The organism is Streptomyces sp. NPDC014623 (genome assembly GCF_043088245.1).
Lineage (GTDB): Bacteria > Actinomycetota > Actinomycetes > Streptomycetales > Streptomycetaceae > Streptomyces.
Map to the genome: position 1 here is coordinate 1 of NZ_JBIBZU010000032.1, position 48,931 is coordinate 48,931.

Consider the following 48,931-nt stretch of genomic DNA (forward strand, 5'->3'; position numbering starts at 1 on the left):
CGACCGTCATCGACCTCGCCTCACGCCGTCTGGCCGGCTGGGCGATCGCCGACCACATGCGCGCGGACCTCGTCACCGACGCCCTGGCCGCGGCGGTCCGCACCCGCGGCACCCTCGCCGGATCGATCATGCACACCGACCACGGAGCCCAGTACACAAGCAGATCCTTCACTCAAGCATGCAGGTCAGCAGGGATTCGGCGAAACATGAGCGCGGCCGGGTCCAGCGCGGACAACGCACTGGCCGAGTCCTTCAACACGACCTTCAAACGCGAGACCCTGCAAAGAACGAAAGAGCTGGCCAACCGAGCGCGAGGCCCGACTCGACGCCCTCCGATGGCTGAACCGCTACAACACCCGACGCCGACACTCCCGCCTCGGACAACAATCACCGATCGCCTTCGAGAACACCCCCCACCGCACACCAACTACGCTGACACAAGCCGCATAACCCATGTTCAGGATTCGGGGTCAAGGCCCAGCCGGAACCTACGCAGCAAACCCCAGCCAGTCGGTCCCCGCCCGCCATCCGCCCGAGCCGTCACCCGTTGGATCCTCACCCGTCCCGAAGCATTGACCGAGAGAGACCGGATCCAGCTCAAGGATGTACTGGCCAACTGCCCCGAACTGGACGCACTCGCCGGACACATCCGCTCCTTCGCCCACATGCTCACCCAGTTGCAGGGCCACCAGCTGCCAGCATGGATCGAAGCCGCGACCACCACCGACCTGCCGAGCCTGCAGCGTTTCGCCCGGCACCTGGAGCGCGACCTCGACGCCGTCACCGCCGGACTCTCGCAACCGTGGAATTCCGGAGTCGTCGAGGGTCATGTCAACCGGATCAAGATACTGAAGCGCCAGATGTTCGGCCGCGCCGGCTTCGAACTCCTCCGCGAGCGCGTCCTGCTCTACTCCTGAAAGAGCTGCTCAGGACACATCGTCGATCACCCCGAAGCCCTCCGGGAACGCTTCCAGGAACTCGCGGCGAGCTAGGTTGTTCTCGGCGGCTGCCATCTCCCCGACCAGCTCGATCAGCTCCTGCCGCTGATCACTCGGCAGCCTGCTGACCACGTGGCCCACACCCTCCATGACCTTGACCGCGTCGTCCTGATCCATCTGCTCGTCCTCGCTACCGTCGATGAACCACAGGACATCGACCAAAGCCTCGGCCAAGGCACGAGTCAGGGACGGGTACGAGGACTTCACGAGGGCCTCCCAGCGGATCAACGGCAGAGTCCGGCCATCCCACCACACACCACCGACATCACTGTCCGTGAGCCCTCACAAGAAGTGGACCAGAGCCCGTTTTCACCCATGCAGCCACGGCCTCTTTGGCGGAGGTCTTGCGGCAGCGGCCGGTGCGGCGAGCGTGGTGGTCAAGCCACTGCCCGTCACCTCCCTCACCTTGATGCCCGCGCCGTACCAGCCTCACAGCGAAGACGAGCTGTCCCACCAGGAGCGTGCGGACCTCGAAGCCTGCAAGGCCGGGGTCGACAACCTCCGCAACGCCTTCCGGATCGCAGGCAAGCCGTTCGAGACCATGAGCGTGGCCAAGCTGCACCGTGAGGAGAACCCCAACTACGCGGCCTGAGTCTGGGACAACTGGGAAGTCCCCGAATCCCAGCTCTACCGGCTCATCGACGAATGGCGCGTCGGTGAAGCTCCCGCCAACCTCCGGCATAAGCTGCCTAAGTCCCACGTCCGTGCGATGACCGAGTTGAGCCGGCAGACGAACGACAAGGTTGTGATCACGGTCTACGACACCATCGCCCGATGCCGCCCCCGCGTCACAGGGGAGCTCGTAGAGAAGATGGTGGGCGACCTCGGCTTCCTCCCGAAGGACGCAAAGCCCGCCGACGTCGGCCGTCGCGTCCGCGAGCTCCTGGACACTCCGGAGGAGAAGGCCGATGCCGAAGAAAAGGGCGACGGTGTACCGGACATCAGCTCGCTCGGCGGGCTCCCCAAAATGGGGAGTCGGGGCGGAAGCCCAGCGATAGCAACGACGACCCCTCGAGGGGAAGGACATTGAGCGACTGCAGAACGCCCTCGCGTCTCTGAAGGAGGCGGCGAAGAAGGTGAACAAGGCGGCGGCACGCCGTGCAGTCGAAGCGCAGCCCGATGTAGCTGTGCCACTCATCCAGGAGATCGGGGCGACCCGTCCTTCGAGGGGCGTCGTCGTTTGTGAGAACGGCTGTCCGTCGCGGTGCCCTGCTCGGTACGGCATGTGCTTCGCGGCGGCTCCGGATGTCCGTGTGCGTTCGGGTCAGCGGCGGATGAGGCCGAGGTCGGTGGCGGTGGCGACGGCGGCGGTGCGGGAGTCGACGTCGAGTTTGGTGTAGATGCGGGCGAGGTGGGACTTGACGGTGCCTTCGGTCAGGTGAAGGCGGTCGCCGATGGCGTGGTTGGACAGGCCGTCGGCGACCAGGGTGAGGACTTCGTTCTCGCGCCGGGTGAGGGTGGTTCCTGGTGTGCGGAGCCGGTTCATCAGCCGGTCGGCGACGGTGGGCGCCAGTGTGGTGCGCCCGGCGGCCGCGGTGCGAACGGCGGCGGCCAGGTTCTCGGGCGGGGCGTCTTTGAGGAGGTAGCCGGTGGCGCCGGCTTCGATGGCGGGCAGGGTGTCGGCGTCGGAGTCGTAGGTGGTGACGATCAGCACGCGGGGGGCTCCGGGGCGGGCGGTGATCTGGGCGGTGGCTTCGGCGCCGCTCATGCCCTTGCCGAACTGCAGGTCCATCAGCACGACGTCGATGCCGCCCTCGGCGGCGCGGGTGACGGCGTCCTCGGCGGTGGCGGCTTCGGCCGTGACGACGAGGCCGGGCTCGGTTTCCAGCACGGCGCGCAGTCCGGCCCGTACGACGGGGTGGTCGTCGGCCAGGAGCAGGCGGATGGGGGTGTCGGTCACGGGCGGGCCTCGGGTTCGCTCTCGGCTGGCGGGGTGAGGGGCAGCTGGGCGGCCAGGGCGGTGCCGTGGCCGGGGGTGGATTCGACGGTGAGGGTGCCGCCGAGAGCCTGGGCGCGGGCGCGCATGGTGGCCAGACCGAATCCGCCGGTCTCGGGGTCAGGGGCGGGCAGGCACTGGGGGTCGAAGCCGCGTCCGTCGTCGACGATGCCGAGAGCGACGTGGTCACCGAGGTAGCTGAGCGTGACGTCAGCGGTGGCGGCTTCGGCGTGGCGGACGGTGTTGGCAAGTGCGGACTGGGCGATGCGCAGCAGCGCGACCTCGTGCGGGGTGGCGAGCGGGGCGGGCTCCCCGGTGAGGTGGAAGCGTGCGATGAGGCGGTGACGGGCTGAGGTGGTGGTGCACAGGCGTTCCAGGGCGTCGGCCAGGGTGGTGCCTTCCAGGGTGGGAGGGGTGAGGGCGGCGACGAAGCGGCGGGCTTCGGCGAGGTTGTCGACGGCGGCCTGCCGTGCCTGGTCGACGTAGCGGGCGGCGTTCTGCGGGGTCTGGGGCAGGGTGCGTTCGGCGGCGCGCAGCAGCAGCTGGATGCTGGTCAGGCCCTGGGCGAGGGTGTCGTGGATCTCGCGGGCCAGGCGGTCGCGTTCGGCGAGCACGCCGGCGGTGTGCTGGGCGGCGGCCAGGTCGGCGCGGGTGGCGGTGAGTTCCTCGATCAGCCTGCGGCGGTGTTCGCTCTCCCGGTACAGGGCCTGATACCCCCACACCACCGCGACCGCGACGGCGGCGCCGAGGGCGGGGCCGATGGCCATGGCGGGGTGGAAGGAATGCTGGTGGGCGGCGAAGCCCGCGATGGCCGCGGCGGTGGTGGCGGCCACGGCTGCCAGTCCGGCGCGGCGGGGCAGCAGGTGCAGCTGGAGGAAGTACAGAGGGAAGGCCACCCACACGGCGTCGGGGGACAGTGCGAGCAGCACCAGCCAGCCAGCGCCCACGGCGGCCAGCCACAGTGCGGCGGCGCGTCGCGAGCGCCGTATGACCGGCAGTACGGGCCCGGCCGCGTACATCAGGCCGCACGCGGCCGACGCGGCGATGATCCAACCGGCGTGGGGCTGGCCGCCGGTCACGGCCCGGCCGGCGGCCAGCGTGAGCAGGCCGATCACCAGCAGGTGCAGGCACCAGGTCAGGGCCCGGGTGGTCGGAGTCAGGGCGGGAGCAGCGGTCTTCACAGTGCCTCCCAGGTTACGGAGGCTGCAGCTCCGGGGCTTCCATCGAAAGTTAGAACCCGCGTGCCGCCTTTCGGCCCGCCAGGTGCCATCCTGCGCCAGACGCGCGTACAGGGGGCCGGTGGCGACGGTGGAGTCATACCGATTCCGCCGCTGGAAAGGACAGTCCAAGGCCGTGTTCGTCGCCTGGAGGGACCTGAAATTCGCCAAGGGGCGCTTCGCCCTGATGGGAACCGTCATCGTGCTCATCACCTTGCTGGTCGGGCTGTTGTCCGGGCTGACGGCCGGACTGGGCCAGCAGAACATCTCCGCGATCACCGGCCTGCCTGCCGACAAGATCGCCTTCCAGGCGCCCGGCGGCGGGCAGGATCCGTCGTACTCCAACTCCACCGTCACCCAGCAGCAGTGGCAGCAGTGGTCCAAGGCACCCGGTGTCGAAAGCGCCGAACCTCTGGGGATCACCACCACCAAGGCCACCGCGGGGGACAAGAGCACCGGGGTCTCGGCCTTCGGCGTCGAGCCCGGCTCCCGCCTCTCCCCGGACAGCGACAAGATCACCGGCAGCACGGTGGTGCTGTCCACCACGGCGGCCGACGACCTCGGTGTGAAGCCCGGCGACTCCCTCACCCTGGCAGGCCAGCGGCTCAAGGCGGCCGCCGTCCAGGGCGACGCCCACTTCAGCCACACGCCGGTGATCTGGACCAGTCTGGACACCTGGCAGAAGACCGCGCCGCCCACCGGCACCGACCGTGGAACGACCGCGACCGTCATCGCCCTGAACACCACCTCGAAGGCCGACACGGCCGCCACCGACCAGCAGGCCGGCACCAGGACGGTCACCACCGACGACTCGCTGTCCGCGATCGGCTCCTACACCTCCGAAAACGGGTCCCTGCAGCTGATGCACGGCTTCCTGTTCGCCATCTCCGCCCTCGTCATCGGTGCCTTCTTCACCGTCTGGACCATCCAGCGCAGCGGCGACGTCGCCGTCCTCAAGGCGCTGGGCGCCTCCACCGCCAATCTGCTCAAGGACGCCCTCGGCCAGGCCGTCGTCCTGCTCGTCGGCGGCACCTTGATCGGCACCGGCATCGCCGCCGCCCTCGGCGCCCTGGTGTCCGGCTCCGCTGTGCCGTTCCTCCTGACTCCCGCCAGCGTCCTGGTCCCGGCCGTCGTGATCATCGTCCTCGGCGCGCTCGGCGCCGCCCTGTCCATCCGCCGTATCACCTCCGTCGACCCGCTGACCGCCCTCGGGAGCGTCCGATGAGTCTGAACCTGACCGACATCACCCTCACCTACCCCGACGGCGACACCCGCCTGACCGCTCTCGACCAGGTCAGCCTGGAGGTCCCCAAAGGCAGCCTGAGCGCCGTGGTGGGCCCCTCCGGGTCGGGCAAGTCCAGCCTCCTCACGGTCGCCGCCACCCTGATCACCCCCGACACCGGCACCGTCACCATCGACGGCCAGAGCACCGCCGGTCTCAGCCGCGGCGAACTGACGGAACTGCGCCGCCACAAGATCGGTATCGTCTTCCAGCAGCCCAACCTGCTGCCCTCCCTCACCGCCGCCGAACAACTGCAGGTCATGGCCCAGATCGACGGCCGCGAACCCCGCACCGCACGCGACCGTGCGATGGAACTCCTCGACGCCGTCGGCCTCGCCGACCAGGCCGGCCGCCGCCCCCACCAGCTCTCCGGCGGCCAGCGCCAGCGCGTCAACATCGCCCGTGCCCTGATGAACGACCCCACCGTCCTCCTGGTCGACGAACCCACCAGCGCCCTCGATCACGAACGCGGCGCCGCCGTCCTCGACCTCATCACGCGCCTCACCCACCAGCAGGCCACCGCCACCGTCCTCGTCACCCACGACCGCGCCCACCTCACCGCCGTCGACCAGATCGCCGAAGTTCACGACGGACGCCTGCGCCTCCCGGCCACGGCTCGCTGTAAGGAAGCAGTCGTCGGCTTCACAACGCCCGACCTCAACCTCCACGCGCCGGGGCTTGAAGGTCATGAAGGGGCAACGGTTCTGGGCAGTCCCTGAGACTGTCCCCCCTTTGGGGGGCAGTGGATCACCCTCCTGTTCCACCTCGGTGCTGGTGAGACAGGAGGGGTCTGAGACATGCGACCTGTTCATAACCCCGCCATCATCGTCATCACCCTCTAAGCACCCCGGCGGCCTGTACGCCCCCTACGGCCCTCCCAGTAGCTCGGTTGGCCGCGTTGCGCGACCGCCTAGATTCTCGGTCTCTGGCACCCGTCCTACGCGATGCTCACCCACACTGCGGCGGGGCTGGACCTTCCCGACGATGTCGACATGCCACCCGCGCACTACGCCGTCTACGTGGAAGCCCGCCGGGTCGACCCCTGCCAGGGCTACACCCTGCTCCGGCTCGGCCCGTACACCCAAGCCCGGCACGCCTCCTGGGACGCCGACCGGATCGACGCCGCGCTGAAGGGGCAGGAGACCGCAGTCCGCCCAGGCTTCAGGGTTTCTGCCCGGCCAACACCGTTCAACGTCAGCGACCACCAGCTGCACACCGCCCCGTACGAGACCGACGCCGTAGCGCTCCTGGCCGACGCCGTCCGCACGATGGGCAGCTGATAGAAGGCAAGGTGTCCGGGGCAAGCGTGGGTACGTGAGCGACGAACAGAACACCAGCACCCCAGACACCGCGCATCAGCGCCCCGAAGGCGTGAGCGACAAGACCGTAGAAGCGCTGGGCGCCCTGTCGAAGGCCCTGGAGACGACCGAGCGAGCCCGTGGCGCCTTGTATGAGTTCCACCAGCTGACCGGCACCGCTGATTTTCAGATCGAGGACGCCGTACGCCTGCTGCGCGAGGCCGGCCACAAGGAAGAAGCCGACATCGTCGAGGGAGACCTGCTCGGGCGCAATGTCATCCCCGGTCACTGGACCTTCCAGATCATCGAGGCCTACAACCAGACCTACTACCACCCCTTCACCGACATCGAGCGCCGCCTGGTCCAAGAGCTGGCACAGGGCCGCGATCACCTCTTCGAGGCCGAGCTGAAGGCGAAGCGCCGACCCACAGGAGGAACCCCGCAAGACACCCACGGCCACGCCGCCTCGTCGCGGTAACGCGGATTCGACCGAGGCACCAGCTAACGCACGAAGACGGCCCCCGTCACCCGGTCCAATCCGGGCGACGGGGGCCGTTTTTTTGTGTCTGGACCACCGCTACGGGAGAGCCTTTGTGGCTGCCTTCCTGGCCGCATCGAGAAGTCGGTGCAACCGATTGATCTCAGTCTCCATCGCCTCGGCCTGGCGCATGACCGCCGCCGGGTCCTGCTGGATTGCCCGCTCGACAGTTTTGAGCGCAAGAGTTTTGTACAGATCATCAAGATCCTACCGACCAAGGGCCCGTGGTGAGGCCGCCGCAGCGGTGACCGCCTGCTTCTGCGCAGGGAGCGCGGGCAGCGGCCCGAGCTCTTCATCCGCTGCCCGCAGCGATGCGGCAGACAGCTTCCCGGTGTCCTTCGCGGCCTGAAGCACCAGCTCGGCAGCCTCCGGGTCGGACTTATGAGTTGGTGCGTGATAGCGGGTGGAGCGTCGTGTCAAACCGGTGACATGATCCGATTGTGGCGATCATGGTCAATCGGGTAGTTCTGGCGCATCGGCTGTTCACGGGGATCTCGCGCCGATATCTCGCTTGTCTGGTCCAGGAGTTGGTGGTGCCGTGGCGGGCCGGTGTCGAGGGCCGCCGCCATGCCGCGCGAGGCGGGGCCAGGAAGCGGGCCAAAGGTGCCGGCGCCCACCACCGGCTGGTGTTCGTGGACCGGTTGGCGGCCACGCTGATCCATCCGCGCCATGATCTGCCGCACTCGGTGCTCGGGCTGTTGTTCGGCGTCGGCCGCTCCACCATCACCCGCGCGATCGGGGAGACACGTCGGCTTCTGGCCGGGCGGGGGTGCGCGGTTCCCGACACCCCTGGCTTGCGTCGTCGGACGCTGGGGGACGTGTTCGCCTGTGCCCGGGCCGAGGGCGTCGAGCTGTGGCTGGACGCCACCGAGATCCGGGTCTGCAGGCCGTCGGCCGGACGTGGTGGTCGCCGTGCGTTCGTGTCGGGCAGGAAGAAGCAGAACACCGTGAAGGCCACCGTGATTGCCGACCACCGTGGCCGCACGTTGTGGACCGGTGCCCCGCGGCCTGGACGCATGCACGGCGCCAAGGCGGCCCGCAACGAGGGCATCGCCCTCTGCCTCCAGCACCTCCCCGACGTCGAGGTCCTCCTGGACGACGGCTACCTGGGCCTGAGCCACGATCACCGCGGCCAAGCCATCACCCCGCCCAGGAAGCCGCGGCCGGGAGCGCTGCCCGGCAGAGTCGAACAGTGGAAACGCGACCGCCACGGCCACTCCGCACCACCGCCGAACACGCCCTCGCCGACCACAAACGCTGGAAACAACTGGCGCGCTGGACCCACCGCCACGACCACCTCCCCGACACCTACCGCGCCATCACCGGCCTCCTCTCCGACCGCACCACCGACATCTGACAACAACCCCGACCAGGCCAAACACGCCTCACCCGCTATCACGCACCAACTCGTTAGGGCGTGTCGGTAAACAACTTGCTGTCGAACACCCTGCTTGAGCAGCGGCGTCAAGGGCTACAACACGCAAGTTAATGCTCTGCACGTCCTTGGAAGCTGAACCAGAACCCGAGGAATAGCGTCAACGCATGGGGACGGCCTGGCCGACAAAACAGGGATTCATGTCGGCCAGGTGCACAGAGCATATAGGTTCTAAAGTTATGAAAATATTGATCTCTGTTGACATGGAGGGCGTCTCGGGGATCGTGCATCCCACCGAGACGAACCCGGATGGTTACGACTACGCGCGTGGCCGGGCGTTGATGACGGCCGAGGCGAACGCCGTGATCGCCGGTGTCCTGGACGGCGAACCCACGGCCGAGGTGTGGGTCGCCGACGCGCACGGTCCTTTCCGCAACCTGCTGCCTGAGGGACTCGACCGCCGGGCGCACTTGGTCCGTGGCAAGCCGCGGCCCCTGGGCATGCTCGGCGGACTCGACGAACAGACCGACGCGGTCCTGCTCGTCGGTTACCACGCCCGCGCCGGTGGCGGACCGGCCGTGCCGGCACACACGATGAACGACGGCATCCTGGACGTGCGCGTGGCCGGACGTTCCATGGGCGAGATCGGCCTCAACGCCGCCATGGCCGGACATCTGGACGTACCGGTCGTGCTGCTCAGCGGCGACGACAGCGCCTGCGCCGAACTGCAAGATCTGGTCCCCTCCGCCGTCACCGTCGCGGTCAAGCAAGCCCTCGGTCAGGGCGCTGCCATCGCCCTGCACCCCGAAGAAGCTCGGGAGCGACTGCGCCAGGCGGCCGCCGAAGCCATCACCCGGCGCGCCCAGGTTTCACCGTTTTCCCTTGCCGGACCGCTTGATGTCGAGGTCGACCTTTCCGCGCCGTTCATGGTCGACCTGGCAACCCTCGTACCAGGTGTCTCACGCGGTGAAGGTGGCCGGACAGTCACGTCGACCGCCGCCGACTTTGCCGACGCCTACCGGCTGGTCCTGCTACTCGCGCAGCTCGCCACCATCAAACCTGGCTAGGGTTCAACCGGCTTTGGACGGCTCTTCGGCTCGTGCTCGGGTGCTGGCAAGGCGGTAGGAATCTGTGCCGGTCTCGATGATCGTTCCGTTGAAGGTCAAGCGGTCGACGATGGCCGCGCAGAGGCGAGGATCCGTGAACGTCTTGGTCCAGCCGCCGAAGGACTCGTTGGAGGCGATGGCGACGTTGTTCTTCTCCTCGCGTTCGGTCAGCACCTGGAAGAGGAGCTCGGCTCCGTGCCGGTCGAGTTCCATGTAGCCGAGCTGGTCGATGCAGAGAAAACCGACGCGGCCGTAGCGGGCAATGGCCTTGTTGAGCTGCTTCTCGTCTGCGGCCTCGACCAGTTCGTTGACCAGTTTCGTGGCCAGCGTGTAGCGGACGCGGTAGCCCTTCATGGCGGCCTCGGTGCCCAGAGCGATGAGCATGTGGGACTTGTCGACGGCCCGCCACAGGTACTTCTGCTCGCCGTTGATCTTGATGAAGACCTCGTCGAGGTGCCACTTGTCACCGGGCCGGGGACGCCTGCGGTGCAGGGAGTCAGTGTAGGCCTGCCCGAACTTGGCACACCAGCGGCGGACGGTCTCATGGGAGACGACGACACCGCGCTCGAGCATCGGCTCCTCCACCTCGCGAAACGCCAGCGGAAAGCGGAAGTACAGCCACACGCAATGGGAGATCACCTCGACCGGATACCGGTGACCCTTGTAAGAGGGTGACGTACTGCCCACGGCCGACCCCTCCCAGCACGACCAACCAGAAGATCATCCCACCCAGTCAGCCAACGTGACAGTGCCCTTCGTGTACTTGCTTCCCACCTGGTGCTACTTCCTCTGGAACCTCAAGATCCCAGTCTCCAGGTGTCCACGATCAAGGGGAAGCTTCACTTGTCCGGTACCCCGCCACTCCCGACCCGGTGAACATATCCGGCCACAGCACTAGGGTGGGCACTTCGTGACACACGAGGGGCGGGTGGAACTGTGGCGAGACGGCCGGACGGTGCTGAGGTCGCGGCGGTGGTGCAACGGGTCTTCCGTGGCGGATTGCGGAGCGGGATGTCCGCGTTCCAGCCGGACCTGGCCGCCTGGACCGACGCGACCGCCTCCGATCTGCGCGCCCGCTTCGTCGACCGGCCCGACGAGTCGTCGGACACCTTCCTCGTCAAGCTGCGTCGGCAGCTCACCGGTGCCCCCGACGAAACGATCGTCCTGGCTGCCGAACTGCTCTTCGTGAACATGGCCCCACTGGTCCCCGAACAGATCGGTCTTCCAAAGAAGCTTGAAATCCTCCGCGAGGTACTGTCCTGGGCCGACCGCCGTATGGACGTGCACCTGGAGATGGAGCCCGCCCTGAAGGGCTTCCTCCACGGCGGGCAGGGGTTCCTCAACTACCGTTGGGCACAGTTCCAGATCCTGGTCCTCCTCGTGGAGCGACTGGCCAAGACAGATCACTCGGAGCGGGAGGAACTGCTCTCCGACCCCTGGCGATTCCGGGCCCTCTGTTTCAGCATCCAGGACGCGGTCGGCCACAAGAAGGGCCGCGCCCAGATCCATGTACTGCTCTTCACGCTCTTCCCGGACGACTTCCAGCCCATCGCCAGTGCCCACCACAAACACGAGATCCTCAAGGCGTTCGCGGACGAGCTCCCTGACCCCACCGGCAACGACGACAAGGACCTGCTGACGCTCAGCAGGACGCTCGAGGTCCAGATCGGCCGGCCCGTCGACTTCTACGACGAGCCCTGGGTCGGCCGCTGGCGCAAGGGCGCCGTGCAGCACGAGCAGCGCGGCTGGCTGGTCCGGGGCAACAACGTGGACGGGCACGACTTCATCCCGGCGTGGCTCAGCCAGGGCTACTGCTCGCTCTCCTGGAGGGAGGCGCCGAAGATCGCCGCCGGAGCCACCAAGCAGCATGTCCGGCAGGCAGTCGCCGAGGCCATGCCCGAGGCCACCGCCCAGTTGCGCGGGGCAGCCGCCTACCAACTTTACGTCTTCCTGACCGTCATGCAGCCGGGCGACCTGGTCGTCACAGTCACCCCGGACGAGGTGCACGTGGGTACCGTCCAGGGCCCGGCGACGTACGACCCCTCCGAGGGCCTCGACAACGCTCGTCGCCGCCCGGTGCGCTGGGCCACCGCCGATCGGCCCCTTGTGCGGGCGGAACTTCCCGAGAAGGTCCAGGCGCGGCTGCCGCTGCCGCCGGCGGTGTACGACATCAGCAGTGTGGCCGCCGAGCTCGCCGAACGTGCAGGTCTGGAGGACGCGGTCACCGACGTCATCGCGGAGGCCGACGTCACCACGCCCCTGGAGTTCCCGCCGGTCACCCAGGAACTGGCGAACGAGCTGCTCATGCCGCTGGAATGGCTGCAGGAGACCGCCGAACAGCTCCAGGACCAGCGCCAACTGGTGCTGCACGGGCCGCCCGGCACCGGAAAGACCCACGTGGCCCGTGCGCTCGCCAAACATCTGGCGGGTCCGGACCGGGTACAGCTGGTCCAGTTCCACCCCTCCTACACGTACGAAGACTTCTTCGAGGGCTTCCGCCCGGGGAAGGGCGACAGCGGCTTGGTCGTGTTCGAGGTGCAGCCGGGCCCTTTCAGACTCCTGGCCGAGCGTGCGCGGAAGGACCCGGCGAACCCGTACTTCCTGATCATCGACGAGATTAACCGAGCCAACCTGGCCAAGGTCTTCGGCGAGCTGTACTTCCTGCTGGAGTACCGCGAGGAACCCATCACCGTGCAGTACAGCCCGCACGATCCGTTCCATCTCCCCGGTAACCTCTTCCTCATCGGCACGATGAACACCGCCGACCGCTCGATCGCGCTGGTCGACGCGGCGATGCGCCGCCGCTTCGCCTTCCGCCGGCTCTCTCCCGAGAAGCCACCGGTGCAGGGTCTGCTGACCCGTTGGCTGCACGCCCGCGGCCTTCCGGACACCGCCGCCCGACTCCTGGACGAGCTCAATTCCCGCCTCGGTGACGCCGACCGTACTATCGGCCCGTCGTACCTGATGAAGCCCGCAGTGGCTCGGCCCGGAGGCCTGGACCTCATCTGGCGTACCCAGATCCTGCCGCTCCTGGAGGATCAGCTCCACGGCACGGGCGTCGACGTCGAAGCGGAGTACGGCCTTGCATCGCTGCACGCGGCCGTCGGGCCGACGGACTCGTCGGCAGGGGTCCCGTCCCAGGCCCTGGCCCCGCCGGACCGGTCGGCCGTCTCCCCCTCCCAGGCCGTCCGGCCGTGAACCCGGAGCTCACCCTCACCGTCCGGGAGACCGGCCCCGGCTCCCCGCACGAGCTGACCGACGACCAAGTGGCGGCCCTGGTCGCCGTGCCGGATCTTGTACGGCTGACCCCGGTGCCGGGTGGGCGCTGGAGCGTGCGCGGCAATCAGAAGGTGGGTTTAATCCGCCTGCGCACACGTTCCGGTGGGACGATCCATCTCTGTCTGCAGCCCAAACTCGACATCAGGGATCTGCTCTTCCTCCTCCCCTATTCCTCCCCCGACCCCTGGCACCCTGAGCCGGTCACGGCGGCCACGACGGACGACCTCGTTCCCGCCCTGGCCGACCTGCTGGCCCGCACCACCCGCCGCACGCTGGAGGGTGGTGTTCTGCACGGCTACCGCGAGGTGACTGAGGATCTCCCCCTCATCAGAGGCCGCATCCGCACCACGGCCCAGCTCCGCCGTACCGGCATGCCGCTGCCGATATCGGTCCAGTACGACGATCACACCCCCGACATTCCCGAGAACCGCACCCTGCTGGCCGCGCTGCACATGGCCGCCCACCTGCCGGGCGTCCCCCATCCGACGCGCCTGGCCCTCCGCCACCTCGCGGACCGCCTCCCCGGCGTCCACCGCCCTCACCCCGGCGAGCCGCTGCCCCCCTGGACCCGCACGCGCCTCAACGCCCGCTACGTCCCCGTCCTCAGGCTGGCGGAACTGCTTCTGTCCGGCCGTTCTATACGGCCGGAGAGCGGCGCCCCGATCCCGGCGGACGGCTTCCTGCTCGACCTGCCGAAGGTCTTCGAACGCTTCGTGACAGTGACCGTCGGCGAGGCCCTGGCCCGCCACGGCATCCGTTGCGCTCCCCAGGACGTGCACCGCCTGGACGAGGCGCGAAGGGCCGCGTTCCGCCCTGATCTCGTCCTGTACCGCGGGGGCGGCCCGATCTCGGTGATGGACGCGAAGTACACGTTCCTCAAGGTCACGGCCCCGCCGGTGGAACACCTCTACCAACTCCTGGCCTACTGCACCGCCCTGGGCATCAACCACGGTCACCTCGTCTACGCGGCGACCAGCCCTGGCACGTCGTCCATCGACCACGTGATCCGCAATTCCCCCGTCACAATCACCGCCCACGCCCTGAACCTGAACGAGCCCCCCGCCGGAATCCTGGCGCAGATAGCAACCCTGGCCGCCAGAACAGCGACGGCCGCCCTCGTATGAACGTGCCTGAATAGGTACCACTTCGGGTCCGCTTCCTCAGTGACGGACGGCGATCGCTGCGCTTGGCCCCCAGTTGCGTGGGCTTGATCTGCTTTGGGCGGGAAGCCGTCCCCGCGGTCCTGGCCGCCCAATGCCGCGAACGAGCGCGTATCCGCAGCGAGAAAGGCCTCCGCTGGGGAGGCCGCCCGCTCGCCCATGCAGCCTGACTTGTCGAGGACATCCAGGAGCCCTGATGGCAGTAGAGATCGTCTACGAGACGCACGCCACCACCACGGACAACGAAGCTGGCATCGTCACCGGCTGGCTCCCGGGCCGACTCTCGGACCTGGGCTGCCACCAGGCCCGGGAATTGGGCGAACGCCGACCCGGCGACGGCTTCGCGGCCGTGTTCGCCTCCGACCTGCACCGCGCTGTCCAGAGAGCCCGGACCGCGTTCCCCGACTGCCGTCCCCCGATCCACCAGGACATGTGACTGCGTGAGTGCAACTACGGAGACCCCAACGGACACCCGGTCTACCTCATCGCCGCCCAACGAGCCCAGCACATCGGCGAACCATTTCCTGGAGGCCAGAGCTACCGCCAGGTCGTCACGGCCACTCGTGCCTTCCTCCACGACCTCGCCACCGGATGGGACAGCAGCAGAATCCTGGTGATCGCCCACTCGGCCAACCGATGGGCACTCGACCATCTGCTCACCGGAACACCGCTGGACGAACTGCTCCAAGCACCGCCCGCCTGGCGCCCGGGCTGGCACTACACGCTATCCGCCGACTGGCCCGCCTCAGTCCGGTGAACCTGTGCGGTCAGAGCACTGGGTGCAGCGGGCCTCGGCCAACGGGGAGGCCACGTGGAGGGTTTTTCTTCCCTCCCGGGCCTGCCGCCGACCGCACGCGCGACCGTTCCTTCGGCGCTCCGCGGGCCGGTTCGCCGGTGGTGCAGGCGGAACCCTGCCCCAGGGCCGATGGTAACGGAACAGCCAGAGGATGGCCTGCAGGCAGCGTTAGCGTTCACCGGGTCCTGTCCGGCCCGTGAGCGCGGGCCGGAGGGGAGGGTCGGCTTCTACGCTCCGGCGACCACCGGGGTGCCCGTCAGGTCCACTCCGGCCTGCCGGAATTCTTCGCAGGCGTGCTCGATGGTGTTGTGGCTGACGCCAGCGGTCAGCTCCAGCAGTACCCGGGTGGCGAAGCCGGCCTCGGCCGCATCCAGGGCAGTGGCCTTCACGCAGTGATCGGTGGCGATTCCGACCACGTCCACCGCGGTGACACCGTGTTCCCGCAGCCACGCTGTCATGCTCTGCCCGTCCTCGTCGGCACCCTCGAACCCGCTGTAGGCGGCCTCGTAAGCACCCTTGTAGAAGACGGCGTCGACCGTTCCGGCTTCCGCCGCGGGAGCGAAGTTCGGGTGGAAGCCGGAGCCGGGCGTACCGGCCACGCAGTGCACCGGCCAGGAGGTCCTGAAATCAGGGGTGTCGGAGAAGTGGTCCCCCGAATCGATGTGATGGTCCCGCGGCGTCGCCGCATACGCGTATCCGGCCTCGGCTGCATGTGAGACCAGGCCGCACACTTTCATGGCGATCTCAGCTCCGCCGGCCACGGCGACACTGCCGCCCTCACAGAAGTCGTTCTGCACATCCACGACGATCAGGCCTCGGCTCATCACACACACCTCTCAGTCATACGGAGCAAACAGGAAAGCGTCCGCGCCGGGGACCGGAGCCGTGGAGCTCCGAAACCCCAGGAACGGACGTGGCTACGGGGCGGGGGTGTAGGCGATGATGCTGTCCTTGCAGGGGTTCTGGGCGAATACCTTCAGCGCCTCGAGTTCTGTGGCATCGGCGGCCAGTTGCCAGCGCAGCTTGGTGGCTACCCACTCCCCCACGTACCGGCACTGCGCCTGGGGCGCCGGCGGCAGCCACTGGGCCGGGTCCTGGTCGGACTTTTGCCGGTTCGTACGGGCCGTCACCGCGACTAGGGACCGTATTGAGTTCCGATCAATGGGTGGCTCGGGTGAGGTCCTTGAGCCAGATCATCGAGGCGCGTAGGTGGAGGCCGGCGAGGTAGCTGTCGGGAGACTTGTCGTACCGGGTGGCGATGCCACGCCAGGCCTTCATCTTGTTGATCAGCCGCTCGACGGTGTTCCTCTCCTTGCAGAGCTCGGCGTCGAAGTCGAGGGGCCTACCGCCCTGGGAGCCCTTCTTCTTGCGGTTGGCCAGCTGGTCCTTCTTCTCCGGGATGACCGCACGGATGCGGCATTTGCGCAGGTGGGCGCGGTTGGCACGGGAGGAATAGGCCTTGTCGCCCGCCACGGCGTCCGGCCGGGTGCGCGGACGGCCCACGGGCAGACGGACGCGCATCTGGTTCAGGACGGGGATGAACTGAGAGCTGTCGGCGGCCTGCCCGGCGGTCAGGAGCAGCACCAGCGGGCGGCACCTGCGGTCGCCGGCGAGGTGGATCTTGCTGGTCTGCCCGCCCCGGGAGCGGCCCAGCGAAGCGGCCTTCTCCAGCGCGGTGAGGACGTCTGGGCTCAGGTGCATGCCGGCCGCGTCCTGATGGGCGCGCACGGTGGTGGAGTCGATACTGACCAGGGACAGGTCCACCTCGTCCCGCCGGTCCGCCTCCGTGATCAGCCCCTCCAGCAGGGCCTGGAAGACGCCCGCGTCGCGCCACTGCCTAAAGCGGTTGTGCACGGTGAGCCAGGCACCGAACTCAGCCGGCATCTCCCGCCACTGCCCACCGGTCCTGAACCCCCAGATCACCCCCTCGAACTGCTGCCGCAACCGCTCGGGATACGGACCGAACCGGCCGATCGGCAGATAGGACTCGATGAACTCCCATTCAGCGTCGCTCAGTTGCACCTGCGTCATGACACCAGGTCTACCGGCTCACGCCGTGCCGCGAGGTCGAATCCCGCAGATTGATCACAACTGGATACAGTCCCTAACGAAAAACTCAGTAATCACTCGTCCGGTCACAGGCCCAGGACCGTCGCCACCAGTTCGCTGCGGCTGCGGACACCGGTCTTCGCGAACACACTCTTCAGATGGTCCTGCACGGTCGCCGCGGTGATGTGCAGTTCCACGGCGATGGTCCGCGACGGCAGACCGGCGACGACTCGCGCCAGCACGTCCCGCTCGCGCGGTGTAAGCCCGTACGCGAGCAGCAGTATCTCGGCCACGTCGGCGGCCGGCGCCGGATGTACCGTCACGGCGATGGCCGCCGGGTGCGGGCCACCACTCAGCGGCGAGGCCTGGACGGAGAGCCACCGGCCCGAGCGGCCGCGGATGCGTCCGTACGCCGGCAGCTCAGCGCCTCTTCCCCGTGCGGCCACCTCCAGGATCGCGGACGGCAGTTCCGCCTGCGACGGGCCCAGCTCGTCCCGCCAGAGTTTCGCGGCCAGGTTCTCCGAAAACAGCCGCAAGTCCTGGTCGAGCAGGAGCACTCCGGCCTCGGACGGGCCCGCAGCGGTGTCGTCGGGTGCCCGGTGGGCGGCCCGGCGCAGGGCCGCACCGACCGGGGCGGACAGCCGCCGCAGGACGCCGACGTCGGCCGGGGTGAAGTCGGGCCGCCGGCCGCCGCGGAAGAGGGCGACGACGCCCCAGCAGTGGCCGTCCACCACGAAGCCCGCCCGCAGCTCGTGCCGTGCGTCGATCATCGGCAGCACGGTCCGGTAGCGGTGGCTGGATTCCGGATCACCGCCGGTGGCCGCACCGAGCGTGCCCGCGGACACCTCGGAGCGGGCCAGCGCCGCGAACTTCAGGACGTCGTCCACCAGGTACTCGTTGTGCGCGGCGGCCGCGGCCGCCTCCGGTACGAGCCCGGCGCTGACTTGGTCGGCGGTCAGCAGCGTCATCGGGTCGATCGTGCTGAAGCAGTAGGAGTCGGCCGGGATGAGGCGTGTCAGCCGGTCGGCGATCCGGCGGCGCAGTATTCGGGAGTCGAGGTCGAGACGGCAGATCGCCTCGATGTCGCGCACGGTCTCGCGCCGGACCATCGGGGAACTCACCCTTGCCACGGTATCCCAGAAATGTGGGAGGGCCGCCCGACCTCCAGGCGCCTACCGTGGGTCCGAGAAACCCCAGGTCACCGGAGGTACACCGACATGTCCCCGTCCATGCTCAACGTCGGACTGGATCCAGCGCTGGTGGACGACGCGCCCTCGTCACGGGCGGCGTTCCCTGAAATCGACGCCGAGGCGGTGCGGGCCGGAATGGCCGCGGGCCGGGCTCGGCTCGAGGAGCTCGGCCTCAGTGTCGATGTCTGCCTGCTCGACTACGGCCGCACGGCCGAGGCGGTCTTTCGCGCCGCGTTGACCGCCAAGGACTACGACATCGTGCTGATCGGCGCCGGCGTCCGGCTGGACCCGGAGCTGACCCCGCTGTTGGAGGTGCTGGTCAACACCACCCACGAGCTGGCACCCGGCGCGAAGCTCTGCTTCAACGTCAGCCCGACGACGGCTGCCGAAGCCGTCCAGCGGTGGTGGCCCGAACACAAGCCGCTGGTCTAGGCGCTCCATAGCACTCAAGAGACGATTCGATGAACGGGAGGCGGTCTTCCGCCATGTCTGCAAGAGCACTCGAGGACAAGGTCGCACTGGTCACCGGCGGCAGCCGGGGCATCGGCCGGGCGATCGCGGAGCGGCTCGCCCAGGACGGCGCCGCCGTCGGCGTCACCTACGCCCGCGACGAGACGGCGGCGAGCGAGACCGTCGAAAACATCCGCAAGAACGGAGGACGGGCCTTCGCACTCCAGGCGGGGCTGGGCGAACGCGGCGACGCGGCCCGCCTCTGGGCCGCCTTCGACGCAGCGGGCACGGAGCACGTGCCCGACGGGAAGCTCGACATCATCGTCAACAACGTCGGCATCGGGGATTTCGCATCCCTGGAGTCGTTGACCGAGGACGCCTTCGACAAGGTCTTCGCCGTGAACGTGCGTGCACCGTTCTTCGTCACGCAGCAGGGACTGCCGCGCCTGCGCGACGGGGGCCGGATCATCAACATCTCCAGCTCCGTGGCCCGCCTGGCCACGCCGGGAATGATCGCCTACGGCGCCACCAAGGGAGCCCTGGACAACTTCAGTCTCGCCCTCGCCAAGGAGCTGGGCCCCCGGGGCATCACGGTCAACTCGGTGGCCCCCGGAACCGTCCTCACCGATGCCAGCGCGGCCACCCTGCTGGGCGATCCGCATGCCGAGGCGCAAGCGACGTCTCTTGCCGCCCTCGGCCGGATCGGGCGGCCGGAAGACATGGCCGACATCGTGGCCTTCCTCGCCTCCGACGACGCACGCTGGGTAACCGGTCAGGTCATCGACGCAACGGGAGGCATGGCCCTCTGACGTGCTAAGGAGAGGAACACCGTCGAGCGGCTGATCAACAAGATGAAGGCCTGGCGTGGCATCACCACCCGGTATGACAAGTCTCCCGACAGTTACCTCGCCGGCCTCCACCTACGCGCCTCGATGATCTGGCTCAAGGACCTCACCCGAGCCACCCATTGATCGGAACTCAATACGGTCCCTAGTGCCGCATCAGGCAACGTTCGCCTCGGTCTTGCCGGTCGAGTGCGGATCGCGTGGGGCACGTAGTCTCGCAGGATGCACTCTCATCTGAGCTTTGAGAACCTCCCGCACTGCCTCACGAGGCGGTGGTAGAGGCGTTGGAGCGGGCCCTGGGTGACCGCTCGGCGGAGGGCGAGGCGGCGAGCGTCCTGGTCGGGACCGCGTTGAACGACGACGACGCGGGGTTCATCGAGCACTGGTGCATGGAGGTCGGAACACGGGTCGTTCTGGGGAGCCCGCTGCTCGGGCTGGCCGGCCTGTGCCTGGGACACACCGCTCGACGCTTCGGGCAGCTGGGCGGTGAGGCGCTTGCGCTGGCGGTGCGTGCCGAGGCGGACCCGTCGGACCTCGATGGTCGGGCTCTCGACGGATATGACGATGTCCGGAGCTTCCTGCACCTGTGGTGACGCCATCCACGGGTACGGGTCAGGCGGCGTTCGACCTGCTCACGATGGCAGTGAGGCGCTTGTCGATGGCGTTCTTGTTCCGCCAGATGATGTAGCGGCGGATCATGCTGCCCTGGGCCTTGTGGCTGGGGTGGTCGGTGCCGTCAAGGGCGAAGTAGCGCAGGGCGGTGAACTGGGCTTCGATCCAGTTGAGCCAGGAGCTGTTGGTCGGGGCGTAGGCGATCTCGACGTTGTTCGCCGCAGCCCAGGTCCCGACCCGCTGGCAGCGCTTCGTGGTCAGGTGCGGGAAGTAGTTGTCGCAGACGATGGCGATGCGCACGTCGACGGGGTGCAGCGAGCATAGGTAGCGGCAGAACTCCAGGAACTTGGAGCGGTTCTTGGCCTTCTTGACGTGCCCGTAGAGCTGGTTCTTAAAGAGCGTTTTATCCCGTCCGGGGTGTTTGGTAAGTCGCCCAATGTCAGCGGATTGGGGTCACGCCCGGAGGCGTGTGAGGATCCGTCCGTGGAGTGCGATGTGTGTGGACGTGCGATGTGGCGATGGCCGACACTGCCGACAGTCTGGGAAGAGGAGATCTGGTCCTGTTCCTGGTGCTACGCCTCCACCCATGTGGGTGGCGAGTGGTTCGAGGTCTCGCGGCCGCCGTACTTGCCCGTGGACATGCGTTGGGAGCGGGCCGTCGCGGACGGCCTCACCGCCGACGTCTCCCATGCTTTCGGCATCTTCGACAGGACGCTGTGCGGAATCCAGGTAGCCGGCATGTCGCCGTCGGATTACTTGTGGCTGCCAGAGCGGGAGAACGCCTGTGGCGCCTGTCGGGATATGGCGGGTGTCATCGATGGCCGCTGGCTGCAGGCTATGAGGGGCGAGGACGCGCGGGACAGCGTGGCCCGGCGGCTATGAGTCCTTCCAGTTCGGAGTCGACTCTCGTGTGAGCCTGCGGCTCATCAGGTCGATCATCGCGAGGCGGATCATCGCTTCGGAGCGGTGCGGGTGGGTTTCGTAGTCGCGGGCGAGGCGGCGGTGATTCATGAGCCAGCCGAATGTCCGCTCGACGACCCAGCGCCGGGGGATGACCTTGAAGCCCTTCTGGTCCGGGTCGCGGCGGGTGACTTCGACGTCGATGCCGAGGGTGGCGCCGTGGTCGATGGCCTTGGTTCGATAACCGCTGTCGCCCCATGCCTTGGTGATTCTGGGGTGGGCCTTGGCGATGTGCGAGAGCAGGTGGATACCGCCGGCGTTGTCGGAGACGCTGGCCGCGGTGACCCAGACCGCGAGGAGGAGGCCGAGGGTGTCGACGCCGATATGGCGCTTGCGGCCCGCGATCTTCTTGCCCGCGTCGATGCCCTGGCCGGTGGCCGGGACGTTGGCGGACGTCTTGATGCTCTGGGCGTCCAGGACGCATGCGCTCGGTTCTGCGTCCCGGCCTGCGGCCTCCCGGACCAGGCGGCGGAGCAGGCCGTTGAGCTGGTCGAACACGCCGTCCTTCTGCCAGGCGGCGAAGTATCCGTAGACGGTTTCCCACGGTGCGAAGTCGTGGGGAAGGTAGCGCCAGGGAATTCCGGTCCGGTCCACGTACAACACCGCGTCCATGATCCGGCGCAGGTCGTGCTCGGGAGGCCGCCCGATATCCAGGCCCTTCCCTCGCCGCTCGGCCCGCCAGGCCGACAGCGTGGGCTCGAGCAGTTCCCATCGGGCATCGGACAGGTCGCTCGGATACGGCCGCTGTCGAGACATGTTTCGATAGTTCCGCCGAGCGACATCCCGCCACAGGGCGCAAACGGGAGCGAGTGGGGGCGCCTTGGGATCAGACAGGAGCGAACGGGCGGAAACGTGCCCGGCATTGGCGTCAGCCACCTCTCACGTCACGGATAGCGACCCTGGCCTCAGCAGTCCCAGCCCAGCCTGCTACCCAGAAGACCGTCAAACACCCCGGACGGGATAAAACGCTCTTTTAAAGAGCGTTTTATCCCGTCCGGGGTGTTTGGTAAGTCGCCCAATGTCAGCGGATTGGGGTCACGCCCGGAGGCGTGTGAGGATCCGTCCGTGGAGTGCGATGTGTGTGGACGTGCGATGTGGCGATGGCCGACACTGCCGACAGTCTGGGAAGAGGAGATCTGGTCCTGTTCCTGGTGCTACGCCTCCACCCATGTGGGTGGCGAGTGGTTCGAGGTCTCGCGGCCGCCGTACTTGCCCGTGGACATGCGTTGGGAGCGGGCCGTCGCGGACGGCCTCACCGCCGACGTCTCCCATGCTTTCGGCATCTTCGACAGGACGCTGTGCGGAATCCAGGTAGCCGGCATGTCGCCGTCGGATTACTTGTGGCTGCCAGAGCGGGAGAACGCCTGTGGCGCCTGTCGGGATATGGCGGGTGTCATCGATGGCCGCTGGCTGCAGGCTATGAGGGGCGAGGACGCGCGGGACAGCGTGGCCCGGCGGCTATGAGTCCTTCCAGTTCGGAGTCGACTCTCGTGTGAGCCTGCGGCTCATCAGGTCGATCATCGCGAGGCGGATCATCGCTTCGGAGCGGTGCGGGTGGGTTTCGTAGTCGCGGGCGAGGCGGCGGTGATTCATGAGCCAGCCGAATGTCCGCTCGACGACCCAGCGCCGGGGGATGACCTTGAAGCCCTTCTGGTCCGGGTCGCGGCGGGTGACTTCGACGTCGATGCCGAGGGTGGCGCCGTGGTCGATGGCCTTGGTTCGATAACCGCTGTCGCCCCATGCCTTGGTGATTCTGGGGTGGGCCTTGGCGATGTGCGAGAGCAGGTGGATACCGCCGGCGTTGTCGGAGACGCTGGCCGCGGTGACCCAGACCGCGAGGAGGAGGCCGAGGGTGTCGACGCCGATATGGCGCTTGCGGCCCGCGATCTTCTTGCCCGCGTCGATGCCCTGGCCGGTGGCCGGGACGTTGGCGGACGTCTTGATGCTCTGGGCGTCCAGGACGCATGCGCTCGGTTCTGCGTCCCGGCCTGCGGCCTCCCGGACCAGGCGGCGGAGCAGGCCGTTGAGCTGGTCGAACACGCCGTCCTTCTGCCAGGCGGCGAAGTATCCGTAGACGGTTTCCCACGGTGCGAAGTCGTGGGGAAGGTAGCGCCAGGGAATTCCGGTCCGGTCCACGTACAACACCGCGTCCATGATCCGGCGCAGGTCGTGCTCGGGAGGCCGCCCGATATCCAGGCCCTTCCCTCGCCGCTCGGCCCGCCAGGCCGACACCGTGGGCTCGAGCAGTTCCCATCGGGCATCGGACAGGTCGCTCGGATACGGCCGCTGTCGAGACATGTTTCGATAGTTCCGCCGAGCGACATCCCGCCACAGGGCGCAAACGGGAGCGAGTGGGGGCGCCTTGGGATCAGACAGGAGCGAACGGGCGGAAACGTGCCCGGCATTGGCGTCAGCCACCTCTCACGTCACGGATAGCGACCCTGGCCTCAGCAGTCCCAGCCCAGCCTGCTACCCAGAAGACCGTCAAACACCCCGGACGGGATAAAACGCTCTTTTACTGCTCATTTCAGAATGGAAGGAGTCGCTCGAACGCGGCCACCCCGTCGAACGCCCCGCACCCGTCTCGGCGTGAGCAGCATCAGCCGGTCCGCAGAAGCCGGGAGGATCTCAGGCGCTCGCGTGCCCGTATGTGCAGGTGGCCATCGCTGGGGAAGGAGGGCGGTGCCGCGGGTAGGAGGGTGTCGAAGTCGTAGTGGCTCTTCTGTGCAACCCGGCACGATGCCAGGTTGTCCACCTGGTGCAGGAGTTTGAGACGCTCCAGCCCGTCGGCTTTGAAGGTGTCGAAGGCCCAGTTGGTGAGTGCCTCCAGGGCGCGGGAGGCCACTCCCCGCCCGCGTGCGTGCGCCGCGGTCCAGTAGCCCACTTCGGCCGCCGGTTTACCGGAGGCGACTTCCTTGAGGACCACGTTGCCCACCAACTGGTAGCGAACTGAACCGGGTTGTGCCTCAAGGACGGCGAAGCCGAACCGGTCCCCTGCTGCCCAGCCCTGCTGCTGAGCCTGCACCCAGCGTGTCCCGTCGGCATCGTTGTCCATGACAAAGCTCGCCCAGCGGCGCAGTACCGGATCCCGGCTCACCTCAACCAATGCGGCGACGTGCTCCATGCACCAGGGGTGAAGAACGAGTGCGGGAGAGACCGGCGACGCGGCGACCTGAAGTACGACTGGGGCACTCATCAGCTGATCATATGCGGCGGTGTTTTCACCCGACGCGGGCCGCGTCCGCCCCATGCCGCCTTGTGACCACCCCGTCATTGCCCTGTCCGAGCGCGCAGAGCCTGGACGGACCAGTCGACCACCGGAGCCAGACTCTCCGGGGCTGGCCAGCCGTTGACCACCGCGAGCAGTTGGAGGTACCGCTCCCAGCGCGGATCGTTCACGCTCTCCAGCCGAGTCGTCAGCCGACGGCGAAGCTCGACGTCGTCGGGGCGGCCGAGGAGATGCGCGTAGTACGCAGTGAAGGCCGCGACGATCGGATCAGCCTGGGGAGAGGCCGGGTCGATGCCGGCAGCCAAGGCCGGGCCGGCCTGGTCACGGACGGCTGCGGCGATGTCGCGGCGCGGGACCGTCACTTCGTTTCGGGCCTCCTCCGCCGCCTGGTCCTCGACCATCCGCCGCACGACGGCGCGGAAACCCGGGTCCAGGGACATTTCGGCCAGCTCCACCCACGCCATCACTTGCTCTGTCTTCGGGTGGTCGGCCAAGTCGGGGGTCATCGAGCGCATGACGCCCGCGAAGGCGGGGGCGGCGTCAAGACCGCCGAAGACGGCGTCGAGGAAATCGCCGATCAGACGTCTGCGTTCGTTCTCGGAAAGCCGGGCCATCCGGTGCATGAGTTCCGTCTCCTCAGGTGTGGACCCGCGCTCGGCCACCACCGTCAGCACCGCGCGCCGCAGGCACAGGAGGCGGATCTGCACCGTCAGTGCTTCGGCGTGCGCTGCGGCGACCTCGGGAAGCGAGAGCTCACGGTCCACGACCTTGCGGATCGTGGAAAGGTCCAGTCCCAGCTCGCGCAGGGTTCGCACGAGGTCCAGGCGTGCGACGGCGTCGATGCTGTAGAGGCGGTAGCCGGCCGGGCTGCGGTCGGTCGGCGCCACGATTCCGCGATCGGAGTAGAACCGAATGGTCTTGACCGTGAGATCGGTCCGTCGAGCGAGTTCACCGATCGAGTAGAGCGTGTCGCCGTTCATGTCCCCACCTTCGTGTCTCCCCCTACAGGAGACTCAAGTCCCTTCGCCAGCCGGCAGGCAACCACTCCTCATCCACACGTCTTGACAATTCCTCTTGCCGGACCAGAGCAGGCGGCTCGCCGTCGGTGCGCTGCCCGGGCCGGAACAGGAGTCTGGTCGGTCAGCTGGGCGAGCCGAGTTCCCTGGGGCCGTAGAAGGCCGCGGGCTTTCCCGTGAGCAAGGCCCAGTAGCGGTCCCCGAAGGACCAGTGCCACCATTCCGGGGGGTAATTCACCAGCCCCGCGGCCGTGAGCACGGTGCCCAGCAGCTTCCGGTTGGCGCGGGCCTCCTCGCTGATGTTCGGGGCGTGGGTGTAGCAGGCGCCGACACTCTCCTCCGGGTCCGCGTTCATGCGCGTGCCCAGGTCCAGCTCGTGTCCGTCGGCGTCGGCGAGGGTGAAATCGACGGCCGCGCCCGCACTGTGCGGCGCGATGTCGGGGGGTGACACGTACCTGCTCGCCGCCGAGTGGATCTCCTCGGAGGACCAGCCGGGGTTGGCGGCGCGCAGCCGGTCGGCGTACTCCTCGAAGTACTCCCGCTGGAGCGAGAGGGGCCGGTAGCCCTCGACGAACAGCAGCCGGATGCCCGCCGGCAGCATCGTCTGAGCCGTGAGCAGCCGTTCCAGAACGCCTTCCCGCAGGTGGGCGAAGGCGTCCGCCGGGTCCTGCTTGTGGGTGTCGACGAGCAATCAGCCGCCGGGGCGGACGTCCACGAGGCGTTCGCCGGACTCGATCACAGGCACGGCGGCGACCCTCGGATCCGACATCAGTACGATCTCGTTCACGGCTGCCGTCCCACGTCCGGCCGGTGCGGCCGGGGGACGCACGCCGAACCACTGCTCGGCGCCGTACTCCTCGAACCGCTCGACCTCGGCGAAGCCCAGTCTCGCCGCGAGGCGCGTCGCCCGGTCGTTTGCGCTCTGGGTGGAGAGCACCATGGGTTCGCCAGGACACGTGCTGGTGAACCAGTCGAGTGCCGCCGCGCACGCCTCGAAGGCGTAACCATGCCCCCACGCCCCGGGCAGGAACAGGTAACCGAGCTCGGCCTCCCCGGCCTCGGGGCGGACGTGTCCCCGGCGCTCGGTACCGCGGGGATCGAGCGTGATCATGCCGATCATCGTTCCGTCGAGTTCGACCACGAAACAGCCGGGGCGGCGGCCGGGCACTTCGGGCATCGCGCGCTCGAGTTCGTCGCGCGGCCGGGCGCCGCCGATGTAGGTGCCCACCTCGGGCGAGGTGAACAGCCTGACGAAGGCCGCACGGTCCCGGGCCTCAGACGCGCGGAGCACGAGCCGGTCGGTCGGTATCGGGGCCGTCGGCCAGGTTCGATCATGGCGGGGAACCTACCGCACGCCCTGTGAGAACGAGCGACGAAGAAGCCCGGCGGCTGCCCGGCGATCTTTCTCCTGCGGTCTGCAACCGGGACCGCTTCGGTACGCGTGTCGATGATCTGAGAAGCGCGCTCGAAGCGGAACCGGCGGGACGGTGAAGCGAGCGCGGGACAACGAACGGACGGAAGGCGACACGGCGTGGGTCACGACCAGGTTCTCGAAGCGTTTCAGCTGGAATGCGCAGCCCTCGGCGACGCCGTGGCCGGACTGTCCGAGGCCGAGTGGAACCTCCCGACACGCTGCACTCCCTGGACCGTACGCGACCTGCTCGGGCACGTATGCGTGGTGATCGACTGGCTTCCGGCCATGCTGGACGCGCCGGAACCCGGTGAGGCGGAGATCTCCGCGGTGGAGTACTACCGCCCGGACGACCGCTTCTCACCCCAGACCAACGCCAAGCGGATCGACCTGGCCCAGGACCGTGCGGCGAGGCCGGCCGACGGCGCCGCCTTCGCCGAGGACTTCGCCGCGACGTGGCGGCGGGTCGACCGGCTCTGCCAGGACCAACCCGGCGGTCGGACCGTGCGGACACGGCATGGCGACGCCATGCTCCTGTCGGAGTTCGTCCTCACCCGCGTCGTGGAAGTCGCCGTCCACGGCCTCGACCTGGCCGACGCACTCGGACGCGAAGCCTGGCTCACCCCGGCGGCCGGTGACGCCGTGGCAGAGCTGCTCCTGGGCGCGGAGCACGTCGCGGCGGCCGACAAGCTGGAGTGGAGCCGTTCCCGCTTCCTGCGCAAGGCCACCGGCCGGGGGTCGCTGACCGAGGCGGAGGCCGCACAGGTCGAACGGCTCGGCATCCACTGGCTCGCCCTGGGCTGATCTCCGCGCACAAACCCGTCTAGGTCGGACACCGCGACCGAGGTAGTGGTGTCCGGTCATGTGGCACCAGGCGGGCAGGTCGAGCGGGGCGGCCCGGACGGTGCTCGGGGCGGCGCGGTCGATCTACTTGGGCAGGCTCACCCTCGGCTGGCGCTCTACGGGGCGTAACTGATCGTCTCAGGATGAGGTCCGTAGGCGGCGCAGGCATATGAGGCTGCAGGCCAGTTCGAACAGACCCTGATGGAGATCAGCGCGTCGCTCGTAGCGGGTGCGGAGCCGTTTGAACTGGTGCAGCCAGGCGAAGGCGCGCTCGACCACCCAGCGCACCTTGCCCAGTCCGGAACCGTGGATGACGCCGCGCCGGGCGATCAGCGGCTTGATGCCGCGCTTCCACAGCAGGCGACGGTACTTGTCGAAGTCGTAACCCCGGTCCGCATACAGGTTCCGGGGCCTGCGGCGGGGACGTCCGCGCAGACCCCGGATCGGCGGAACGGCGTCCAGGAGTGGCAGGAGCTGGGTGACGTCGTGCCGGTTACCGCCGGTGAGTGTCACGGCGAGCGGCGTTCCGTGACGGTCGACGATCAGGTGGTGCTTGGAGCCGGGACGGGCACGGTCGACAGCCGAGGGACCGACGTGACCCCCCCTTTGACGGCCCGGACGTGCGATCCATCCACGGAGCAGTCGTCCAGGTCCAGCAGACCGGCGCGGCGCAGTTCGGTCAGCAGGACGGCGTGCAGGCGCGGCCAGACACCGGCCTCGGTCCAGTCCCGCAGCCGACGCCAGGCCGTCACACCCGAGCAGCCCACCATCTCCGCGGGAACATCACGCCACGCGACACCGGTCCGCAACACGAACAGGATGCCGGCGAGTGCAGCCCGGTCCGGAACGCGAAGCCGCCCAGGATGCCGGTGGCGCCGTTCGGGAGCAGGCGGCAGCAACGGGACCACCTGCTCCCACAGGTCATCAGGAACAAGATCAGCACGCACGCCGGACACCCTGCCGACCAAGATCACCGAGTGCAAGACCTGCGGATCAATTCATTCTGAAACGATCAGTTAGCCAGGTCGTAGGCGGCAAACAGGTGGCGGACCCCGTGCGGGCGGGTGTAGGTCGCCCGGCGGCGAGGCCGGAAATCGCGGTGGGGGTCCTTGTGTATGCCGCCGCGTTCGGCCCACTGCCTGCCGGGGTGGGGCTGGAGGTTGAGGGGGCCGAACTCGTCGAGGCAGAAAACGACTTCTGGCTCGCCTTCCTCGGATATGACCTCTTCGTTGGCGATGGCGTAGAGATGCTCGAGGCGGGCCTTCTCCGTGGCGTAGTCGGGGTCGCGGGAGGTCTTCCAAGTCTTCACGCGTTGAAAGGAGACGCCTTCCTCGCTGAGCAGGATGTGCAGGCCCTCGTGGCTGATGTCGTCGACCACCCCCTCGGCGACCAGGAAGTCGGCCAGCTTGGCCAGGCTCCAGGTCGAGAAGGGCAGGCCGTGCTCGGCCGATTTTGACTTGGCAGTCTTCTTGATCTCGCGACGCTCAGAGAGCGTGAACGTCCTCGGCCGTCCGCCCCGGTATTTCGGGTAGAGCGACTCGAAGCCTTCCGCGTTGAAGTTGTGGATCACGTCGCGGACCCGGTCGGCGCTGGTGAACGTCACCCCGGCGATCTTTGCGACAGGCATGCACTGCGCGGAAAGCAGCACCATCTGGGCTCGGCGCCAGGTCACCACCGACCCGGTGCCCCTGCGGACGATCCGCAGCAGCCGCTGCCCTTCGTCATCGTCGATCTCCCGGACTCGTACTCGCTCTGTCACCCGCACAGCTCGGCGCACACGCGCCGTCCGGAGCATCCTCCGGACGGCGCGTCGCACTCACAACAGGGCGAACGTTTTCTGATGCGGAACTAGACATCAACGAAGCCAGCCTCACATACTCATCCGCTACGGCCGCGAAATGCTGACCAGCCCGATCAATCTTCGATGACACGAACTCGCGTCCGTCAAGGTTGGATGGCACAGGGGCATAATCTGGGCAGCGTGACACGTAAGATCTGACATCGCGAGAGAGCGTGACAGTCACCGTCCGTCAGCGTGATACCGGTCCCCGAGGGCCGGATGGCGGCCTGCTCGGCCTCGGACAGCACCTGATGCTCGTCCGCCCGGCGGCCGCGCGGACGGGACAGCAGCGCGTCCCGGCCACCGGTCTGCCACCTCGTCCACCAGGTGTCCACGGCCCTGACCGACACCTTGAACAAGACCGCGGCCTCTGCCCGGTCCCGCCCCTCCACCGGCGCGGACACCGCCAGCAACCGCACAGCCTCCTGCGCATCCGGCGACCAGGTCCGCGCATCCCCCACCAGATCACTCACACACCATCAACGAGCGCGAACCCAAAACGTTCCGGATCGATATTTGTACGGATCTCCGATTCGGCGTCCGCTGATGTTGTTCCGTTTTACGTTGCTCACTTCTCGGGGCGGTTGCTACATTTTTCTGGCTGGCGCACGTCGCCAGAATCGGTTTCGGCAAATCAGCATTCCTGCTGTGGAGGGTTCAGATGATTAGTAAGCTAAAAAAACTCGTAATGGTCGCAGTGGCCACCGTCGGGATGATGGCCTGGACGACCAGCGGCTCGGCATCGGCGGCCAGTCAAGTCCCGTGCAACAACAGCGAGTTCGTAAAGCTCTCCTTCCACTACGGCCTTGATCCCACTGGGAACAAGTTCATCATTTGTTTCGCGAACGCTGGCGACATCGTTCTTTTTGACCAGTATGCGCGGGCCTTCTGGGCCGACCAGATCTGGACCGGAAACAATCGTGTCCAGTGGTTCGGAGACGGGCGGTGGCAGCCTGCTCAGCCGATCGGGAAGAACACCGCCATGTCCTGGCCGAATCACCCTGGCGGGGTAAGGATAGAGAAGCTCCGAATCGTCTGAGTCATCTGCGGTATGCGGCCTCATTGTGTTTGACATCGAGGCACTGTCAACCACGATGAGGCCTTCTGTGTGACCATCGATGACTGTAATGCTAAGGGCTCGCAGAGAATCAAAGTGCTGCTTCCCGTGATGCGGCTCGCTGTTGTGGTATGAGCGTCTCCGACGAGGTTCGCGGTCAACTCGCTGTGAGGTTAGAGGTGTTGTTCCCGCACCTTGACGAGCGGCAGCGGCGGCTGATGATGAGGGCCGAGGCCCGGACCCTGGGTCACGGCGGTATCCGGGCGGTCGCGCGGGCGGCCCGGGTGAGCGAGACGACGGTCCGCAAGGGCGTGGACGCGCTGGAGGCCGGCGAGGAACCTCTGGGCAGGGTGCGCAGGCCCGGTGGTGGCCGGAAAAGGTCCGCGGATCTTGATCCGGGACTGCGGACTGCGCTGCTGGCACTGGTAGAACCCGACGAGAGGGACGATCCGATGTCGCCGCTGCGCTGGACGGTGAAATCGACCAGGAGCCTGGTGGCCGTGCTCAGCGGTCAGGGGCACCAAGTGAGTGCGGACACGGTCGGTGACCTGCTGCGGGAAAAAGGCTTCAGCTTGCAGGCCGGCGCCAAAACCCTCGAAGGCAGACGGCACCCGGACCGCGATGCCCAGTTCCGCTACATCAACGAGCAGGCCAGAGGGCATATGGGCGCCGGGCAGCCGGTGATCAGCGTGGATGCGAAGAAGAAGGAACTCATCGGCGGCTACAAGAACGCGGGCCACCAGTGGCGGCCTGCCGGTAAGCCGGTACTGGTCAAGACGCACGACCTCCTGGACCGGCAGGGACCGGGCAAGGCGATCCCCTACGGGATCTATGACATCGCCGCGAACACCGGCTGGGTCACAGTGGGCACTGATCACGATACCGCCGCGTTTGCTGTCGCCTCCATCCGTCGCTGGTGGCAGGCCCGGGGCCGGCACGACTATCCGGCCGCCACCCGTCTGCTGATCACCGCGGACGCGGGCGGGTCCAACGGCTACCGCACCCGCGCCTGGAAGACCGAACTCGCCGCCCTGGCCGCCGAGACGGGCTTGGACATCACGGCCTGCCACATGCCGCCGGGCACCTCGAAGTGGAACAAGATCGAGCACCGGCTGTTCTCCCACATCTCCATGAACTGGCGCGATCGGCCGTTGACCAGTCACGACGTCGTCGTGAACAACATCGCGGCGACCACTACCCGCACCGGGCTGACCGTCCACGCCGAACTCGACCCGGGCACCTACGACACCGGCATCAAAGTCACCGACAGCGATATCGACGCCCTGCCCCTGCACCGGCACCGTTTCCACGGCGACTGGAACTACCCCCTCCACCCCACACCTCGCGACGCCACCAGCGCAGACACGGCCCCACGGGCAGCCGGCGCCCCGTCCCCACAGCCCTGCACCGGGTGTCTGCGCAACCCGGAGCTGACCAGCATGTCCGAACCGGCACTGGACGAACTCATCAACCAACTGGCCGGGAAAATCGACGAGTTACGTGCGCAAGGACGGCTCCGGCAGCGAGGAAGCGAACGCATCCGTGCCCGGGGCGCTGGGGCCAAGGACAAGCTGTCCGCCGCCGACAGCCTCCCACCCACACGGCCACCACACCCACCGAACTTACGAAAAGATCAGTAGGGCTGCGTTCGGCGGGCGTCCGACCGGATCAGGGCGACATCGCAGTCCTTCTCGTGTCACTGGTTCCGGATCGGGTCGCGGTCGAGCAGTTCGTGTCGGCAGGTCTGGACACAGCGTTCGACGACCGAGTTCCTCCTGGATATCCACCGTGTCACATGGGAGATCCACACAAGTTGCGGTGTTGGAGGGCCCACCAGATCTCGAACGTGGTCTCTGTGTCCTGGAGGTCTGCTTCGGTCAGAGCGGCGAAGCGGTCCAAACGGTAGCGCAGCGTATTGACGTGGATGGACAGCGCGGCGGCGGTCTCGGGGATCGACCGCCGCCGGGACAGATAGGCTTCGACGCTGGTGAGTAAGGTCTCGCCGATGGCGCTTTCTGCCTCCACCGGTTCGATGTAACGGGCGTGGAGGTACTTCCCCAGCCCCGAATCGTTCACCACGGGCAGTCGCAGCGCCATGCGCCAGCGGTCCACGATTCCGCGGTGGCCGAACCGGGTGGCTGCCTCGAGCAGTTGCGTGGCCTCGGCGAAACCGTCATTCAACTGCGACAGGCCGGTCGGGCCGGCCAGCCCGACCGTGACGTCGTCGGGCAGCTCGCGAGTGACGGGGCGGGACAGCACCGCTGCGGCATCACCGCCGTAGGTGCTGACCAAGACCGTGTTCTGCGGACCGGCCGCCCGTTCCAGTATGCCGGTGAGCGCGAACGGGCCGGTACTCGCGGACCGGGCCCGCAGCACCCAGTACTGATGGTCTGCGGCGAGCCCGAACCCGACTCCCGCCGCGACCATTTGATCGGTCGTCATCGTGCCCTCCAGCAGATGGGCGAGCAGGGTCATCCGCTGCTGCTCCTCACGACGGGTGAGGTCCAGCTCGGCTTCCCGGTGACCGGCGAGGAACTCGTCGCTGTAGTGGTCGCCGAGCTGCCAGATCCGTTGGACGCCGAGCAGCATGGCACCGGTGGAGATGCCCTGGCCCCGGGCGTTCCGGAGGAACTCGTCACGCAGTACTGAGATGCCGCGGCGGTAGGCGGCCAGGACGTCGGCGACGGGGATATTCTGCAGTGCCCGGCGCCGCCCAGTCTCCCGCTCGTCCTCCGCCACATCGTCACTAAGGTGCTCCTCGCCTTGAAGGGCGGCGATCACACGGACGACATTGCGGTGCACGGACGGCCGAACCTCCGACGGGGGGACCACGCGATACGAGCTGATCGCGGCGGTCACCTCCAACTGCGCGGTCACCAAATCCTCGGCCTGCAGCAGCAGCTTCCCGGCCACCAGAGCGAGCTGGGCCTTGAGCGATTCGGACATGTTCCGCCCTCTTTTCCCTCGGTGTCGCATGAATGGTCCGGTCCCAACGGACGATGCGGCCGACCGTGACGGTGGCGTCACGACATCGGCCGTCGAACGGGTCATCTGTTCCGCTGCTTGGGGACGCTTCGAAAGCTATGGGATCGGCGGGCCGAGATCTTCACCGCGCAGTGGACAGTTCCGTGTAGCCCGCATAGGGGACGACGGTTCTCGTCGTAGCCCGCATAGGGGACGACGGCTCCGGCCCGGCCGCCCCGGCCGGTCGGGTGTGGTCAGGGCGGCCCTGTCACGTTGGCTGACCGGTGGGATGATCTTCTGGTTGATCAGGCTGGGAGGGGTCGTCCGTGGGGAGGGGTCGTCCGTGGGGAGCGTGTCGCTGTCATACAAGGGGCACCGGTACCCGGTCGAGGTCATCTCCCACTGCGTGCGGCTGTACCACCGCTTCCCGCTCAGCTTCCGCGAGGTCGAGGAGGTCATGCTCGAGCGCGGCGTGACCGTCTCCTACGAGACGGTGCGCCGCTGGTGCGCCGAATTCGGGCAGGCCTACGCCAACGCGCTGCGCCGCCGGCAGCCCCGGCCCGGGGACAAATGGCACCTGGACGAGGTCTTCATCAAGATCGACGGGCGGTTGCGGTACCTATGGCGGGCCGTCGACCAGGACGGCAACGTCCTGGACATCCTGGTGCAGAACCGGTGGGACAAGCCCGCGGCCGGGCGCTTCTTGCGCCGCCTCCTGAAGAAGAGGACGGGTGCGGTGCCGCGGGTGGTCGCCACCGGCAAGCTCCGCTCCTAAGGCTCGGCCCACCGCGAGGTCACGCCCTGCGTCGAGCACCGCCAGTCGAAGTACCTGAACAACCGGGCCGAGAACAGCCACCAGCCGACCCGGCAGCGTGAACGGGCAATGAAGGGCTTCCGCTCCATGGGCGGGGCCCAGCGGTTCCTGTCCGCGTTCAACGGTATCTCACCCCACTTCCGGCCCCGCCGCCATCTGATGCCCGGCACCCGACACCGCGCCGAGAGGGCCGTCCGCTTCGCCATCTGGAAGCAGATCACCGGCGCTACCGACCGGCCCACCACAGCCTGACCACAGGCCCGGCTCGCAAGCCCACCCTGCCCCGACGCACCGTCAGGCAGCCCACACCCAACAACGTGACAACGCCCCTCGAGGACCTGGACGAAGGCGTCCTCGCCGAGGCCGCCACCGAAGCGCGAACCTTCGGCGTCGGCCCGGCGACCGCCGTCGACGAGCTGGTGCGCGGCCTGCTCGGGCAGTCGGCCGACTGGCAGCAATCGATCGGCGAGCCGGGCCGCGCGCTCACCACGGCAACTGAAGGCCGACCGCTACCCGGCTGGTCCACCGACGCCGGCCGCACCGAGGACATCGGGTGGCGCCAGGCCCGCACCACGCTGCTCGATGCCGTCGCATGCCACCGCCACGCTCACCTGCTCGACGCCATCGTGGAGCTCGGCGGTGAGCTGGAGCTCCCAGCTACCCGTAACGGGCGCTTCAGGGGCTCAGCCATCCCAGGAGGCTGCGCGGTCAGCGACGCCGGCCGCCGCCGATGCGGCGGTCGTCGGCCAGCGCGGTAAGGGGGCCGAACTCGCGGGCAAGCTGGTTCCACGTCAGAACCTCGCCACAGCGGGCCGGGAACTCCTTCGGGTTGAACTCGGGCATGGTCCAGGTGCCAGTGCCCCGGTCCCGCAGCCACAGGTCCCCGTCACCGTCGACCACAGTCGGCGGGACCGGTACGGGCTCGGCCTGATCGGTGGGCTCCCAGGTGATCCGGCCCGGGTGGGAAACGCGGCGCAGCTCGGTGGTGGCCAGCCGCGCGGCCAAGTCACGGGTGGACTCTTCGGCGTCCTTGACCGACGCGAGCCGGAATGCGTCGTCAAGTACGGGCAGGGCTGGATTCTTGCTGCGCTTTGAACTCATACGCCGACTACCTCCGGTGGGGGGCGTCACATCCGTTATGGCACCCCGTAGAGGAACACGGTATCCGAGGCGGGAGCCGGGTCGGCTACGACCACTGTCCAGGTGGAGGCGCTGGAACACCGGGCGGTGGGGCTAGGTGGCGAGCTGTCCTGGACTTGACGCAACCCGTGGTGGTAGCGCTCAGATATGGCGGTCCGGGTCTGACCTTGCCGTTTATCGTCTGGCTTCGACGGAGAGGCGGGCAGCGAAGGGTCTTCAGATCCAGTTTCCCCAGCCGAACGTGGCGATGTAGGCCCTGTGGACGGCATCCCAGCCACGGCCGCTGCCGATGTGAATCACGGCCAGCGCAAGAAGGAACCAGGCCGTGAAAGCCCCAGCAACGATCAAGGTCCGTCGAGGGCCGGAGAAGCTGGCGACCACGATCAAGACGATGACCGTCACACCCAAGCCCATGTGGGAGGCGGGCAGATCTGAGCGCAGTGCCCCACGCACAGAACGGCGCTCTGCCTGCATGTCCCGGGTGTACTGAGAAGCCGAGCCTTCGCCGTTCTCCCGCTCAGAGCTGTGCTCCATGAGTAGGCCCCCTGCAGATCCGGCTGCGTCTGCAACCCGCTCAGCCTATTCAGGGCCGTGATCACGGCCATCATCGACCGTCCGTTGGGGCTTCGTCCCCTTCTTGTGGTGTGGGTCGGGTGTAGGACTCGCCGGTGGCAAGGGGGCGTCCGACGTCGTAGCGGATGGCTGGCCTCTGATTTTTCGAGCCAGGAGGGCGGCCGGGGCCGAGGCGGGTGGGTTTTGGTGCACCGGCTGGCGTGCCCGTCTTCGCGTGCAGGTTCCTGAACCCGCGGTGGACCAGGGCGGGGGGTGAGTCTGTTCGGTTCCGCCGGCTGTTCCCATGGCCGGCGCAGGTCCCGTGCGAGGGGACGGGCGAGGCGGAGTTGGGCGTGTGCGGCCAGGACGAGACAGGTCCAGCGGTCGGCGGCCTGCGAGTTCCGTAGCTTGGGCCGGCTCCAGCCGAGGGGCTGTTTGAGCAGTCGGAAGGTGTGCTCCACGTCGAAGCGGCGGAGGAACGCCTGCCAGCACCGGTCGACGTCGTCCGGAACGGCGTCGGTGCCCGGCCACCACAGCCAGACAGGCTTGTTGACCCCGCCGCTGGGCAGTTTCTCGACCGTCAGCCGGATCACGGTGCCCTCGATGACCGGCAGCGGGCCCTCGTGGTCGAGCCAGGCGGCGCGGCGGGTCAGCCAGGGATGGAGACGGTCCCATGCCTGTGCGGTCGCCGTCCCGTAACGGTCGGTGTTGGTGACGGTCACTGCGGTGGCCTCGCCCCAGGTCTCAGGTCGGCCGAAGACGAACTCACCGCCGTGTTTGGGCGGGCGTCCGCCCTGAGGCGGGCAGATCCACGGCACCGGGACCGGCTTGCGCATGATCCGGTCGGAGCGCAGTCGGCCCAGCGCCTCGACCGGCAGATCACTCAGGAGGCGGGCGATGCGGGCTGGCCAAGTCCGGCAGCAGCGACTCCTACGACGAGTCCCACGGACACGCTCGCAGTCGAAGGCGGCATCCGGTGCGCTGCACGCCGCTCGCCGATGTGTAGCGCCATCGACGGAGCGACGAGCGCGCGTCGCGACCAGTACATCGGTCGCAACGCGCGCTTAGCTATGCCCGCCGCAACTGCGGGCTGTGCTCAGGCGGTGGCGCGGTTGCCCCGGCGTGCGGCGAGCGCGGCCTCGGTGCTGGGGTGGGCGGGCAGGAAGGTGTCCATCCCGGTGACGCTGAGCAGGCGGCCCAGCCGGTCGGGGATGGCCGCCAGGGTCAGGGAGCCGTCGGCGTCCTTGGCGCAGCGCCAGATACCGACGAGGGCGCCCAGGCCGGAGGAGTCGCAGAAGGCGACGCCCGTCAGATCGGCGACCAGGTCGGGGTGGCCGGCCGCGATGAGGTCCAGGGCGCGGGCCCGCACGGCGGGTGCGGTGGTGATGTCGAATTCACCGGACAGTGCGATCACCGCCAGGGTGCCGTCGGTGTGCGGGACGTCGATGTGGAATGCGTCGGTCATGGGCGTCGGTTCTCCTGCCCGACGGAGGCGTCGGCGGTCGGGGCGGCGGCGCTGTGAACGGTGGTGGTGATGCCCGCGGGAGCGGCATCAGGGGTGGGGACGGACAGAGCCAGCAGGGCCACGTCGTCGCGTTCGGTGTCGGGGAGGGTGTCCAGGAGCGCGACGGTTTCGTCGATCAGGCGGCCGGCCCTGACCGGCGCCGGCCGCCGGGCGAGGAAGTCGGTCAGGCCCGTGTCGGCGAGCATGTGGCCATCGGCGGTGCGGGCCTCGGTCAGCCCGTCGGTGTAGAGCAGCAAGCCCTGGCCGGGCGCCAGGTGCAGGGTGCGTGAGGCGAAGGCGGCTTCGGCGAATGCGCCGACCAGCATGCCGCCCTTGGCGCGGACCGCCTCCACCCGCACACCGCCTTCCTCGGCAGGGCTCAGGTGGTAGGCGGGCGGGTGACCACCGGTGGCCAGCGTGACCGTGAAACCGCCGCCCCGGGCGGGATCGAGCAGGCCGAAGATGGCGGTGCAGAAGCGGGTGCCGACCGCCGCGTCCAGCAGCAGCGCCGTGTTCAGGGCATTCAGCGCGGCCGTCGGGTCCGCGTCGACCAGGGCCGCGGCCCGCAGCGTGTAGCGGGTCAGTGAGGTGACCGAGGCGGCTTCGGCGCCCTTACCGCACACATCGCCCAGGAAGAACGCCCACCGGCCTCCGCCGATGGGGAAGACGTCGTAGAAATCGCCGCCCACTTCCTGCGGGGAGGCGGTCTTGTAGTGGCAGGCCAGCTCCAGCCCGGGTACCGCGGGCAACACGGGAGGCACCAGGGTGCGCTGCAGGGTGGAGGCGAACGCAGCGATGGCCGCCTTGTCCCGCTCCGCGCGCTGCCGGGCCTCTTCCTCGGCCTGGCGTTTTTCCTGCTCGACCTTGCGGCGCTCCTGCTCGGCGCGCACCGCGTGCAGTGCCGACAGCCGCAGCTCCAGCTGGTCACGCACCATTGCCGCCAAGTCCTCGAGTGTGGAGGAATCGGCCTGACTGATCTCGCGGGGGCGGGTGTCGAGGATGTTGACCGTGCCCAGCCGGTACCCGTCGGCGGTGATGATCGGAGCGGCGGCGTAGAATCGCACCCCCATCGGGCCGGCGACCAGCGGATTGGAGCAGGCGACCGGATCCAGCAACGTGTCAGGGATGACGGTGGTGTCATCGGTCAGCACCGCCGACGCGCACAATCCCGGATCGCGGCCGATCTCGGTGACGCCTTCCAGCCCGTGCGTGGCCTTGAACCAGATCCGGTCCTCGTCCACGATCGTCACCGTCGCCACCGGCACCTCGAACAGGCGCGCGGCCAGCGCCGCGACCCGGTCATAGGCGCCGTCCGGAGGGGTGTCGAGAATGTCGTAACGGCGCACCGCCGCCATCCGCGCCGCCTCGACCACTGCGACCAGGGGATCGTTCGGTGCTATCAGGGGCGGGCTCACTTGTTCCGGCATGGTCCTCGTCTCGTCATCCCCCCAGGAAGGCACCGACCGGACAGCCAGCACCCCAGAACCCTACCGAACGCCCCAGCATCCCGATCCGACAGCGAGCCTGACGGCACCTCGCCACGTTGTCGAAACACCCGGATACATCCAGTACGCGGGCGCCTCCCCGCCTTGCGATGCACCGCATCTGACGCCACGCGCTGATCCGCCAGGAAGTGCAGGAAAGCCCTTACGAGTTGGTGCGTGATAGCGGGTGGGGTGTCGTGCCTGGCAGGTGGCATGTTCCGGTTGTGGCGATCATGGTTAATCGGTCGGTGCTGGCGCATCGGCTGTTCACGGGAATCTTTCGGCGTCATCTTGCGCGTCTGATTGAGGAGTTGGCGGTGCCGTGGCAGGCCGGTCCTGAGGGTCGCCGTCATGCTGCACGAGGCGGGACCAGGAAGCGGCCGGGAGCACTGCCCGGCAGAATCGAACAGTGGGAACGCGACCGCCACGACCACTCATCCGACCGCATCACCGTCCAACACGCCCTCGCTGATCACAAACGCTGGAGACAACTGACGCGCTGGACCCACCGCCGCGACCGCCCGCCCGACACCTACCACACCATCACCAACCCCGGCTCCGACCGCACCGCCCAAGCCTGAGCAACGGTCCTCAAACGAACCAGCACACCCCACCCGCTATCACGCACCAACTCGTTAGTTGGCCAGACAGGCCAACTACGCCGCTCAGTCACAGCCGCCCGGCTCCGGTCAGTGTTCCCGTGCGGGAAGCAGGGCGAGGCCGGTGTCGTGCATGATGCGGTCGACGGTGTCCGTCAGGACGCTGCCGGCGGCGATGACGGTCTCGATGGTGCCGGGCAGGAGATCGAGCGGCCGGTACCACTCGCGCAGCTGGCTCTCGTCGACCCCGTTTGCGATGGGTTTGGTCGCGTGCCTGGCCAGGGTCTCGGTGAAGGGGACGTCCAGGTAGTAGCAGTGGGTGTGTCCGCGGTGGTCGGCGCGCAGCTGCTGGAGCATCCGTCCGTAGTGGTCGGCGTACAGGATGCCTTCGAGGACGACGTGATACCCGGCATCGAGGCTGTAGCGGGCAACGGTGTCGATGAGGCCGATGTTCGCGCCGCCGGGGCGGTCGTGTTCGCGCAGGACGACCCTGCGGAGGTTGTCCTGGCCGACCAGGGCGAGGCCGCGACCGAAGCGCTCCCGGATCCCCGCCGCGACCGAGGACTTGCCCGAGGCACTGTTCCCGCGCAGAACAACGAGCCGGGTCTCTGCGGTGCCCACCATCATCCGCACGACCCTATCGGCGGCCACCGAACATGATGGGGCCTGCAAAGCACGGTCCCGCCTCGGCTCCACGCACCTCTATCCCCGGCCACGCAGCCGACCTCACGTCGCCGCCCTGTCCGGGCACACGGCACTCATGGGCACGGGGGGCGTGGTCGGATCGGCCGAGTACATAGCCCCGGAACGCCTGCGCGATCAACCCGCCGGACCGGCCAGCGATTTGTTCTCCCTCGGCGTCACCCTGTGCTTTCTCGCCTCCGGTCAGACTCCCTTCGCCCGCGGGGACCTCACGGCCACCTCGTTCGCCGTCGCCTCCGAACTGCCCTCCGTCCACGTCCGGGGCCCGCCGGGCGACGTCATCGAGCAGTTGCTGGACAAGGACCCGGCCAAGCGCCCGTCCGGCGCACAGCTCGCGGACGCGCTGCGATCGATCGTCGACGGCGCTGCCCGAACGGTGCAGGCGACACTGCGGCAGCCGGTGCCGCCCGCATGCGCGAACCGGCGCCACACGGCGATCACGGGGGCTATCGCCGTGGTGGTTCTCCTTGCCGGAGCGGGCGTGACCGCATACGTCGCCGGAGACGACTCCGGCTCTGGTTCGCCCAACCAGCCCGGGCAGACGTCCACCGGTGCCCATGCAGGCTCGCGTGTGGATGCGGTGATGCCGGTTCCGGGTGTGCGGGGCAGGTTCTGGGTCTTCTCCGGCAGTGAGTACATGGTCGTCGAGGCGGGTGCGGACCCGGCGTCGGCGCGGCGGGTGAGCGGGCCTGCCCCGATCGCGCAGTGGAGCAAGACGTTCGGCGACCTGGACCGCTCCACGAACAGGATCGACGCGGTCCTGCCCGTTCCCGGTGACGGCCATCGCTTCTGGGTCTTCTCCGGCGACCAGTACCTGCTCGTCCACACTGCGGGCGACCGCTCCGGCAAGGGCCGCCTCCAAGAACCACGCCTCCTCACCGACTGGCCGTCCTTGAAGCCGTTCCGAACGGACTGAACCAGCCGGGCCGGACACTTGACCGGAACACGGCGGTCACAAAGGCCACGGAGGTGCTAGTTACGGGGCACGGTGCGGTTCCAACCGCCATCCACGCGTGACGTCGGAGTGAGCTGGGCACGGTCTGCGGCCAGACGGCCACACCGGTGACAGGGGGCTCGTGTCTGTTCCACCTCGGGATCGTTAGGCCATTCGGACACGGTCCCAGGCCTACGGGGGGAAGACGGGCGTGGAGGTTAAGGATGTGCACCACGCCTACCGGCGGCGCGCGGTCTTGCAGGGTGTTGACCTTCGGCTACAGGCCGGGACACTGTGCGGGATCGTCGGGGAGAACGGCGCCGGCAAGTCCACCCTGCTGAAGGTCCTCTCCGGCGAGTTGCGGCCCACGCGCGGCACGGTCCGTCACAGCGGCCGGTTCGGTTACTGCCCGCAGCATGTGGTCCTCAATGACGCGCTGACCGTCCGGCAGCACCTGACGTTCTTCCAGACGGCTTACCGCCTGGCCGATGTGCGCTATGCCGAGGAGGTCATGGAGATCCTGGGCTTTACCGGATACGCCGGTGAGCGGGCCGGGGTGCTCAGCGGCGGCACCCGGCAGAAGCTGAACGTGACGCTGGCGCTCATGCACGATCCGCAGGTGTTGCTGTTGGACGAGCCGTATCAGGGCTTCGACTGGGACACCTACCAGCGGTTCTGGGACTTGGCCGCGCGGCTGCGTGATGCGGGACGCTCGGTCCTGGTCGTCTCCCACCTGGCGTACGACACCGAACGCCTGGACGAGCTGTGGCGCCTGGACAGCGGGACGCTGCGTGCGGACCAGGCAGGGGCCGCTGCATGAGGTTCCACCTGACCCGCTTCGCGGTCGCCACCCGGTTCACGCTCCTCGAGCACGGCCGCAACCGGTTCGCCATGATCCTGGTGATCCTGTTCGTCCCGGTGTGGACGACCCTGGCGTACCTGGCGATGCCCGAGACCCCGGCCCGGATGCGGCTACGCGCCACCGGGGAGGCGCTGGCCCCGCACGGCAACGAACTGACCTCGATCAGCGGTGCCCTCAACGCCGTCACCCTGATCACCGGCTTCATGATGTTCGCCGCCACGTTCTCCGGCAGCGGCTTCGACCGCCGACTGGCCATGGCCGGCTACCCCCGTGCCCACCTGGTCCTGGCCAAGGTCACCGCCCTGGCTCTGGTCTCGGCGGCGGTCGCCGTATACGCCACCGCCATCACCTGCCTGGCCTGGACACCCCGCCAGCCCTTCCTGCTCGCCGCCGCCCTGTTCTGCGCCGGACTGACCTACGGCGCCCTCGGCGTCGGCTTCGGGTCGCTGCTGCGCCGGGAAGTCGAGGGGATGTTCGCCATCGTGATGACCAGCATCATCGACCTGGCGCTGCAGAACCCCATCATGAGTTCCGGGGCCGACAACCCGGTCGTGCGCTACCTGCCCTCGTATGGGGCCATGCAGGCCAGCACAGCGGCCGGATTCTCCACCAGCCCGGTCCCCGGGCATCTGGCCATCCAGCTCACCTGGTTCGCCGGTGCCGCCCTTCTCGCCCTGCTGGGCTTCCGTCGCAGCACCCGCAACTGCCTGCCGTCGACCGCCCCCACCTGGCCGCCCGGGCCGGAAAGCAGCAAGGCCGGCCTTCCCGCGCCGCGCCGAGCTGCCACGTCATCGGCTGCGGCGTCTGACAAGGAAGCACACTGAGGTCCCGGTTCCCCGACATGCGTGCCACTACGAAGCCCACCACGACAGACCCCGATGCCACCCTGCTCGCACAGCGAGGGCGGCCCGCCCGCCGCCCGCCAACCGGTGAAGACCCGTCCCTGCGGGCCGCGTACCGGCTGTGCCGGCGCACCACACGCGTGCACGATCCCGGGATCTACGCCCTCATCCAGCTGATGCCCACCGTGCTGCGCCCACCCTCCTGGGCGCTGTGGGCGGCAGCGAGCGTCCTGGATGACCTGGCCGACCAGCGAGATGCGGAGCAAGCCGAACGTGCGGCCCGCGTCGAAGCGTGGACCCAAGCCCTGCAACGCGACCTGACGGTTGGCACCAGCACAGATCCGGTCCGCCACGCCCTGGTGGACACCGCCCTGCGATGGCGTCTGGACCTGTCAAGCCTGCAAGGCGCCGTCACCAGCACACTCGACGACGTCCGTGACCGGCGCTTCGCCGACTGGGCCGAGTGGCGTGCCTGGTGCGAGGCGCTGGTGCCCTGGGTCGACCAGGTACGGCACCTGTTCGAACAGGCCGGAGCTCCGATGACGCTCAGGCTGGACCGGCAACAGGACTACAAGCGGTTCATTGACGGCGCCCAGCTCACCGACATCCTCACCGACCTGGGCGCCGACCTCACCCAAGGACTCCTGCTCCTGCCTCAGGAGGCCCTGGACGCCTACCCCGGCGCGGAAGACGACCTGCGGCAGGGGCGCTGGAGCCCGGCCACAGCGGCTTTGATCCGGGAGTTGACGGCTCTGGCCCGCCAGTGGCTGACCCGGCCCGCGATGACCGCAGGCATGCACCCGGGCGCCGCCACCGTGCTCAACACGGCCGCCTGCCTGATGCGCGCCCAGCTCGATGCCGTCGACGGGGCCGGCCCCACTCTGCTCAAGCGCGCCCCGCGCCCCTCCCTCGTTGCCCGCACTCGCATCCTCGCCCCTGCCCGCCTCCGCTCGGGCCTGGCGTGGAGCCTGACGCCCCTGACCGTCCCCGGGCCGCGACGGCCCGCGGTGACCACGAGCGATCCGAGCCGGGCAGCCGAAGCAGACACCGCCCTCCAGCCCCCACCACCGCACGCAGGCGGCGCCCTGCCCCCGCAGATCATCGCCGACCAGATGCCAGCGCACGTGGCGGTCATCATGGACGGCAACGGCCGCTGGGCCCAGCAGCACGGTCTGCCCCGCCCGGAAGGGCACCGCGCCGGCACCGCCGCGGTCCACGAGATGGTCTACGGCGCCCTGGAGATCGGCTTGCGCCACCTGACCCTGTATGCGTTCTCCACCGAGAACTGGAAACGCGACACCGGGGAAATCACCACCATCCTGGAAGCGATCCGACGTGACCTCGACGACGGCCCCCTCCGCGACCTCGACGTACGCCAGCGCTGGTTGGGCCACCCCGACAAACTGCCCCAGGAGCTCGTCCAGGCTCTCCGGCGTGAGGAGCGCCGCACTCACACCCGCACCGGACTGACCCTGACCGTGTGTATCAACTACGGCGGCCGCGATGAGATCACCCGGACCGCTGCAGCCCTCGCCCAGGCAGCCCGCGCAGGCGACATCGACCCCCACCTCATCGGCGAGGACGACTTCGCCCGCCACCTGCCTCACCCCGACATGCCAGACGTCGACCTGCTGTGGCGCACCGGCAACGAACAGCGCACCTCCAACTTCCTGCCCTGGCAAGCCACCTACGCGGAACTGCACTTCACCCCCGGCTACTGGCCCGACGTCGACCGGCGTGACCTGTGGCAGGCCATCACCGAATACAGCCGACGCCAACGCCGCCACGGCGCCGTCCCTCTCGTTTCTCCCCGAACACCACCAGCCACTCCGCCACGTCCGATGTGACTGTCGGAGCTGGCCCCCCAGTAGTTGGTCAGAGCGGCGCAATCACTTGCCCTGTCGCACTGCGGCTGTCAGATGGTGGGCCGCTGACGAGCCAGGATGCCAGGTCGTTTATGACCGCGGAGGCCCGGGGTTCTCAAGCGACCTGGCTTTTACGGAAGTCTCGTTCGCGAGACAGGCGGGCTCGTAAGGCCGCACAGAGGGTTTGCCGTGCCAGCTTGCAGATAGTCGAGTTGACAGGACTTCAGGAACCTCGAGTCGGTATCGCCGTTGGCGACGTTCTTGCATCGCTGGCGAATCCGGCGCCTGCCTCTCGACTTGTTTCGCATCAGCGCGCACGGGCTGGGATCCAGCCCGCCACCGGTGGCTACGCTCAGTCGCCGGCCAGAGTCCCGCCCAGAGGGGTGCGCTCGTAGCGCACGGATCGGCCAGTCCGCGTCCGCGTGACCAGGCCGGATTCGCGTAGCACGGCCAGGTGGTCGCCGACGGCGCCCAGACTGAGACCCAGCTGGCGGACCAACTGCGTGGTCGTCGCCGGCACCGCGAGCGCCCGCAGCACCTGCGCGCGGTGCGGGCCGACCAGCCGCGCCAGCGCCGCCGCACCGCCCTGCGGGGGCGGCTGCCCGAGCAGGTTCGCGACGCCACGCGCCGGATATACCAGGGCGTACGGCCAGGGCGGCTCGACGTAGCTGATGAGGGTGCCGAAGACGGTCGGCATCAGCAGCAGTCCCTTGCCGTCCAACCGGTGCCGCTCCCACTCGTCCCGGGGGCCGGTGCGCACCTCGATCACACCGTCGGTCCCTTCGGAGCGCCAGCCCACCCGCGGATCCAGGTCGGACAGCGCTGCGGCCCAGCCGTACATGGCGAGATGCCCGGCGCGGTGCACCAGATCGCGTTCCAGCACCGTACGCAGCCGCAGCCAGTCGGGCTCGACCAACGCGTGCCAGGTCGCCTCGATCGCGTCTGAAAGCCGGGTGAGCACGTCCGGGGCGGCCAGGATCTGCTGGACGTGGCGCGGCAGCGTACGCAGCCCGACCAGGTTGCGGGCGATCTCCGCGCGAACCTGGTGCAGCGGGGTCGCCCGCACGGCGGCGAGTTCGACGTGGAAGTCGTCGCTGGGGCTCGAAGGTGGCGGATGGATGAAGTCGGCGTTGTAGTCGCCGTGGCGGAACAGTGCTGTCAGCGCCTCAACCGCGGGCGTCTCGCAGAGCAGCCGCGCGTACCGCGGCGCGATGCGCTCCGCCCAGGGCCGCAGCGGCCCGGCCGGCTGCTTGCCCGCCGCGACCCGCAGCGCGTTCATTGCTTCACCCAGCGGCGAGATCGCGTAGCGGGTGTGCGCCACGTCGGCCGGCCCGACTTCGATGGCAAGCATCTTTCGCCTCCACGCGAAAGCTTAACGCCTCCGCCTGCACCGCCCCGAGACTGCCCCACATGACGACACCCCAGGCCACACCGGCGCGGGCCACCTACCGCGAGGTGTTCGCGGTACGCCAATTCCGCGTGCTGTTCACCGGTTACACGCTCTTCCTCGGCGGCGAGACGGTGAAGATGCTCGCGCTCTCGGTGACCGTCTATGCCGGCACCGGCTCGCCCCTGCTGGCCGCGCTGGCCTACGTCGCCGGTTTCCTGCCCTACGCCCTCGGCGGCACGCTGCTGCTGGCGTACGCCGACCGGTGGCCGCCGCGGGCCGTGATGGTCGGCTACGACCTGGTCCGCGCCGCGGTCGCCGCTGTGCTCGCCGCCGGGCTGCTCTCCCCTACCGCGATGCTGGTGCTGGTGTTCGTCACCGGCATCCCCAGCGCGGTGGCCTCCGCGGCGCGCAGCACGCTGCTGCCCGAACTGCTCGACGGCGACCGGTACGTGCTCGGCCGGGCCGTGTTCTCCATGGCCGCCGGCGGCACGCAGGTGCTCGGCTTCGCCGCGGGCGGGATGCTGATCGCGGCGCTCGGCCCGCACGGCGCGCTCTGGACCACCGTGGCGAGCTGCCTGCTGTCCGCCGTGCTGCTGCGCCTGCGGATGGCCGAGCGGCCGCGCCGCGGCACGGCCGCAGGGTACGCGGTACGCGAGACCTGGCGCGTCAATCGCGAACTGCTGCGCAAGCCGGCGATCCGTTCGCTGCTGCTCGCTCAGTGGCTGCCGCCCGCGCTCATCGTCGGCGCCGAGGGTGTGCTCGTCCCGTACGCCGTCCAGATCGGCATGCCTGACTCGGTCGGGCTGCTGTTCACCGCCGTGGCGCTCGGCATGCTCACCGGCGACCTCGTGATCGGCCGACTGGTCACCCCGGAACGAAGGGAACGGCTGGCCGGGCCGCTAGCATTGCTTCTCGGCGCGCCGCTGCTCGGGTTTGTGCTCTCGCCCGGGCCGGTCACCGCGGCGCTGTTGCTCGCCGTGTCTGGGTTCGGGGTCGCGTACCAGCTGGGGCTGGCCCGGCGTTTCCTGAAGGCAGTGCCGGAGGCGAACCGAGGCCAGGCCTTCGGGCTGGCGCTGACCGGGACCATGACGTTGCAGGGGCTGTTCGCAGCCGGCGGCGGGGCGTTGGGCGAGGTGTCACCGCCCGGCCTGGTCGTCAGCGCGGCGGGCGCGGCGTCCCTGCTGGCCGTATTGGGGCTCTGGCGCGTGCTGGCGTCGCCGGGGGCGTAGCAGCGCATGAGGAGCGGCCGATGTCGGATCCGTACCGGGTGGCAGTGCCGCCCGCATCGCGACGGCCGCCGAGTCCTCGTCCTCCGGCACCAGTGAGGCCACCAGCGTCGTCGCGCTCATCACCACCGCCCGGGGCGCAACCTCCTCCACCGCCCGCCACGAAGCGGCGGCGTCCAGGCCGGCGCCGTGCTGTTCGACCAGTTCCAGCTCCTCGATCAGCACCTTCGCCGCCCGAGCCCCGGTCCGTGACGCCTTCTCCAACTGCGGCAGCGTCGAGAGCCGTTCCTTGTCCGTCGCGCGCTTCACCGTCCTGATCAGCCGGGTGGCCATCAACACCGAGAACAGGTCCAGCGCCTCGTCGATCGCCTTGGCCTCCAAGTGGCGCTTCACCGCGGGGAGCATCGCGGTGAAGCTCCCCCGTTGATCTGGACACGTGGACACTGGGACGGATGGGTCCCAGGGGAAGTAGTTCAGGTTGAGCAAGAGCAACCGCAGCAAGCGGTACACAGAGGAGTTCAAGCGTGATGCCGTCGGGTTGGCGCCGGCCTCTGACATGACGGTCACCGAGGTCGCCCGTGACCTCGGAGTGAGTGCTGAGGGTTTGCGGGGCTGGGTGAAGCAGGCGAAGGCCGACCGCGCCCAGGGCCGGCCCGGTGAGCTGACCTCGGCCGAGCGTGACGAGCTCAAGCGGCTGCGCAAGCAGAACGCCGAGCAGGCCAGGACCATCGAGGTGCTGCGAAAAGCGGCGGTCTTCTTCGCGAAGGAGAGCGATCGATGACCGATGTCTCCCGGTTCGGCGTGGCGGAGAAGACCACCTTCGGTGTCGCTTTCCTGTGCCGGCTGCTGAAGGTAGCCCGGTCCTCCTTCTACGCCTGGGCCGAGGGCGAGGCCGCCCGCCGACGCCGCCAGGAGGCCGACGCCGCGCGGCCCACGAGATCACCGTGCTGCACGTTGCCTCCAAGCACACCTACGGCGTCCCGCACATCCACGCCGAGCTGGCCCGCCTCGGACGCCAGGTCAACCGCAAGCGGGTGGAGCGCATCATGCGCGGGCGCGGCATCGCCGGCGTCACGCGCCGCAGACGCCGCACTCTCACCAGGCCCGCGAAACGGGCGGTGCCAGCCCCGGACCTGACCGGCCGCGACTTCACCGCACCGGTGCCCAAAGTGAAGCTGGTCGGCGACATCACCTTCATCCCCGCCGAGCAAGGCTGGCTCTACCTGGCGACCTGGCGACCTGGCTGGACCTGGCCACCCGAGAGGTCGTCGGCTACGCAATGGCCGACCATCACCGGGCCTCACCGGTCGTCGACGCGCTCACCATGGCCACGGGCCGGAACGACCTCCAGGTCGGCTGCGCCACCCACCCGGACCGCGGCAGCGAATACACCTCGGAAGAACTCCGTTGCCACATACGGTCCTTGGGCCTGCGCCAGAGCATGGGCCAGACCGGATCTTGCTACGACAAAGCCGCAGCTGAGAGCTTCTTCGCCGTCCTCAAGGAAGAGATCGGCATCCGTGTCTGGCCAGACCGGGCCACCGCCCGAGCGGCGATCTTCACCCA

General features: G+C 68.5%; 46 protein-coding genes and 13 pseudogenes. 32 read left to right on the plus strand and 27 right to left on the minus strand.

Going from position 1 to position 48,931, the window contains the following annotated elements; all coding sequences use genetic code 11:
- Positions 1 to 450, plus strand: a pseudogene (locus tag ACF1FZ_RS32710) (transposase); the annotation flags it as partial.
- On the plus strand, positions 336 to 917 hold the full coding sequence (locus ACF1FZ_RS32715; RefSeq protein ID WP_391777018.1) for a transposase: 582 nt from the start codon (positions 336 to 338) through the stop codon (positions 915 to 917). The pseudogene ACF1FZ_RS32710 and the gene ACF1FZ_RS32715, both read left to right, overlap by 115 nt.
- A gap of 9 nt (positions 918 to 926) precedes the next feature.
- Here the strand turns inward: ACF1FZ_RS32715 and ACF1FZ_RS32720 are convergent, their stop codons facing one another.
- The gene (locus tag ACF1FZ_RS32720) at positions 927 to 1,172 is read right to left on the minus strand and encodes a hypothetical protein (RefSeq protein WP_391777019.1); all 246 of its coding nucleotides are present in this window, start codon (positions 1,170 to 1,172) and stop codon (positions 927 to 929) included.
- A gap of 196 nt (positions 1,173 to 1,368) precedes the next feature.
- Between ACF1FZ_RS32720 and ACF1FZ_RS32725 the strand changes: the two genes are divergently transcribed.
- Both ACF1FZ_RS32725 and ACF1FZ_RS32730 read left to right on the plus strand, forming a co-directional pair.
- The gene (locus ACF1FZ_RS32725) at positions 1,369 to 1,590 is read left to right on the plus strand and encodes a hypothetical protein (protein ID WP_391777020.1); all 222 of its coding nucleotides are present in this window, start codon (positions 1,369 to 1,371) and stop codon (positions 1,588 to 1,590) included.
- Between the two features lie 117 nt (positions 1,591 to 1,707).
- Positions 1,708 to 2,028, plus strand: a complete 321-nt coding sequence (locus tag ACF1FZ_RS32730; protein ID WP_391777021.1) for a hypothetical protein — start codon at positions 1,708 to 1,710, stop codon at positions 2,026 to 2,028.
- A 234-nt stretch (positions 2,029 to 2,262) separates the two neighbouring features.
- Here ACF1FZ_RS32730 and ACF1FZ_RS32735 read toward each other — a convergent pair whose 3' ends face one another.
- Positions 2,263 to 2,898: a response regulator gene (locus ACF1FZ_RS32735; protein WP_391777022.1), complete on the minus strand. Its 636-nt coding sequence runs from the start codon at positions 2,896 to 2,898 to the stop codon at positions 2,263 to 2,265.
- On the minus strand, positions 2,895 to 4,115 hold the full coding sequence (locus ACF1FZ_RS32740) for a sensor histidine kinase (RefSeq protein WP_391777023.1): 1,221 nt from the start codon (positions 4,113 to 4,115) through the stop codon (positions 2,895 to 2,897). The genes ACF1FZ_RS32735 and ACF1FZ_RS32740 overlap by 4 nt, the downstream gene beginning before the upstream one ends.
- A 172-nt stretch (positions 4,116 to 4,287) precedes the next feature.
- Here ACF1FZ_RS32740 and ACF1FZ_RS32745 point away from each other — a divergent pair, with 172 nt between their 5' ends.
- The 6 genes and pseudogenes from ACF1FZ_RS32745 (at position 4,288) to ACF1FZ_RS32770 (ending at position 9,711) form a co-directional block, all read left to right on the plus strand.
- Entirely contained in the window at positions 4,288 to 5,376 is a 1,089-nt protein-coding gene (locus ACF1FZ_RS32745) for an ABC transporter permease (RefSeq protein ID WP_391777024.1), read from the plus strand.
- Positions 5,373 to 6,152, plus strand: coding sequence for an ABC transporter ATP-binding protein (locus ACF1FZ_RS32750; protein WP_391777025.1), 780 nt, complete (start codon positions 5,373 to 5,375; stop codon positions 6,150 to 6,152). The genes ACF1FZ_RS32745 and ACF1FZ_RS32750 overlap by 4 nt, the downstream gene beginning before the upstream one ends.
- Positions 6,153 to 6,377: 225 nt before the next feature.
- Positions 6,378 to 6,713, plus strand: a complete 336-nt coding sequence (locus tag ACF1FZ_RS32755; RefSeq protein ID WP_391777026.1) for a hypothetical protein — start codon at positions 6,378 to 6,380, stop codon at positions 6,711 to 6,713.
- A 34-nt stretch (positions 6,714 to 6,747) separates the two neighbouring features.
- Entirely contained in the window at positions 6,748 to 7,209 is a 462-nt protein-coding gene (locus ACF1FZ_RS32760; RefSeq protein ID WP_391777027.1) for a hypothetical protein, read from the plus strand.
- 509 nt (positions 7,210 to 7,718) lie between these two features.
- Positions 7,719 to 8,626 (plus strand): annotated as a pseudogene (locus ACF1FZ_RS32765) (transposase family protein).
- A gap of 257 nt (positions 8,627 to 8,883) precedes the next feature.
- The gene (locus ACF1FZ_RS32770) at positions 8,884 to 9,711 is read left to right on the plus strand and encodes a M55 family metallopeptidase (protein ID WP_391777060.1); all 828 of its coding nucleotides are present in this window, start codon (positions 8,884 to 8,886) and stop codon (positions 9,709 to 9,711) included.
- 3 nt (positions 9,712 to 9,714) lie between these two features.
- Here the strand turns inward: ACF1FZ_RS32770 and ACF1FZ_RS32775 are convergent, their stop codons facing one another.
- Entirely contained in the window at positions 9,715 to 10,437 is a 723-nt protein-coding gene (locus ACF1FZ_RS32775; RefSeq protein ID WP_391777028.1) for an ATP-binding protein, read from the minus strand.
- 324 nt (positions 10,438 to 10,761) lie between these two features.
- Between ACF1FZ_RS32775 and ACF1FZ_RS32780 the strand changes: the two genes are divergently transcribed.
- From ACF1FZ_RS32780 to ACF1FZ_RS32790, 3 genes and pseudogenes are all read left to right on the plus strand, one after another.
- Positions 10,762 to 12,948: an AAA family ATPase gene (locus ACF1FZ_RS32780; protein ID WP_391777029.1), complete on the plus strand. Its 2,187-nt coding sequence runs from the start codon at positions 10,762 to 10,764 to the stop codon at positions 12,946 to 12,948.
- Positions 12,945 to 14,153, plus strand: coding sequence for an McrC family protein (locus tag ACF1FZ_RS32785; RefSeq protein WP_391777030.1), 1,209 nt, complete (start codon positions 12,945 to 12,947; stop codon positions 14,151 to 14,153). The genes ACF1FZ_RS32780 and ACF1FZ_RS32785 overlap by 4 nt, the downstream gene beginning before the upstream one ends.
- A gap of 232 nt (positions 14,154 to 14,385) precedes the next feature.
- A pseudogene (locus ACF1FZ_RS32790) lies at positions 14,386 to 14,946 on the plus strand (histidine phosphatase family protein).
- Positions 14,947 to 15,212: 266 nt separating this feature from the next.
- On the opposite strand, the gene ACF1FZ_RS32795 reads toward ACF1FZ_RS32790, so the two are convergent.
- From ACF1FZ_RS32795 to ACF1FZ_RS32810, 4 genes and pseudogenes are all read right to left on the minus strand, one after another.
- Positions 15,213 to 15,809: an isochorismatase family protein gene (locus ACF1FZ_RS32795; protein ID WP_391777031.1), complete on the minus strand. Its 597-nt coding sequence runs from the start codon at positions 15,807 to 15,809 to the stop codon at positions 15,213 to 15,215.
- Positions 15,810 to 15,902: 93 nt separating this feature from the next.
- Positions 15,903 to 16,130, minus strand: a pseudogene (locus tag ACF1FZ_RS32800) (HNH endonuclease); the annotation flags it as partial.
- Positions 16,131 to 16,143: 13 nt separating this feature from the next.
- Positions 16,144 to 17,016, minus strand: a complete 873-nt coding sequence (locus tag ACF1FZ_RS32805; protein WP_391777032.1) for an IS5 family transposase — start codon at positions 17,014 to 17,016, stop codon at positions 16,144 to 16,146.
- 104 nt (positions 17,017 to 17,120) lie between these two features.
- Positions 17,121 to 18,155: a LuxR C-terminal-related transcriptional regulator gene (locus tag ACF1FZ_RS32810; protein ID WP_391777033.1), complete on the minus strand. Its 1,035-nt coding sequence runs from the start codon at positions 18,153 to 18,155 to the stop codon at positions 17,121 to 17,123.
- A 96-nt stretch (positions 18,156 to 18,251) separates the two neighbouring features.
- On the opposite strand from ACF1FZ_RS32810, the gene ACF1FZ_RS32815 reads away from it, so the two are divergent.
- The 3 genes from ACF1FZ_RS32815 (at position 18,252) to ACF1FZ_RS32825 (ending at position 20,112) form a co-directional block, all read left to right on the plus strand.
- Positions 18,252 to 18,656, plus strand: coding sequence for a hypothetical protein (locus ACF1FZ_RS32815; protein WP_391777034.1), 405 nt, complete (start codon positions 18,252 to 18,254; stop codon positions 18,654 to 18,656).
- 53 nt (positions 18,657 to 18,709) lie between these two features.
- Positions 18,710 to 19,483 carry an SDR family oxidoreductase gene (locus tag ACF1FZ_RS32820; protein WP_391777035.1) on the plus strand — a complete coding sequence of 258 codons (774 nt, stop codon included), beginning with the start codon at positions 18,710 to 18,712 and terminating at the stop codon, positions 19,481 to 19,483.
- 320 nt (positions 19,484 to 19,803) lie between these two features.
- The gene (locus tag ACF1FZ_RS32825; protein ID WP_391777036.1) at positions 19,804 to 20,112 is read left to right on the plus strand and encodes a hypothetical protein; all 309 of its coding nucleotides are present in this window, start codon (positions 19,804 to 19,806) and stop codon (positions 20,110 to 20,112) included.
- A 19-nt stretch (positions 20,113 to 20,131) separates the two neighbouring features.
- Here ACF1FZ_RS32825 and ACF1FZ_RS32830 read toward each other — a convergent pair.
- Positions 20,132 to 20,530, minus strand: a pseudogene (locus ACF1FZ_RS32830) (transposase); the annotation flags it as partial.
- Between ACF1FZ_RS32830 and ACF1FZ_RS32835 the strand changes: the two are divergent.
- Positions 20,504 to 21,013, plus strand: a complete 510-nt coding sequence (locus tag ACF1FZ_RS32835; RefSeq protein ID WP_391777037.1) for a hypothetical protein — start codon at positions 20,504 to 20,506, stop codon at positions 21,011 to 21,013. The pseudogene ACF1FZ_RS32830 and the gene ACF1FZ_RS32835 overlap by 27 nt on opposite strands.
- Here ACF1FZ_RS32835 and ACF1FZ_RS32840 read toward each other — a convergent pair.
- Complete coding sequence (locus ACF1FZ_RS32840; RefSeq protein WP_391777038.1) at positions 21,008 to 21,847, minus strand: IS5 family transposase; 840 nt, start codon at positions 21,845 to 21,847, stop codon at positions 21,008 to 21,010. The genes ACF1FZ_RS32835 and ACF1FZ_RS32840 overlap by 6 nt on opposite strands.
- Before the next feature lie 309 nt (positions 21,848 to 22,156).
- Here ACF1FZ_RS32840 and ACF1FZ_RS32845 point away from each other — a divergent pair, with 309 nt between their 5' ends.
- Complete coding sequence (locus ACF1FZ_RS32845; protein WP_391777039.1) at positions 22,157 to 22,555, plus strand: hypothetical protein; 399 nt, start codon at positions 22,157 to 22,159, stop codon at positions 22,553 to 22,555.
- Here the strand turns inward: ACF1FZ_RS32845 and ACF1FZ_RS32850 are convergent.
- The 5 genes and pseudogenes from ACF1FZ_RS32850 to ACF1FZ_RS32870 all read right to left on the minus strand — a co-directional run.
- A complete protein-coding gene (locus ACF1FZ_RS32850; protein WP_033305851.1) occupies positions 22,550 to 23,389 on the minus strand; it encodes an IS5 family transposase in 840 nt (279 codons plus the stop codon). The two genes, ACF1FZ_RS32845 and ACF1FZ_RS32850, sit on opposite strands and share 6 nt — an antisense overlap.
- Positions 23,390 to 23,690: 301 nt before the next feature.
- Positions 23,691 to 24,287: a GNAT family N-acetyltransferase gene (locus ACF1FZ_RS32855; protein ID WP_391777040.1), complete on the minus strand. Its 597-nt coding sequence runs from the start codon at positions 24,285 to 24,287 to the stop codon at positions 23,691 to 23,693.
- A 74-nt stretch (positions 24,288 to 24,361) separates the two neighbouring features.
- Positions 24,362 to 25,300: a MerR family transcriptional regulator gene (locus ACF1FZ_RS32860; protein ID WP_391777041.1), complete on the minus strand. Its 939-nt coding sequence runs from the start codon at positions 25,298 to 25,300 to the stop codon at positions 24,362 to 24,364.
- Between the two features lie 160 nt (positions 25,301 to 25,460).
- A complete protein-coding gene (locus ACF1FZ_RS32865; protein ID WP_391777042.1) occupies positions 25,461 to 26,027 on the minus strand; it encodes a M15 family metallopeptidase in 567 nt (188 codons plus the stop codon).
- Positions 26,028 to 26,138: 111 nt separating this feature from the next.
- A pseudogene (locus ACF1FZ_RS32870) lies at positions 26,139 to 26,645 on the minus strand (GNAT family N-acetyltransferase); the annotation flags it as partial.
- 222 nt (positions 26,646 to 26,867) lie between these two features.
- Here ACF1FZ_RS32870 and ACF1FZ_RS32875 point away from each other — a divergent pair.
- Positions 26,868 to 27,551, plus strand: a complete 684-nt coding sequence (locus ACF1FZ_RS32875) for a maleylpyruvate isomerase family mycothiol-dependent enzyme (RefSeq protein ID WP_391777043.1) — start codon at positions 26,868 to 26,870, stop codon at positions 27,549 to 27,551.
- A 177-nt stretch (positions 27,552 to 27,728) separates the two neighbouring features.
- On the opposite strand, the gene ACF1FZ_RS32880 is transcribed toward ACF1FZ_RS32875, so the two are convergent.
- The 3 genes and pseudogenes from ACF1FZ_RS32880 to ACF1FZ_RS32890 form a co-directional block, all read right to left on the minus strand.
- Positions 27,729 to 28,537 (minus strand): IS5 family transposase gene (locus ACF1FZ_RS32880; protein WP_391777044.1). Its coding sequence is split into 2 segments (ribosomal slippage): positions 27,729 to 28,189 and positions 28,189 to 28,537, totalling 810 coding nucleotides; the frame shifts between segments, so codons are not numbered across the junction.
- Positions 28,538 to 28,608: 71 nt separating this feature from the next.
- Positions 28,609 to 29,349, minus strand: a pseudogene (locus tag ACF1FZ_RS32885) (helix-turn-helix domain-containing protein); the annotation flags it as partial.
- Between the two features lie 185 nt (positions 29,350 to 29,534).
- Positions 29,535 to 29,903, minus strand: coding sequence for a helix-turn-helix domain-containing protein (locus tag ACF1FZ_RS32890; protein WP_391777045.1), 369 nt, complete (start codon positions 29,901 to 29,903; stop codon positions 29,535 to 29,537).
- Between the two features lie 188 nt (positions 29,904 to 30,091).
- Here ACF1FZ_RS32890 and ACF1FZ_RS32895 point away from each other — a divergent pair, with 188 nt between their 5' ends.
- Positions 30,092 to 30,469 (plus strand): hypothetical protein, encoded by a 378-nt coding sequence (locus ACF1FZ_RS32895; RefSeq protein ID WP_391777046.1) that lies wholly within the window; start codon positions 30,092 to 30,094, stop codon positions 30,467 to 30,469.
- 149 nt (positions 30,470 to 30,618) lie between these two features.
- Positions 30,619 to 31,953 (plus strand): annotated as a pseudogene (locus tag ACF1FZ_RS32900) (ISAzo13 family transposase); the annotation flags it as partial.
- A 325-nt stretch (positions 31,954 to 32,278) separates the two neighbouring features.
- Here ACF1FZ_RS32900 and ACF1FZ_RS32905 read toward each other — a convergent pair.
- Positions 32,279 to 33,433 (minus strand): PucR family transcriptional regulator, encoded by a 1,155-nt coding sequence (locus ACF1FZ_RS32905; RefSeq protein ID WP_391777047.1) that lies wholly within the window; start codon positions 33,431 to 33,433, stop codon positions 32,279 to 32,281.
- Positions 33,434 to 33,794: 361 nt separating this feature from the next.
- On the opposite strand from ACF1FZ_RS32905, the pseudogene ACF1FZ_RS32910 reads away from it, so the two are divergent.
- Together ACF1FZ_RS32910 and ACF1FZ_RS32915 are read left to right on the plus strand one after the other, a co-directional pair.
- Positions 33,795 to 34,517, plus strand: a pseudogene (locus ACF1FZ_RS32910) (IS6 family transposase).
- A 65-nt stretch (positions 34,518 to 34,582) separates the two neighbouring features.
- Positions 34,583 to 35,023 carry a hypothetical protein gene (locus tag ACF1FZ_RS32915; RefSeq protein WP_391777048.1) on the plus strand — a complete coding sequence of 147 codons (441 nt, stop codon included), beginning with the start codon at positions 34,583 to 34,585 and terminating at the stop codon, positions 35,021 to 35,023.
- Here the strand turns inward: ACF1FZ_RS32915 and ACF1FZ_RS32920 are convergent.
- The 5 genes and pseudogenes from ACF1FZ_RS32920 to ACF1FZ_RS32940 form a co-directional block, all read right to left on the minus strand.
- Complete coding sequence (locus ACF1FZ_RS32920; RefSeq protein ID WP_391777049.1) at positions 34,974 to 35,366, minus strand: hypothetical protein; 393 nt, start codon at positions 35,364 to 35,366, stop codon at positions 34,974 to 34,976. The two genes, ACF1FZ_RS32915 and ACF1FZ_RS32920, sit on opposite strands and share 50 nt — an antisense overlap.
- 255 nt (positions 35,367 to 35,621) lie before the next feature.
- A complete protein-coding gene (locus ACF1FZ_RS32925) occupies positions 35,622 to 35,939 on the minus strand; it encodes a hypothetical protein (RefSeq protein WP_391777050.1) in 318 nt (105 codons plus the stop codon).
- Positions 35,940 to 35,984: 45 nt separating this feature from the next.
- A pseudogene (locus tag ACF1FZ_RS32930) lies at positions 35,985 to 36,859 on the minus strand (transposase); the annotation flags it as partial.
- 194 nt (positions 36,860 to 37,053) lie between these two features.
- Positions 37,054 to 37,422, minus strand: coding sequence for an STAS domain-containing protein (locus ACF1FZ_RS32935; protein ID WP_391777051.1), 369 nt, complete (start codon positions 37,420 to 37,422; stop codon positions 37,054 to 37,056).
- Positions 37,419 to 38,876 (minus strand): PP2C family protein-serine/threonine phosphatase, encoded by a 1,458-nt coding sequence (locus ACF1FZ_RS32940; protein WP_391777052.1) that lies wholly within the window; start codon positions 38,874 to 38,876, stop codon positions 37,419 to 37,421. The genes ACF1FZ_RS32935 and ACF1FZ_RS32940 overlap by 4 nt, the downstream gene beginning before the upstream one ends.
- Before the next feature lie 302 nt (positions 38,877 to 39,178).
- On the opposite strand from ACF1FZ_RS32940, the gene ACF1FZ_RS32945 reads away from it, so the two are divergent.
- Complete coding sequence (locus ACF1FZ_RS32945; RefSeq protein WP_391777061.1) at positions 39,179 to 39,526, plus strand: hypothetical protein; 348 nt, start codon at positions 39,179 to 39,181, stop codon at positions 39,524 to 39,526.
- Positions 39,527 to 39,634: 108 nt separating this feature from the next.
- On the opposite strand, the gene ACF1FZ_RS32950 is transcribed toward ACF1FZ_RS32945, so the two are convergent.
- Positions 39,635 to 40,168, minus strand: a complete 534-nt coding sequence (locus ACF1FZ_RS32950; protein ID WP_391777062.1) for an AAA family ATPase — start codon at positions 40,166 to 40,168, stop codon at positions 39,635 to 39,637.
- A gap of 136 nt (positions 40,169 to 40,304) precedes the next feature.
- On the opposite strand from ACF1FZ_RS32950, the gene ACF1FZ_RS32955 reads away from it, so the two are divergent.
- The 4 genes from ACF1FZ_RS32955 to uppS all read left to right on the plus strand — a co-directional run bounded on the left by ACF1FZ_RS32955 (position 40,305) and on the right by uppS (position 44,731).
- A complete protein-coding gene (locus ACF1FZ_RS32955; protein ID WP_391777053.1) occupies positions 40,305 to 41,162 on the plus strand; it encodes a hypothetical protein in 858 nt (285 codons plus the stop codon).
- Positions 41,163 to 41,391: 229 nt separating this feature from the next.
- Positions 41,392 to 42,000 (plus strand): ABC transporter ATP-binding protein, encoded by a 609-nt coding sequence (locus ACF1FZ_RS32960; RefSeq protein WP_391777054.1) that lies wholly within the window; start codon positions 41,392 to 41,394, stop codon positions 41,998 to 42,000.
- Positions 41,997 to 42,866: an ABC transporter permease gene (locus ACF1FZ_RS32965; protein ID WP_391777055.1), complete on the plus strand. Its 870-nt coding sequence runs from the start codon at positions 41,997 to 41,999 to the stop codon at positions 42,864 to 42,866. Before ACF1FZ_RS32960 ends, ACF1FZ_RS32965 begins: the two co-directional genes overlap by 4 nt.
- 17 nt (positions 42,867 to 42,883) lie before the next feature.
- On the plus strand, positions 42,884 to 44,731 hold the full coding sequence (gene uppS, locus ACF1FZ_RS32970; protein WP_391777056.1) for a polyprenyl diphosphate synthase: 1,848 nt from the start codon (positions 42,884 to 42,886) through the stop codon (positions 44,729 to 44,731).
- Between the two features lie 370 nt (positions 44,732 to 45,101).
- On the opposite strand, the gene ACF1FZ_RS32975 is transcribed toward uppS, so the two are convergent.
- A complete protein-coding gene (locus ACF1FZ_RS32975; RefSeq protein WP_391777057.1) occupies positions 45,102 to 46,100 on the minus strand; it encodes an ArsR/SmtB family transcription factor in 999 nt (332 codons plus the stop codon).
- A 59-nt stretch (positions 46,101 to 46,159) separates the two neighbouring features.
- Between ACF1FZ_RS32975 and ACF1FZ_RS32980 the strand changes: the two genes are divergently transcribed.
- Complete coding sequence (locus ACF1FZ_RS32980; protein WP_391777058.1) at positions 46,160 to 47,368, plus strand: MFS transporter; 1,209 nt, start codon at positions 46,160 to 46,162, stop codon at positions 47,366 to 47,368.
- A gap of 42 nt (positions 47,369 to 47,410) precedes the next feature.
- Here the strand turns inward: ACF1FZ_RS32980 and ACF1FZ_RS32985 are convergent.
- Positions 47,411 to 47,776 (minus strand): annotated as a pseudogene (locus tag ACF1FZ_RS32985) (Tn3 family transposase); the annotation flags it as partial.
- Between the two features lie 67 nt (positions 47,777 to 47,843).
- Between ACF1FZ_RS32985 and ACF1FZ_RS32990 the strand changes: the two are divergent.
- From ACF1FZ_RS32990 to ACF1FZ_RS33000, 3 genes and pseudogenes are all read left to right on the plus strand, one after another.
- Positions 47,844 to 48,146: a transposase gene (locus ACF1FZ_RS32990; protein ID WP_391777059.1), complete on the plus strand. Its 303-nt coding sequence runs from the start codon at positions 47,844 to 47,846 to the stop codon at positions 48,144 to 48,146.
- Positions 48,147 to 48,201: 55 nt separating this feature from the next.
- Positions 48,202 to 48,441: pseudogene (locus ACF1FZ_RS32995) on the plus strand (IS3 family transposase); the annotation flags it as partial.
- 203 nt (positions 48,442 to 48,644) lie between these two features.
- Positions 48,645 to 48,931: pseudogene (locus tag ACF1FZ_RS33000) on the plus strand (IS3 family transposase); the annotation flags it as partial.

Excerpts from the sequence above, each read along its gene's own strand:
- ACF1FZ_RS32715 (WP_391777018.1), top strand. The coding sequence starts at position 336 with ATGGCTGAACCGCTACAACACCCGACGCCGACACTCCCGCCTCGGACA.
- ACF1FZ_RS32730 (WP_391777021.1), top strand. The coding sequence starts at position 1,708 with ATGACCGAGTTGAGCCGGCAGACGAACGACAAGGTTGTGATCACGGTC.
- ACF1FZ_RS32750 (WP_391777025.1), top strand. The coding sequence starts at position 5,373 with ATGAGTCTGAACCTGACCGACATCACCCTCACCTACCCCGACGGCGAC.
- ACF1FZ_RS32755 (WP_391777026.1), top strand. The coding sequence starts at position 6,378 with ATGCTCACCCACACTGCGGCGGGGCTGGACCTTCCCGACGATGTCGAC.
- ACF1FZ_RS32770 (WP_391777060.1), top strand. The coding sequence starts at position 8,884 with ATGAAAATATTGATCTCTGTTGACATGGAGGGCGTCTCGGGGATCGTG.
- ACF1FZ_RS32780 (WP_391777029.1), top strand. The coding sequence starts at position 10,762 with ATGTCCGCGTTCCAGCCGGACCTGGCCGCCTGGACCGACGCGACCGCC.
- ACF1FZ_RS32795 (WP_391777031.1), bottom strand. The coding sequence starts at position 15,809 with ATGAGCCGAGGCCTGATCGTCGTGGATGTGCAGAACGACTTCTGTGAG.
- ACF1FZ_RS32805 (WP_391777032.1), bottom strand. The coding sequence starts at position 17,016 with ATGACGCAGGTGCAACTGAGCGACGCTGAATGGGAGTTCATCGAGTCC.
- ACF1FZ_RS32815 (WP_391777034.1), top strand. The coding sequence starts at position 18,252 with ATGTCCCCGTCCATGCTCAACGTCGGACTGGATCCAGCGCTGGTGGAC.
- ACF1FZ_RS32820 (WP_391777035.1), top strand. The coding sequence starts at position 18,710 with ATGTCTGCAAGAGCACTCGAGGACAAGGTCGCACTGGTCACCGGCGGC.
- ACF1FZ_RS32840 (WP_391777038.1), bottom strand. The coding sequence starts at position 21,847 with ATGTCTCGACAGCGGCCGTATCCGAGCGACCTGTCCGATGCCCGATGG.
- ACF1FZ_RS32850 (WP_033305851.1), bottom strand. The coding sequence starts at position 23,389 with ATGTCTCGACAGCGGCCGTATCCGAGCGACCTGTCCGATGCCCGATGG.
- ACF1FZ_RS32855 (WP_391777040.1), bottom strand. The coding sequence starts at position 24,287 with ATGAGTGCCCCAGTCGTACTTCAGGTCGCCGCGTCGCCGGTCTCTCCC.
- ACF1FZ_RS32860 (WP_391777041.1), bottom strand. The coding sequence starts at position 25,300 with ATGAACGGCGACACGCTCTACTCGATCGGTGAACTCGCTCGACGGACC.
- ACF1FZ_RS32895 (WP_391777046.1), top strand. The coding sequence starts at position 30,092 with ATGATTAGTAAGCTAAAAAAACTCGTAATGGTCGCAGTGGCCACCGTC.
- ACF1FZ_RS32905 (WP_391777047.1), bottom strand. The coding sequence starts at position 33,433 with ATGTCCGAATCGCTCAAGGCCCAGCTCGCTCTGGTGGCCGGGAAGCTG.
- ACF1FZ_RS32920 (WP_391777049.1), bottom strand. The coding sequence starts at position 35,366 with ATGAGTTCAAAGCGCAGCAAGAATCCAGCCCTGCCCGTACTTGACGAC.
- ACF1FZ_RS32925 (WP_391777050.1), bottom strand. The coding sequence starts at position 35,939 with ATGGAGCACAGCTCTGAGCGGGAGAACGGCGAAGGCTCGGCTTCTCAG.
- ACF1FZ_RS32935 (WP_391777051.1), bottom strand. The coding sequence starts at position 37,422 with ATGACCGACGCATTCCACATCGACGTCCCGCACACCGACGGCACCCTG.
- ACF1FZ_RS32945 (WP_391777061.1), top strand. The coding sequence starts at position 39,179 with ATGGTTAATCGGTCGGTGCTGGCGCATCGGCTGTTCACGGGAATCTTT.
- ACF1FZ_RS32950 (WP_391777062.1), bottom strand. The coding sequence starts at position 40,168 with ATGGTGGGCACCGCAGAGACCCGGCTCGTTGTTCTGCGCGGGAACAGT.
- ACF1FZ_RS32955 (WP_391777053.1), top strand. The coding sequence starts at position 40,305 with ATGGGCACGGGGGGCGTGGTCGGATCGGCCGAGTACATAGCCCCGGAA.
- ACF1FZ_RS32965 (WP_391777055.1), top strand. The coding sequence starts at position 41,997 with ATGAGGTTCCACCTGACCCGCTTCGCGGTCGCCACCCGGTTCACGCTC.
- uppS (WP_391777056.1), top strand. The coding sequence starts at position 42,884 with ATGCGTGCCACTACGAAGCCCACCACGACAGACCCCGATGCCACCCTG.
- ACF1FZ_RS32975 (WP_391777057.1), bottom strand. The coding sequence starts at position 46,100 with ATGCTTGCCATCGAAGTCGGGCCGGCCGACGTGGCGCACACCCGCTAC.
- ACF1FZ_RS32980 (WP_391777058.1), top strand. The coding sequence starts at position 46,160 with ATGACGACACCCCAGGCCACACCGGCGCGGGCCACCTACCGCGAGGTG.